The 56702-nt window shown below is 50.0% G+C and carries 59 protein-coding genes, 1 tRNA gene and 1 other RNA gene (2 of these 61 only partly in view); 27 read left to right on the top strand and 34 right to left on the bottom strand.

Annotation, left to right across the window (positions count from 1 at the left end):
• A protein-coding gene (gene rne, locus SK34_RS16045; RefSeq protein ID WP_048233444.1) for a ribonuclease E crosses the window boundary here: on the top strand, nucleotides 1–3035 show its 3' portion. It extends 229 nt beyond the left edge of the window; 3035 of the gene's 3264 nt are visible here — the last part of the coding sequence; the start codon falls outside the window, past its left edge; the stop codon is at nucleotides 3033–3035.
• A 39-nt stretch (nucleotides 3036–3074) separates the two neighbouring features.
• On the opposite strand, the gene SK34_RS16040 is transcribed toward rne, so the two are convergent.
• Nucleotides 3075–4100 (bottom strand): LysR family transcriptional regulator, encoded by a 1026-nt coding sequence (locus SK34_RS16040; RefSeq protein WP_044700682.1) that lies wholly within the window; start codon nucleotides 4098–4100, stop codon nucleotides 3075–3077.
• Between the two features lie 21 nt (nucleotides 4101–4121).
• Here SK34_RS16040 and SK34_RS16035 point away from each other — a divergent pair, with 21 nt between their 5' ends.
• On the top strand, nucleotides 4122–5321 hold the full coding sequence (locus tag SK34_RS16035; protein ID WP_048233443.1) for an MFS transporter: 1200 nt from the start codon (nucleotides 4122–4124) through the stop codon (nucleotides 5319–5321).
• A 77-nt stretch (nucleotides 5322–5398) separates the two neighbouring features.
• Here SK34_RS16035 and flgL read toward each other — a convergent pair whose 3' ends face one another.
• The 11 genes from flgL to flgB all read right to left on the bottom strand — a co-directional run bounded on the left by flgL (nucleotide 5399) and on the right by flgB (nucleotide 15250).
• Nucleotides 5399–6352, bottom strand: coding sequence for a flagellar hook-associated protein FlgL (gene flgL / locus SK34_RS16030; protein ID WP_003836751.1), 954 nt, complete (start codon nucleotides 6350–6352; stop codon nucleotides 5399–5401).
• Nucleotides 6353–6366: 14 nt separating this feature from the next.
• Nucleotides 6367–8025 (bottom strand): flagellar hook-associated protein FlgK, encoded by a 1659-nt coding sequence (flgK, locus tag SK34_RS16025; protein ID WP_003836752.1) that lies wholly within the window; start codon nucleotides 8023–8025, stop codon nucleotides 6367–6369.
• Between the two features lie 64 nt (nucleotides 8026–8089).
• The gene (gene flgJ / locus SK34_RS16020; RefSeq protein WP_048233441.1) at nucleotides 8090–9040 is read right to left on the bottom strand and encodes a flagellar assembly peptidoglycan hydrolase FlgJ; all 951 of its coding nucleotides are present in this window, start codon (nucleotides 9038–9040) and stop codon (nucleotides 8090–8092) included.
• The gene (locus SK34_RS16015) at nucleotides 9040–10116 is read right to left on the bottom strand and encodes a flagellar basal body P-ring protein FlgI (RefSeq protein ID WP_057063917.1); all 1077 of its coding nucleotides are present in this window, start codon (nucleotides 10114–10116) and stop codon (nucleotides 9040–9042) included. The genes flgJ and SK34_RS16015 overlap by 1 nt, the downstream gene beginning before the upstream one ends.
• 33 nt (nucleotides 10117–10149) lie before the next feature.
• Nucleotides 10150–10848, bottom strand: a complete 699-nt coding sequence (gene flgH, locus SK34_RS16010; RefSeq protein ID WP_003036206.1) for a flagellar basal body L-ring protein FlgH — start codon at nucleotides 10846–10848, stop codon at nucleotides 10150–10152.
• A 57-nt stretch (nucleotides 10849–10905) separates the two neighbouring features.
• Nucleotides 10906–11688: a flagellar basal-body rod protein FlgG gene (gene flgG / locus SK34_RS16005; RefSeq protein ID WP_003036202.1), complete on the bottom strand. Its 783-nt coding sequence runs from the start codon at nucleotides 11686–11688 to the stop codon at nucleotides 10906–10908.
• 13 nt (nucleotides 11689–11701) lie between these two features.
• Entirely contained in the window at nucleotides 11702–12457 is a 756-nt protein-coding gene (locus tag SK34_RS16000) for a flagellar basal body rod protein FlgF (RefSeq protein WP_003036200.1), read from the bottom strand.
• A gap of 20 nt (nucleotides 12458–12477) precedes the next feature.
• Nucleotides 12478–13689, bottom strand: coding sequence for a flagellar hook protein FlgE (gene flgE, locus SK34_RS15995; RefSeq protein ID WP_003836758.1), 1212 nt, complete (start codon nucleotides 13687–13689; stop codon nucleotides 12478–12480).
• 26 nt (nucleotides 13690–13715) lie between these two features.
• A complete protein-coding gene (gene flgD, locus SK34_RS15990; protein ID WP_003832158.1) occupies nucleotides 13716–14414 on the bottom strand; it encodes a flagellar hook assembly protein FlgD in 699 nt (232 codons plus the stop codon).
• Nucleotides 14415–14425: 11 nt separating this feature from the next.
• The gene (gene flgC, locus SK34_RS15985) at nucleotides 14426–14830 is read right to left on the bottom strand and encodes a flagellar basal body rod protein FlgC (RefSeq protein ID WP_003036191.1); all 405 of its coding nucleotides are present in this window, start codon (nucleotides 14828–14830) and stop codon (nucleotides 14426–14428) included.
• Between the two features lie 3 nt (nucleotides 14831–14833).
• Nucleotides 14834–15250: a flagellar basal body rod protein FlgB gene (gene flgB, locus SK34_RS15980; protein WP_003846806.1), complete on the bottom strand. Its 417-nt coding sequence runs from the start codon at nucleotides 15248–15250 to the stop codon at nucleotides 14834–14836.
• A 157-nt stretch (nucleotides 15251–15407) separates the two neighbouring features.
• Here flgB and flgA point away from each other — a divergent pair, with 157 nt between their 5' ends.
• The 3 genes from flgA (at nucleotide 15408) to flgN (ending at nucleotide 16880) form a co-directional block, all read left to right on the top strand.
• On the top strand, nucleotides 15408–16067 hold the full coding sequence (flgA, locus tag SK34_RS15975) for a flagellar basal body P-ring formation chaperone FlgA (protein WP_003036186.1): 660 nt from the start codon (nucleotides 15408–15410) through the stop codon (nucleotides 16065–16067).
• A gap of 93 nt (nucleotides 16068–16160) precedes the next feature.
• The gene (flgM, locus tag SK34_RS15970) at nucleotides 16161–16454 is read left to right on the top strand and encodes a flagellar biosynthesis anti-sigma factor FlgM (protein WP_003036183.1); all 294 of its coding nucleotides are present in this window, start codon (nucleotides 16161–16163) and stop codon (nucleotides 16452–16454) included.
• A 3-nt stretch (nucleotides 16455–16457) separates the two neighbouring features.
• Nucleotides 16458–16880 (top strand): flagella biosynthesis chaperone FlgN, encoded by a 423-nt coding sequence (gene flgN, locus SK34_RS15965; RefSeq protein WP_003036178.1) that lies wholly within the window; start codon nucleotides 16458–16460, stop codon nucleotides 16878–16880.
• 85 nt (nucleotides 16881–16965) lie between these two features.
• Here flgN and murJ read toward each other — a convergent pair whose 3' ends face one another.
• The 4 genes from murJ to rimJ form a co-directional block, all read right to left on the bottom strand.
• On the bottom strand, nucleotides 16966–18501 hold the full coding sequence (gene murJ / locus SK34_RS15960) for a murein biosynthesis integral membrane protein MurJ (protein ID WP_047412118.1): 1536 nt from the start codon (nucleotides 18499–18501) through the stop codon (nucleotides 16966–16968).
• A gap of 222 nt (nucleotides 18502–18723) precedes the next feature.
• The gene (locus SK34_RS15955) at nucleotides 18724–19647 is read right to left on the bottom strand and encodes a Gfo/Idh/MocA family protein (protein WP_048233439.1); all 924 of its coding nucleotides are present in this window, start codon (nucleotides 19645–19647) and stop codon (nucleotides 18724–18726) included.
• Between the two features lies 1 nt (nucleotide 19648).
• Nucleotides 19649–20296, bottom strand: a complete 648-nt coding sequence (locus SK34_RS15950) for a YceH family protein (protein WP_032936214.1) — start codon at nucleotides 20294–20296, stop codon at nucleotides 19649–19651.
• Nucleotides 20297–20330: 34 nt separating this feature from the next.
• On the bottom strand, nucleotides 20331–20915 hold the full coding sequence (gene rimJ, locus SK34_RS15945) for a ribosomal protein S5-alanine N-acetyltransferase (protein WP_003832145.1): 585 nt from the start codon (nucleotides 20913–20915) through the stop codon (nucleotides 20331–20333).
• Between the two features lie 259 nt (nucleotides 20916–21174).
• Between rimJ and mdtH the strand changes: the two genes are divergently transcribed.
• From mdtH to SK34_RS15905, 9 genes are all read left to right on the top strand, one after another.
• Complete coding sequence (gene mdtH / locus SK34_RS15940) at nucleotides 21175–22383, top strand: multidrug efflux MFS transporter MdtH (protein WP_032936216.1); 1209 nt, start codon at nucleotides 21175–21177, stop codon at nucleotides 22381–22383.
• Nucleotides 22384–22497: 114 nt separating this feature from the next.
• Complete coding sequence (locus SK34_RS15935; RefSeq protein ID WP_003836774.1) at nucleotides 22498–23058, top strand: lipoprotein; 561 nt, start codon at nucleotides 22498–22500, stop codon at nucleotides 23056–23058.
• A gap of 105 nt (nucleotides 23059–23163) precedes the next feature.
• Nucleotides 23164–24210: a dihydroorotase gene (gene pyrC, locus SK34_RS15930; RefSeq protein WP_048233437.1), complete on the top strand. Its 1047-nt coding sequence runs from the start codon at nucleotides 23164–23166 to the stop codon at nucleotides 24208–24210.
• A gap of 65 nt (nucleotides 24211–24275) precedes the next feature.
• The gene (dinI, locus tag SK34_RS15925) at nucleotides 24276–24521 is read left to right on the top strand and encodes a DNA damage-inducible protein I (protein WP_003036157.1); all 246 of its coding nucleotides are present in this window, start codon (nucleotides 24276–24278) and stop codon (nucleotides 24519–24521) included.
• Between the two features lie 340 nt (nucleotides 24522–24861).
• The gene (gene bssS / locus SK34_RS15920) at nucleotides 24862–25116 is read left to right on the top strand and encodes a biofilm formation regulator BssS (RefSeq protein WP_003036154.1); all 255 of its coding nucleotides are present in this window, start codon (nucleotides 24862–24864) and stop codon (nucleotides 25114–25116) included.
• A 114-nt stretch (nucleotides 25117–25230) separates the two neighbouring features.
• Nucleotides 25231–26346 carry an N-methyl-L-tryptophan oxidase gene (gene solA / locus SK34_RS15915; RefSeq protein WP_003836779.1) on the top strand — a complete coding sequence of 372 codons (1116 nt, stop codon included), beginning with the start codon at nucleotides 25231–25233 and terminating at the stop codon, nucleotides 26344–26346.
• A 55-nt stretch (nucleotides 26347–26401) separates the two neighbouring features.
• Nucleotides 26402–26515: a YceO family protein gene (locus tag SK34_RS24055; protein WP_003036148.1), complete on the top strand. Its 114-nt coding sequence runs from the start codon at nucleotides 26402–26404 to the stop codon at nucleotides 26513–26515.
• Nucleotides 26516–26776: 261 nt separating this feature from the next.
• Complete coding sequence (locus SK34_RS15910) at nucleotides 26777–27343, top strand: cytochrome b (RefSeq protein ID WP_048216629.1); 567 nt, start codon at nucleotides 26777–26779, stop codon at nucleotides 27341–27343.
• A gap of 1 nt (nucleotide 27344) precedes the next feature.
• The gene (locus SK34_RS15905) at nucleotides 27345–27920 is read left to right on the top strand and encodes a YceI family protein (protein WP_003832130.1); all 576 of its coding nucleotides are present in this window, start codon (nucleotides 27345–27347) and stop codon (nucleotides 27918–27920) included.
• A gap of 46 nt (nucleotides 27921–27966) precedes the next feature.
• Here SK34_RS15905 and trhO read toward each other — a convergent pair whose 3' ends face one another.
• Entirely contained in the window at nucleotides 27967–29019 is a 1053-nt protein-coding gene (gene trhO, locus SK34_RS15900) for an oxygen-dependent tRNA uridine(34) hydroxylase TrhO (RefSeq protein WP_044700698.1), read from the bottom strand.
• 220 nt (nucleotides 29020–29239) lie between these two features.
• Here trhO and SK34_RS15895 point away from each other — a divergent pair, with 220 nt between their 5' ends.
• On the top strand, nucleotides 29240–30160 hold the full coding sequence (locus SK34_RS15895) for a Kdo(2)-lipid IV(A) acyltransferase (RefSeq protein WP_003036136.1): 921 nt from the start codon (nucleotides 29240–29242) through the stop codon (nucleotides 30158–30160).
• Nucleotides 30161–30315: 155 nt separating this feature from the next.
• On the top strand, nucleotides 30316–31536 hold the full coding sequence (mdtG, locus tag SK34_RS15890) for a multidrug efflux MFS transporter MdtG (RefSeq protein ID WP_048233434.1): 1221 nt from the start codon (nucleotides 30316–30318) through the stop codon (nucleotides 31534–31536).
• A gap of 64 nt (nucleotides 31537–31600) precedes the next feature.
• Here mdtG and SK34_RS15885 read toward each other — a convergent pair whose 3' ends face one another.
• A complete protein-coding gene (locus SK34_RS15885; RefSeq protein WP_174329782.1) occupies nucleotides 31601–32932 on the bottom strand; it encodes a sensor domain-containing diguanylate cyclase in 1332 nt (443 codons plus the stop codon).
• A 678-nt stretch (nucleotides 32933–33610) separates the two neighbouring features.
• Between SK34_RS15885 and SK34_RS15880 the strand changes: the two genes are divergently transcribed.
• On the top strand, nucleotides 33611–33988 hold the full coding sequence (locus SK34_RS15880; protein ID WP_032936472.1) for a MysB family protein: 378 nt from the start codon (nucleotides 33611–33613) through the stop codon (nucleotides 33986–33988).
• Here the strand turns inward: SK34_RS15880 and SK34_RS15875 are convergent, their stop codons facing one another.
• From SK34_RS15875 to mdoG, 3 genes are all read right to left on the bottom strand, one after another.
• Complete coding sequence (locus SK34_RS15875) at nucleotides 33989–34216, bottom strand: YceK/YidQ family lipoprotein (protein WP_003832117.1); 228 nt, start codon at nucleotides 34214–34216, stop codon at nucleotides 33989–33991. It abuts the gene before it with no gap.
• A 76-nt stretch (nucleotides 34217–34292) separates the two neighbouring features.
• Entirely contained in the window at nucleotides 34293–36821 is a 2529-nt protein-coding gene (mdoH, locus tag SK34_RS15870; RefSeq protein ID WP_046670457.1) for a glucans biosynthesis glucosyltransferase MdoH, read from the bottom strand.
• The gene (mdoG, locus tag SK34_RS15865; protein WP_003836790.1) at nucleotides 36814–38349 is read right to left on the bottom strand and encodes a glucans biosynthesis protein MdoG; all 1536 of its coding nucleotides are present in this window, start codon (nucleotides 38347–38349) and stop codon (nucleotides 36814–36816) included. The genes mdoH and mdoG overlap by 8 nt, the downstream gene beginning before the upstream one ends.
• Nucleotides 38350–38620: 271 nt before the next feature.
• Here mdoG and mdoC point away from each other — a divergent pair, with 271 nt between their 5' ends.
• Complete coding sequence (gene mdoC, locus SK34_RS15860) at nucleotides 38621–39781, top strand: glucans biosynthesis protein MdoC (RefSeq protein WP_048233430.1); 1161 nt, start codon at nucleotides 38621–38623, stop codon at nucleotides 39779–39781.
• 19 nt (nucleotides 39782–39800) lie between these two features.
• On the opposite strand, the gene SK34_RS15855 is transcribed toward mdoC, so the two are convergent.
• From SK34_RS15855 to csgB, 6 genes are all read right to left on the bottom strand, one after another.
• Entirely contained in the window at nucleotides 39801–41288 is a 1488-nt protein-coding gene (locus SK34_RS15855) for a phospholipase D family protein (protein WP_088732299.1), read from the bottom strand.
• Nucleotides 41224–41766: an O-acetyl-ADP-ribose deacetylase gene (ymdB, locus tag SK34_RS15850; RefSeq protein WP_003036110.1), complete on the bottom strand. Its 543-nt coding sequence runs from the start codon at nucleotides 41764–41766 to the stop codon at nucleotides 41224–41226. Before ymdB ends, SK34_RS15855 begins: the two co-directional genes overlap by 65 nt.
• 100 nt (nucleotides 41767–41866) lie before the next feature.
• Nucleotides 41867–42187 (bottom strand): type 1 fimbrial protein, encoded by a 321-nt coding sequence (locus tag SK34_RS15845; RefSeq protein ID WP_032936233.1) that lies wholly within the window; start codon nucleotides 42185–42187, stop codon nucleotides 41867–41869.
• A 152-nt stretch (nucleotides 42188–42339) separates the two neighbouring features.
• Nucleotides 42340–42672: a curli assembly chaperone CsgC gene (csgC, locus tag SK34_RS15840; RefSeq protein ID WP_048233428.1), complete on the bottom strand. Its 333-nt coding sequence runs from the start codon at nucleotides 42670–42672 to the stop codon at nucleotides 42340–42342.
• A 61-nt stretch (nucleotides 42673–42733) separates the two neighbouring features.
• Nucleotides 42734–43183, bottom strand: coding sequence for a curli major subunit CsgA (gene csgA, locus SK34_RS15835; RefSeq protein WP_003036098.1), 450 nt, complete (start codon nucleotides 43181–43183; stop codon nucleotides 42734–42736).
• A 40-nt stretch (nucleotides 43184–43223) separates the two neighbouring features.
• A complete protein-coding gene (csgB, locus tag SK34_RS15830) occupies nucleotides 43224–43682 on the bottom strand; it encodes a curli minor subunit CsgB (RefSeq protein ID WP_003036094.1) in 459 nt (152 codons plus the stop codon).
• A gap of 762 nt (nucleotides 43683–44444) precedes the next feature.
• Between csgB and csgD the strand changes: the two genes are divergently transcribed.
• The 4 genes from csgD to csgG are packed head-to-tail and all read left to right on the top strand — an operon-like array spanning nucleotide 44445 to nucleotide 46790.
• A complete protein-coding gene (gene csgD, locus SK34_RS15825; protein ID WP_003036091.1) occupies nucleotides 44445–45095 on the top strand; it encodes a biofilm master transcriptional regulator CsgD in 651 nt (216 codons plus the stop codon).
• Between the two features lie 4 nt (nucleotides 45096–45099).
• Nucleotides 45100–45492, top strand: a complete 393-nt coding sequence (gene csgE / locus SK34_RS15820) for a curli production assembly/transport protein CsgE (RefSeq protein ID WP_003036087.1) — start codon at nucleotides 45100–45102, stop codon at nucleotides 45490–45492.
• Nucleotides 45493–45517: 25 nt separating this feature from the next.
• Nucleotides 45518–45931, top strand: coding sequence for a curli production assembly/transport protein CsgF (gene csgF, locus SK34_RS15815; RefSeq protein ID WP_003036084.1), 414 nt, complete (start codon nucleotides 45518–45520; stop codon nucleotides 45929–45931).
• 25 nt (nucleotides 45932–45956) lie between these two features.
• Nucleotides 45957–46790, top strand: a complete 834-nt coding sequence (gene csgG, locus SK34_RS15810; RefSeq protein WP_003036082.1) for a curli production assembly/transport protein CsgG — start codon at nucleotides 45957–45959, stop codon at nucleotides 46788–46790.
• A gap of 46 nt (nucleotides 46791–46836) precedes the next feature.
• Here the strand turns inward: csgG and SK34_RS15805 are convergent, their stop codons facing one another.
• The 4 genes from SK34_RS15805 to ghrA form a co-directional block, all read right to left on the bottom strand.
• A complete protein-coding gene (locus SK34_RS15805; RefSeq protein WP_008320293.1) occupies nucleotides 46837–47319 on the bottom strand; it encodes a DUF1097 domain-containing protein in 483 nt (160 codons plus the stop codon).
• A gap of 101 nt (nucleotides 47320–47420) precedes the next feature.
• Nucleotides 47421–47975 (bottom strand): TorD/DmsD family molecular chaperone, encoded by a 555-nt coding sequence (locus tag SK34_RS15800; protein ID WP_003036073.1) that lies wholly within the window; start codon nucleotides 47973–47975, stop codon nucleotides 47421–47423.
• A 23-nt stretch (nucleotides 47976–47998) separates the two neighbouring features.
• Nucleotides 47999–48736 carry a phosphatase gene (locus SK34_RS15795; RefSeq protein ID WP_003836800.1) on the bottom strand — a complete coding sequence of 246 codons (738 nt, stop codon included), beginning with the start codon at nucleotides 48734–48736 and terminating at the stop codon, nucleotides 47999–48001.
• Nucleotides 48737–48822: 86 nt separating this feature from the next.
• On the bottom strand, nucleotides 48823–49761 hold the full coding sequence (gene ghrA / locus SK34_RS15790; protein ID WP_048233426.1) for a glyoxylate/hydroxypyruvate reductase GhrA: 939 nt from the start codon (nucleotides 49759–49761) through the stop codon (nucleotides 48823–48825).
• Between the two features lie 236 nt (nucleotides 49762–49997).
• On the opposite strand from ghrA, the gene SK34_RS15785 reads away from it, so the two are divergent.
• From SK34_RS15785 to SK34_RS15770, 5 genes are all read left to right on the top strand, one after another.
• A tRNA-Ser gene (locus SK34_RS15785) sits at nucleotides 49998–50085 on the top strand.
• Between the two features lie 44 nt (nucleotides 50086–50129).
• Nucleotides 50130–50266, top strand: a non-coding RNA gene (locus tag SK34_RS24040) — RtT sRNA.
• Between the two features lie 112 nt (nucleotides 50267–50378).
• A complete protein-coding gene (locus SK34_RS24680) occupies nucleotides 50379–50696 on the top strand; it encodes a hypothetical protein (protein ID WP_128295736.1) in 318 nt (105 codons plus the stop codon).
• A 567-nt stretch (nucleotides 50697–51263) separates the two neighbouring features.
• The gene (gene rarD / locus SK34_RS15775; protein WP_003036060.1) at nucleotides 51264–52178 is read left to right on the top strand and encodes an EamA family transporter RarD; all 915 of its coding nucleotides are present in this window, start codon (nucleotides 51264–51266) and stop codon (nucleotides 52176–52178) included.
• A gap of 936 nt (nucleotides 52179–53114) precedes the next feature.
• A complete protein-coding gene (locus SK34_RS15770) occupies nucleotides 53115–54038 on the top strand; it encodes a VirK/YbjX family protein (protein WP_003036056.1) in 924 nt (307 codons plus the stop codon).
• 383 nt (nucleotides 54039–54421) lie between these two features.
• On the opposite strand, the gene phoH is transcribed toward SK34_RS15770, so the two are convergent.
• From phoH to efeB, 3 genes are all read right to left on the bottom strand, one after another.
• Nucleotides 54422–55210, bottom strand: a complete 789-nt coding sequence (gene phoH / locus SK34_RS15765) for a phosphate starvation-inducible protein PhoH (RefSeq protein WP_003036052.1) — start codon at nucleotides 55208–55210, stop codon at nucleotides 54422–54424.
• Nucleotides 55189–55485, bottom strand: coding sequence for a hypothetical protein (locus tag SK34_RS24850; protein ID WP_008320287.1), 297 nt, complete (start codon nucleotides 55483–55485; stop codon nucleotides 55189–55191). Before SK34_RS24850 ends, phoH begins: the two co-directional genes overlap by 22 nt.
• A 247-nt stretch (nucleotides 55486–55732) precedes the next feature.
• Nucleotides 55733–56702, bottom strand: the 3' portion of a protein-coding gene (gene efeB, locus SK34_RS15760) for an iron uptake transporter deferrochelatase/peroxidase subunit (RefSeq protein ID WP_003836807.1). It continues 314 nt past the right edge of the window; the window shows 970 of its 1284 coding nt (coding positions 315–1284); its start codon lies beyond the right edge, outside the window; its stop codon occupies nucleotides 55733–55735.

Genomic DNA, 56702 nt, shown 5'->3' with positions numbered 1-56702 from the left:
ACTTTCCCGCTAACTACAACTCCCATGGTCGTCCCAACATTAAAGACGTGTTGCGTGAAGGTCAGGAAGTCATCGTTCAGATCGATAAAGAAGAACGCGGCAACAAAGGCGCTGCGCTGACTACCTTTATCAGCCTGGCGGGTAGTTATCTGGTTCTGATGCCGAACAACCCGCGCGCGGGCGGCATCTCCCGTCGCATTGAAGGCGACGACCGTACCGAATTAAAAGAAGCGCTGGCAAGCCTGGAACTGCCTGATGGCATGGGGCTTATCGTGCGTACCGCAGGTGTAGGCAAATCCGCCGAAGCGCTGCAGTGGGATCTAAGCTTCCGCCTGAAGCACTGGGAAGCGATTCAAAAAGCCGCTGACAGCCGCCCTGCTCCGTTCCTGATCCATCAGGAAAGCAACGTTATCGTGCGTGCCTTCCGCGACTATCTGCGCCAGGACATCGGCGAAATCCTCATCGACAACCCAAAAGTCATGGAGATGGCGCGTCAGCACATCGCCGCGCTGGGTCGTCCGGATTTCAGCAGCAAAATCAAACTGTACACCGGCGAAATCCCGCTGTTCAGCCACTATCAGATCGAGTCTCAGATTGAGTCCGCGTTCCAACGCGAAGTGCGTCTGCCGTCCGGCGGCTCAATCGTTATCGACAGCACTGAAGCACTGACCGCTATCGATATCAACTCCGCACGCGCAACCCGCGGCGGCGACATCGAAGAAACAGCGTTCAACACCAACCTTGAAGCAGCCGATGAAATTGCACGTCAGCTGCGTCTGCGCGACCTCGGCGGTCTGATTGTAATCGACTTCATTGATATGACACCGGTTCGTCACCAGCGCGCGGTTGAAAACCGTCTGCGCGAGGCCGTACGCCAGGACAGAGCGCGTATTCAGATCAGCCATATTTCTCGCTTCGGTCTGCTGGAAATGTCCCGTCAGCGTCTGAGCCCGTCACTGGGTGAATCCAGCCATCACGTGTGCCCGCGCTGCTCCGGCACCGGTACCGTACGTGATAACGAATCACTGTCGCTGTCTATTCTGCGTCTGATCGAAGAAGAAGCACTGAAAGAAAATACGCAGGAAGTACACGCTATTGTTCCTGTGCCGATCGCTTCCTACCTGCTCAACGAAAAGCGTACCGCGGTAAATGCAATCGAGACGCGTCAGAATGGCGTGCGCTGTGTGATCGTGCCAAATGATCAGATGGAAACCCCGCACTATTCTGTGCTGCGCGTACGTAAAGGGGAAGAAACCCCGACCCTGAGCTATCTACTGCCGAAACTGCATGAAGAGGCAATGGCATTGCCGACGGAAGAAGAGTACGTCGAGCGTAAACAGCCTGAGCAACCGGCGCTGGCCACCTTCGCCATGCCAGACGTTCCGCCAGCTCCTGCTCTGCAGGAACCTGCCGCGAAAGCCGCCGCGCCTAAAGCTGCGGCAGCGACCGCAGCCGTTGCCGAACAGCCCGGTTTGATTAGCCGTTTCTTTGGCGCACTGAAGTCCATCTTCGGTGGTAGCGAAGAAGTGAAGCCGGTTGAACAACCTGCGCCGAAAGCTGAAGAGAAAACCGAACGCCAGCAGGATCGTCGTAAACCTCGTCAGAACAATCGTCGCGACCGTAACGATCGTCGTGATAACCGGGATAATCGCGGTGACCGTGACAACCGTAACGAACGTTCAGAAAACGGCGAAAACCGTGAAGATAACCGCCGTAACCGTCGTCAGTCACAGCAGCAAAATGCGGAAGCTCGCGATAACCGCCAGCAAACTACTGACGTTGCAGACAAAGCGAAATCTGGCGATGAGCAGCAGGCTCCGCGTCGCGAACGCAACCGCCGTCGTAACGATGACAAGCGTCAGGCTCAGCAGGAAGTTAAAGAGCTGAACCAGGCTGAACAACCTGTGCAGGATGCCGAGCAGGAAGAGCGCGTACGTCAGCCTCAGACTCGCCGTAAACAGCGTCAATTGACTCAGAAAGTGCGTTTCACTGACAGCCCGGCGGTTGAAACCGAAGTGGCAACTGCCGCAGTAGTTGCTGAAACCTCTGCCGCTCAGCCAACAGAACAGCCTGCACCAGCACAACGCACCGAACTGGCGAAAGTTGATCTGCCAGCCGTCGTTGCGACTGAGCAGGAAGACAACAGCGACGCGCGTGACTCCAATGGTATGCCGCGTCGTTCCCGTCGCTCCCCTCGCCATCTGCGCGTCAGTGGACAGCGTCGTCGTCGTTACCGTGACGAGCGTTATCCGGTTCAGTCACCAATGCCGTTAACGGTCGCCTGTGCATCTCCTGAATTAGCGTCCGGTAAAGTTTGGATCCGCTACCCTGTCGCACGTCCTCAGGATCAGCAGGTTGAAGAACAGCGCGAACAAGAAATGGTCCAGCAACAAGCCGCACCTGTCGCCGTAGAGCCTCAGGTTGCTGCAGCTGCCGTGGAACACATTGTGGATGCCCCTGCGCCAGTTGAAGCCGTGCAGCCAGAGATTGTCGTGGCTGAGCCTCAGGCCGCCGTTGTTGAAACCACACAGGTTGAAACCACGCATCCGGAAGTCATTGCGACCCCGGTCGAGGAACAACCGCAAATTATCGCTGCATCTGATGCGCCCGTTGCAGAAGAAATCGCCGCTGAAGCCGAACCTGTGGCTGACGTTGTGACTGCGCCGGTTGTTGAAGAGCCTGCAGAGGTTGTTATTTCCCAACCAGAAGTGGTTGAAGAGATTGCCGAAGTTGTGGAAACAGCGCCAGTTGATGAAGAGATTGCTGCGCCGCAGGAAGTTGTTGCAGCGCCAATTGTAGAAGCGACTGTCGTTAAGCCTGAAGTTGTCGCAGCCAGTGTTGATGCTGAACACCTTCACAGCCATGCGACCGCACCGATGACCCGCGCTCCGGCACCGGAATATGTGCCAGAAGCGCCGCGTCATAGCGACTGGCAGCGTCCGGCATTCGCCTTTGAAGGCAAAGGTGCCGCAGGTGGACACAGTGCAACGCATCAAGCGACTGCGCCAGCAACACGTCCTCAGCCTGTCGAGTAAGCAATAATAATATCAAAGCCGGCCTTCGGGTCGGCTTTTTTATATCTGATCTACGCCTTTCATCCCCGTCAGCTGCGGCATAACATCCTTCATTAAGTCCAGAAACTTGCGTAAGCGAATCGGATAGTAACGCGCCCACGGATAAACCAAATGTACAGGCAACGGCGCCGCATGCCACTCAGGTAGCAACGCAACCAGACGTCCGTTGGCAATATCCTCCGCCACCATCCAACTTGAAACAATAGTCACTCCCAACCCCGCCAGCGCGGCATTCCTTGCGACATAAATACTGTCGGTACTTAATCTGGGTGAAATATTCAACGTGACTGGCTCATTACGCAATTGGTGCAACAACGAAACGCTATGTTGATAAAACGTATTCACGGCAATCCAGGGCAGCGCTGATAACTGCTCAGGATGAGAAAGCTCGCCGTATTGTTCCAGCAGCCCAGGGCTCGCCACCATACTACGGGGAACTTCAGCCAGTAAAACGGCAACCGTGGCCGGATCCACCTCCGCACCAACCCTGATAGCGCAGTCAATATTATCGCTCAGAAAATCAACGGTTTTATCGTTGAGCATCCACTCTACTGCTACCTGGGGATAGCGCGAAAGAAACTGCAAAAGCGGCTCAAGCAGTTGTTGTTGCCCGAACGCATGCGGTGCACGGACTCGCAACGTCCCCACCGGTTCATCTTCTGTGACATTAAGTCCATCTTCCAGCGCCAGCCAGGCATCAATAATCTTCTTGGCATGCTGGTAGCCTCTTTCGCCGTCGTCGGTCAATTTCATCGCATGCGTGGTACGCATGATCAGTTTCACACCCAGCAGAGTTTCCAGGGATTGCAACCGTCGGCTTACGGTCGCTTGCGTTGTCCCCATCTGTTTTGCCGCTGCCGAAAGCGATCCTGCTTCGACAATACGTACAAACGTACGCATCAGCTCCACCCTGTCTATACGCTCATTTTTTATCATTTTCAGTTTCATCATACGTCTGACGTATAACTGTTTTACCACTGCGCTCGCTACCACGCCACTCGCTGAAGGATAAAAATAGCCGCACATCCTGTGATTGAGGAATCATCTGTGAACACATTTACCGCACTTTCCCGTTGGGTCACTTTCGTTCTGGCAGTAGGTGCCGGATTCAGTGTCGCTGCTATCTACTATGCTCAACCCCTTCTGCCTTTAATGGGTCAGGATCTGAACTTAAGTATTACCGGCATGGGGTTGGTCCCGACGCTGACCCAGGCGGGATACGCGCTGGGTATTTTGTTTTTATTGCCATTGGGCGATCGTTATGACCGCAGGACATTAATCCTGCTGAAAAGTATCTCTCTTGCTGTGCTGCTTCTGGCATGCAGCTTTACCGGGCAGTTGCATTCACTGTTAATAGTGAGTCTGTTGATGGGCATGGCGGCAACCATGGCACAAGATATTGTGCCTGCGGCGGCAATACTGGCGCCCGAAGGCAAACAGGGAAAAACGGTGGGCACCGTAATGACGGGCCTTCTGCTGGGAATTTTACTCTCACGTACCGTCAGTGGGCTGGTCGGTGAGGCGTTTGGCTGGCGTGAGATGTACCAACTTGCTGCCGTCAGTATTGCCGTAATTACCGCGATTATGTGGAAAGCACTGCCTCGTTTTACGGTCCATTCCACGTTGAGCTATCCATCATTAATGCTCTCGATGGTGCAACTTTGGCAACGATATTCCACCTTGCGCCGCGCAGCACTAGCACAAGGCTTTCTGTCCATTGCTTTTAGCGCCTTCTGGTCTACGCTGGCGGTGATGTTATCTGAGCATTACCACCTGGGTAGCGCTATAGCGGGTGCTTTTGGTATCGCGGGAGCAGCCGGAGCGCTTGCTGCACCGATGGCGGGCCATCTTGCCGATAAAGTGGGTGCAGCAAAAGTGACGCAATTGGGTGCTTTGCTGGTAACGGTATCTTTCGCACTGATGTTTTTGTTACCCGCCCTGCCCGTTCAGGGGCAGTGGCTGCTTATCGCCCTTTCGGCGGTAGGTTTTGATCTCGGATTGCAATCCAGCCTGGTTGCCCACCAAAACCTGGTCTATAGCCTGGAGCCTCAGGCACGAGGACGATTGAACGCTCTGCTGTTTACGATGGTGTTTATCGGTATGGCGCTGGGTTCCGTTCTCGGGAGTCAGGTCTATGCGCTTGCCAACTGGGAAGGAGTGGTGACGCTGGCAACATTCAGCAGTGCGATCGCGTTGGTCATAAGACTGACGGGGAACCCGTCGCTTAGTAAGCCGTCGGTTGCCTAAAAAAATGCCCGCTCCGGGGTGTTAAAGGAGCGGGCAGACAAACATACCCAGTTTCATGATATGTTCAAAATGGATCGTTACCGGTTAAGCTGGAACAGCGACATTCCCTGCATATCAGTAAACGTTTTATACGATGCCTGTAGTGCGGCTTGTTGCATCACGTAAGACGAAATCGCGGCGTTCCAGTCGACATCCACCAGATTACTCATCTGCTGAGTTTGCCCCAATGCACGATCGGCGCCCAGTGAATCCAGCGAGCTCAATTCGCTAAGCTGCGTGCCTAATTCTGCACGCACGGACAGCACATTATTCAGCGAGTTTTTAAGACCTCGGCTGGTTTTATCGATGGCTGCAGTGGCAGTAGCTTTTGCCGCATCATTGCCCTCAACCGGTGTCTTAAGCGCATCAATAGCAGTATCCAACATTTTGAACACATTCTTTTCCTGGGTACCGCCGCCTGGCTCCGGCACAGCGTTGCTGGTCAGACTGGCGAAGACTTTATCACCGGTATGACCAATCACCATGGTCCGGGAGGCATCAACCTGCTGGGTGACGTTTGTCGTACCGCCGCTGTAAGCGCCATCAGCCTGGGCAAACGGTGCAGATTCTGTTTTATATCCGCCAAAAATGTAGCGCCCATTACCGTCGGTGCTGTTAGCCAGGTTCATCAGTTGATCGCGGATCCCCTGCAGGTCGGTGGCCAACGATGCACGGTCATCATCACTTAACGTACCGTTTCCCGCACTAACGATTTTTTCCTGCGCGGTCTGGATCGCCGTCGTCACCTGATTCAGCACGTTCTCTTCCAGCGATACTTTTTGCGTCGCGAATGAACGCGCCAGCGTGTATTGGCTGTTCTGCGCCTGAGCCTGCGAAAGTACTACGGCCTGCGAGGCGGCAATCGGATCGTCAGATGGATTGATCACGCGTTTACCCGTCGACATCTGCTCGCCGAACTTCATCCATTCCGCCTGAGAGTTAGTGATGCCGCGCATATTCTGCTGGTACATCATCTGGGTGCTAATACGCATAGTCTCCCTCTCCCTTAGCGAATATTGATCAGTGCATCAAACAGCGCATTCGCAGTTTGCAGAACTTGCGCGTTAGCCAGGTAATATTGTTGATAACGCTGCAAATTTCCGTACTCTTCATCGAGGTTAACCCCGGAAATAGACTGCTGCTGCTTATAAAGCTGCGTTACCACGTTGTTCTGAGTAGTGGCGCTGGTTTTCAGCGTCGCCGTTTTGTTCCCGACATCGCTCACCAGCGTAGCGTAGGCATCATTAAACGTTTTATCACCGACGGTAGACTTGGTTTGCAGATCCAGCAGCTTTTGACCGTTACGGTTATCGCTTTTGCCTTTATCAACATTCGGATCAAGGTCGTTTTTGGATACTTCTGCCATGGCGATTTTCGACTCATCGGTCACCGCCACTTTCATATTGATAATGGCGTCACCCACGGGTTTCACCGTAAAGCTGTCATTTGCCAGCGCACCATTTTTGACAGTGATTTCCAGCCCATCAAACGACATTTTTCCGCCAGTGACGGTCGGCTTAAAGCTGGTATTGTCAGCCAGACGGGTTACCTGCCAGTCAGTACCATCAAACGTAATTTTATAGTCTGTGGCTTGCACCGACGAACTATCCGTTATTTTAACATCAAGCGCACCGGTCCCTTTATTCGTCGTATTGCTAAGGACTGCCGGGCCACCAATATCGAAAAAGTTTTTGCCCGGGTCGCCGTTGGCATCAAAACCTTCTTTGTGCTGCGTGTTAAACGCATCAGCAAAAGCGAGGGCCAACTGACCAAGGGTATTACGCGTTTGGTCGAGTTCCTGCGAACGGAACGTCAACAGCCCGCCCAGCGAACCGGTCGTGATCAGCTTTTCCGGGATGGCAACTTCTCCGGCCACGCCGTCAACATAAGCGACAGTCGTGCGAGAGGGATCGTCGCTGGAAGGGACTGCCGCCAGTTGGCGGGCGTTGCTGCCCTGCACCAGCGAATAACCATTCGCCATGGTCACGTTGTAAGTCCCGCCGTCCTGCACGCTGACTTCCACGCCGACAATTTGGTTCAGTTCACTCACCAACTGGTCGCGCTGGTCGAGTAAATCGTTCGGCGATGCCCCCGCGCCGACGCCCGTCATACGGGAAATCTGGTCGTTAAGGTTGGCAATCTGTTTCGAGTAATTGTTGATCTGGTCAACGCTGGCCTTAATCGCCGTGTTTACCTGCTTGTCCTGATCGCGCAGATACTGATCGGTCGTTTTAAACTGATTTACCAACCCATCAGCTTTACCGATCAGCGCCTGACGTGCCGCCGGATCTTCAGCGTTGCTGACCAGCGTCTGCAGGCTGGTAAAAAAACCCTGCATTGAGGTCGAAATAGAGCTGGTTTTGCTGGAGAGCAAATTATCGATTTTTGACATTTGCTCATAGCGCGTCGTCAGACCGCTGCTCTGGTTCTGCGCTGCTCTCAACTGGTTAGTGATAAAGGAGTCATATTCACGTTGTACACCAGAAACATAGACGCCATTACCTACCCAGCCCCCCGCACCCAGCGTGCTGTTCGCTTGCGCCATAATTGTTGTTTGTCGGGTATATCCGGCAACGTTATAGCTGGAGATGTTATTACTGGCAGTATTCAACGCGGCCTGCGCTGCGCTGAGTCCACTCATCGCGTTATTAATCAAGCTGGACATGGAGGTTCCTTGTAATCCTTCAATACTCGTTATTATCGGCAGCAGGTCGGTAGACTTGAGCTATTTAAAAGAGATTATCGAGATTCGTGCTGTAGGTTTTACTCACCTTTTCGCTCATCAATTTCAACTGCTGGATCATGCTGGTTAATTTACGTGCATAGTTAGGGTCTGTGGCGTAGCCCGCATTTTGCAATGCCTGCGCCCCCTGTTCGGCGGTCGCGGCAGCGGTCACCGCCGCATAGCGCGGGTTACGAGATATCAGACCGACATAATCCGACAACGCCTCAAGGTAAGAGCTATAGACGCGGAATCTGGCTTTCACCTTTTTCGCCTCACCGTTCTCATATTCAGTGGTGGTGATTTCAGTGGTTGGACCTTTCCAGCTTCCCGAAGCCTTCACACCAAAAATGTTGAAACTCGGTTCGCCATTCTCGCGACGAATTTGTCGCTGCCCCCATCCGGACTCCAGCGCCGCCTGCGCCAAAATCAGATGATGCGGGACCCCGCTCTGCTGACTGGCCAGCTTAGCCGGCAGTGACAGCTGGGCGAGGAAGTCTTTGCTGTCACCTGACAGCGGCTCATCATTGCTGTCTGTCGCCCGGGGGATGGCTTTGCGGACCAGTTGCGTCAGTGCCTGATTTTGATAGCTGGTCACCGTTTCCAGTGAAAACTTCATCGGCACCTGCGGCGCGTCATCCGCAGGTTGCGCTTGCCCTTCAGTCATCTGCTTGACCATCATTTCAGCCAGCCCCAGACCTTTGCCTGCGGTCATCTGCTGCGCAATTTGTTGGTCATACATGCTGGTATACAAGCGCGTTGAATCGCTGCTAAACACGCCATCTTTCGGCAGCGCTTCACGCATGCTTTTCAACATCATTTGCACGAACATCCCTTCAACCTGACGGGCGACCGGGCGGATATTCGCCGCCGGGTCCTGACCCGCTTTCGCTTTCAGTTCGTTCAGAGATTGCGCATCCCAGGCGGCACTGGTCAGCAGTTTGCTGTCACCAATCATTAGATGATTTCCAGTTTGGCGCGTAAGCAACCCGCGCTCTGCATCGATTGCAGAATGGACATCAGATCCATCGGCGTTGCCCCCAGTGCATTCAGCGCACGCACAACATTGTTCAGGTTGGCGCTGGAACGTACGCTTTGCAGCGAACCACCGCTTTGGCGCAGGTCAATCTGGGTTTGTGGCGTCACTACGGTTTGTCCACCGCCAAACGGTGTGTCCGGCTGGCTGACGTTTGCCTGGCGGTTCACCGTGATCGACAAGTTGCCTTGTGCCACGGCACAGCTATCCAGCGTTACTTCGCGGTTCATGACGACAGATCCGGTGCGCGAGTTGATAATCACTTTAGCGTCCTGCGGCGTGACGTTCACCTCCATATTCTGGATATCAGCAAGGAAACGCACCTGCGAGCTGTTGCCGCTTGGCACGCGCACCTGAATAGTGCGGGCATCCAACGCCGTTGCGCTGCCAAAGCCACGCGAGCGGTTAATGGTGTCGGTAATCTGCTGCGCCATCGTGAAATCTTCATTATTCAGTTGCAGATTAATGGTGTTACCGCCGCCGAACTGGCTGGGTAATTCACGTTCGATGGTCGCGCCGTTGGTAATGCGTCCGCCATTGAGCTGGTTTACCTGCACGCTGCTGCCACCCGCAGCTGCGCCCGCACCGCCAACCAGAATATTCCCCTGCGCCAACGCATATACCTGGCTATCGACCCCTTTCAGCGGGGTCATCAGCAACGTTCCGCCGCGCAGGCTTTTAGCGTTACCCATGGAAGAGACCACAACGTCAATAGTTTGCCCCTGACGACCAAAGGCCGGGAACTGCGCGGTGACCATTACCGCTGCCACGTTTTTCAACTGCATATTGGTGCCGGTGGGCACGGTGATCCCCAACTGCGACAGCATGTTGTTGAGCGTTTGCGTGGTAAACGGCGTCTGGGTGGTCTGGTCGCCTGTACCATCCAGACCGACCACTAGCCCATAACCAATCAGCGAGTTTTCCCGCACGCCTTGCACGCTGGTCAGGTCACGAATACGGTCGGCATGCGCGAAGGCGGTTACCAGCACCAGTGCCATTCCAACAAAAAATTTAAACACGGGGTACCTCGCTTACATCGGCGACAAATTAAGGAAGAAACGCTGCAACCAGCCCATATTTTGCGCTTCATTGATGTAGCCGTTGCCGACGTACTCAATACGCGCATCCGCAACCTGGGTTGACGGTACGGAGTTGCTGCCACTGATGGTGCGCGGGTTAACGACCCCGGAGAAGCGAATGAATTCAGTGCCCTGATTTATGGCGATCTGTTTTTCACCCACGACATGTAAGTTGCCATTCACCAGTACCTGATCGACCGTTACGGTCAGCGTACCGCTGAAGGTATTTCTGGCGTTCGCGCCGCCTTTACCGTTAAAGGAGTTACCGCCTGAGGCTTCTACGTCGGCACGTTCGTTACCGAACAGACCTTGCAGATAGCGCGGTACGGTATCAAAGCCAAAGTTTGTCTTGCCGTCGCGGCTGGCGTTCGCCGAAGAGCTTTTGCTCGCGCTGACGTTTTCCTGCAATACGATGGTCAGCGTATCGCCAATATTGCGTGGACGACGGTCTTCAAAGAGTGGCTGATAACCATAGTTAATCGGTTGTGCCGACTGGAAGATTGAGCCATTCGCCACCGGCGTTGGACCTGGAACGGGCTGGGCAGTCGTCGCGCCCTGCACGAGGGGCGTGGCCGGGATCCAGGCACATCCTGTTAGTGAAACCACCAGCAGGGCTAAAATAGGGTATGGGTGAAGCGCGTGTTTTCGCATTGCGGTCATCTTCAAAATCAGTGTGCCGGTGAGGTTTTCACCCCACCGGACTCCACTTTAGAGTTGCGTCAGTTTTTGCAGCATCTGATCGGTGGTCGATACCGCTTTACTGTTGATTTCGTAAGCGCGCTGAACCTGGATCATGTTTACCAGCTCTTCCGCCACGTTGACGTTAGAGGTTTCAACATAGCCCTGATACAGCAGACCCGCGCCGTTCAACCCCGGCGTGCTCTCGTTCGGCGCACCGGATGACTGCGTTTCGGTGTACAGATTCTCACCAATACTTTCCAGACCGGTATCGTTCATAAATGTTGTCAGGTTAAGCTGCCCGACCTGAACAGGCGCCGCCTGTCCCTGCTGGGTCACGCTGACAATACCGTCGCGTCCAATGGTGATACTGAGCGAGTTAGCCGGAATGGTGATGGCAGGCTGAACCTGAAAACCACCCGCCGTCACCAACTGGCCGTTCTGATCCACCTGGAAAGAACCGTCGCGGGTATAAGCGGACGTACCATCGGGCAACATGACCTGGAAAAAGCCCTGGCCTTTAATCGCCACATCTTTACTGTTGTTGGTCTGCGACAGGTTACCCTGGCTGTGTAAACGCTCGGTTGCAACCGGACGTACACCGGTACCAATCTGCAAACCAGACGGCAGCGTGGTTTGTTCAGAAGACTGTGCGCCAGGCTGACGAATCGTCTGGTACAACAGATCTTCAAACACGGCGCGTTGGCGCTTAAATCCGTTGGTGCTGACGTTTGCCAGGTTGTTGGCAATCACATCCATGTTGGTTTGCTGCGCATCCAGGCCGGTTTTGGCGATCCATAATGAACTGATCATAAAATGTCCTGTATTAACTCATCGACAGCAGTTGGTTGGCGCGGCCCGCGTTATCATCCACGCTACTGATAATTTTCATCTGCATTTCAAAGCGGCGGGCGTTGGCGATCATGTCGCTCATCGCAGCAACCGGTTTAACGTTACTGCCTTCCAGCACGCCCGACATCACACGGATACTGGGGTCGGCCTGTAACGTCGCACCACGGGTAGCCTGTGCGGCCTGGGTCAGACGGAACATACCGTCATCGCCACGTTGCACTTCGATCCCTGTAGCCTTCACCAGCTTCAGCCGCCCCACTGGCGCTACGGTATTCGCCGGATCGCCAGGGTTAAGTGCAGAAATTGTCCCGTCCGCCGCAATGGTGACTTCTGAACCTTCCGGTACGGCTATCGGTCCGGCTTCGCCAATTACCGGGTGTCCCTGAATTGTCAGTTCACCCGTTGGGCTTACCTGAATAGCGCCGTTACGGGTATATCCTTCGCTACCATCCGCGGTCTGCACAGCCAACCAGCCATCCTGTTGCAGCGCCACATCCAGCGGGCGGGAGGTATAGTCCATCTGACCCGGCGTCATGTCGGCCCCCGGTGTGGAGGCCACGACCAGCGTACGCGTCGGTAAAGACAATCCTTCTACAGGAACCGCGCGCAGTGCATTGAGCTGCGCACGAAACCCTGGCGTGGAGGCGTTTGCCAGGTTGCTCGCCGTCACCGCCTGTTGATTCAGCGTCTGACTGGCCGCGCCCATGGCGGTATAAATTGCGTGATCCATTAAGCCATCCCGTCAGGCGCTTAGCGCAGGTTGACCAGCGTGTTGAGGATTTGATCCTGGGTTTTGATGGTCTGCGCGTTCGACTGATAGTTACGCTGGGCGACAATCATATTCACCAGTTCTTTACTCAAATCCACGTTTGACGCTTCAAGCGCCCCGTTGGTCAGCTTGCCGAAGTTACCCGTACCCGCGGTACCCAGCAGCGCCACACCGGAGGCCTGAGTGGCCGCCCAGACGTTGTTGCCCTGAGACGCCAGACCTTCGTTGTTGGCAAAGTTTGCCAGCACGATCTGTCCTAGAACCTGTTGCTGTTCGTTGGAGTAGTTGCCGACTACGGTACCGTCATTGTTAATCTGGTAGCTCACCAGATCGCCTGGTTTGTAGCCGTCCTGTTTAGTGGCAACAATGTTGTTGGCACCTGTGTTCTGCTGCATGGAGTTCTGGAAACTCATTGCGAAGGTGACAGCCGGTGCGCCATTGAGCGCAGCTGTGGTGATATTGAATGTACCGCCGCCGATTAGCGCTCCATTAGTATCAAATTCCAGCGTGGACGTCGGTGCGGTTGGTACAGCAGCCTTAGGATCACTGCTATCAACGGTATAGACAGCCCATTTGTTATCAGGCTGTTTTACAAAATAGGCGTTAACTTCGTGGGCATTTCCCAGACTGTCATAAACGGTGACGGGGCCTTTTTTGTTATAGCTGTCAGCATCTTTCGGATCAAACTTTGTCGTTGTCGGGATTTTATCCGATGAGTTGAGGTTGATCTGCATTGAGGCCTTGCTGGTTGCCTGTGCCGCCATCAATGTGTTGGGGATCGTAATCGGCCCCGGGTTTGCACCCTGCTGAACTGTCGGTGGTGTACCGGTAGCCGGATAGCCCGTCAGTTGCAGCCCCTGCATATTAACGATATTGCGGTTTTCATCGAGTTTGAACTGACCGTTACGGCTGAAGAAAACAGAACCGTTACTGTCTACCATGCGGAAAAAACCGTTCTGGCTGATAGCAACATCCAGCCCGCGGCCGGTGTTGGTGGTGGTGCCGTCGGTAAAGTCCTGGGTAATACCCGCAACTTTAACGCCCAAACCGACTTTAGAACCGGCGAACATATCGGCAAAAGATGCCGTACCGGATTTAAAACCGTAGGTGGCGGAGTTGGCGATGTTGTTACCAATGACATCGAGGTTGGTCGCTGCAGCGTTCAGACCGCTAACCGCTTGAGAAAAGGCCATGACTTACTCCTGATAAGTGTGAAGGCTTAAATTATCTGCCGTACTTCGTCGAGGGTGGTGGTTCCATAGGTGCCAAGATCCAGCGTATTACCGCCGTTACTGCGAATAACGCCCTGCACCAGCGCAAACTGAAGCGGCTGTGCCACCAGTTGCGTTCCGCCATTGCTGGCAGCAATTGACACGTTGTAAGAACCGCTTGGTGCATCCGTGCCATCGGTCATGGTGCCGTCCCAGGTAAAGGTATGAACGCCCGCTTTCAATCCACCAATGTCAATGGTGCGTACCACTTTGCCGTCTTTATCGGTAATGGTTGCGGTAACCTTATCTGCCGGTTGCTGCAGCTCAACGCCAAAAGGTGTTGTCGTGGTTTTGGCACCCTCTTCCGTCCCTTTACCGGTCAGGATGGTAGTACCCGGGATCATGACCCCGTGGCCAATCAGCGTACTGGCCTGCAGCGACTGACTGTTGTCGATCTGCCCGGAGATCGACCCTAACGTGGTGTTCAGTTTCTCAATCCCGCTCACGGTACTGATTTGCGCCAACTGGGTAGTCAGTTCGTTGTTTTGCAGCGGGTTGGTAGGATCCTGGTTTTTCAGTTGTGCAACCAGCAGCGTAAGAAAGCTGCTTTGCAGGTCAGCGGCATTGCTGCCCGTCAGGGAGCTATTCCCCGTGGCGGCATTAACCCCCGTCGTGCTCGGGTCATTCATTTTTACAGCAATAGACATGTGCGCCTCCTTTACTGGCCTAGCGTCAACGTTTTGAGCATCAGGCTTTTCACGGTGTTGAGCACTTCGACGTTTGCCTGATAGCTACGCGAGGCTGACATGGTGTTGACCATCTCACCAACGACGTCCACATTCGGCATTTTTACGTAGCCATTCGCATCGGCCAGCGGATTACCGGGTTCATAAACCAGCTTATCCGGCGCCTGACTTTCAATGACGTCAGCAACTTTTACGCCACCGGTAGCCGCACCTGGCGCAGCATCTACCTGAAAAACAACCTGTTTCGCGCGATACGGCTGACCGTCGGGCCCGCTGACGCTATCCGCATTCGCCATGTTACTGGCCGCGACGTTCAGGCGTTTAGACTGAGCCGTCAGCGCAGAACCTGCGATATCAAAAATATTTAACAGCGCCACGAATTAGTTCCCTCCTTGCAGCACGTTCATCATGCCTTTGATTTGCCCACCCAGCGCGGTCAGCCCCATTTGATACTTGAGGCTGTTGTCTGCAAATTGCGTGCGCTCCCGGTCCATATCCACCGTGTTGCCATCAAGAGATGGCTGGTCAGGAATACGGTAGAGCAGCTCCGTAGACGGCGAAGAAACGGTCTGGGCCGGAATGTGTTGTGCAGAGGTCAGCGTCAACGAAACGCCGCCGGTTTCTTCCCGTCCTCGCACCATGACTTTTTTTAATTCACTGGCGAAATCAAGGTCGCGCGCCTGGTACCCCGGCGTGTCGGCATTGGCAATGTTGGCCGCCAATATTTCCTGGCGTTGGGCGCGCAAATTCAGCGCTTCCTGTTGAAAACGTAAGGCGGCGTCGAGCTTATCGAGCATATCTCCTCCGCAAATGACAAAATTCAGCCGACAGCTTAAATCCCATTACGCGCGCGTTATCGCCGGAATAAACGCAAAATGCGTCGCTATTTGTTGCGTTGATGACTGCGTCACACAGGTAAAATCCTGCCACTACCTGAAAAAGCGCGAGGTTTTGATGCAAACGTTTAAACGTGGAATAGTCGTGGCAGCACTGCTGTTCAGCCCTATGACGCTGGCGCAAGACCTGAATTCGCAGCTAACGGCATGGTTTTCCCAGCGCCTGGCCGGATTTAGCGATGAGGTGGTGGTCACTATCCGAACGTCGCCAAACTTATTGCCGAGCTGTGAGCAACCGGCATTAAGCGTGTCAGGTAGCGCGAAACTGTGGGGTAATGTGAATGTGCTGGCTCGCTGTGCCAACGAAAAACGTTATCTGCAGGTAAACGTCCAGGCGACGGGAAACTACGTAGTAGCCGCCGCGCCTGTAGCGCGAGGTAGCACCCTGACCCCAGCCAGCGTAACGCTGAAACGTGGTCGACTGGACCAACTACCGCCGCGCGCGGTGCTGGATATGAGTCAGGTGCAGGATGCTGTGAGCCTGCGCGATCTGGTCCCGGGCCAACCGATACAGCTTTCGATGTTGCGCCAGGCATGGCGGATCAAGGCCGGTCAGCGCGTGCTGGTTATTGCCAACGGAGATGGCTTTCGGGTTAATGCCGAAGGTAAAGCGCTGAACAACGCCGCTGTCGCACAGAATGCGCGAGTGCGGATGATTTCAGGCCAGGTGGTGAGCGGCGTCGTCGATTCTGATGGGAATATTCTTATTAACCTATAATAGGTTAAAGATTTTTTAGCGTGTGCCGATAGATAAACAACCAATGATTACAGCGGGCCGCTATAGCGTAACCCCTCGATGAGGAAAAATAAAATGAGCATTGATCGTACCTCACCATTGAAGCCAGTAAGCACCGTTCAGCCGCGTGAAACCAGCGATGCGCCGGTACAAAAAGCGCAGAAGGAAAAAACCACCGCGACCACCAGCACTAGCGTCATGCTGAGCGACGCCCAGGCCAAACTGATGCAGCCCGGCACCAATGACATCAATATGGAACGCGTGGAAGCACTGAAAACCGCAATCCGTAACGGTGAATTGAAAATGGATACCGGAAAAATTGCCGACTCGCTGATTCGCGAGGCGCAGAGCTACCTACAGAGTAAATAAAGTATGACTCGTTTGTCAGAAATACTTGACCAGATGACGACCGTCCTCAATGACCTGAAAACGGTAATGGATGCTGAACAGCAGCAGCTTTCCGCAGGCCATATCAACGGCAGCCAGCTACAGCGTATTACAGAAGAAAAAAGCTCTTTGCTGGCGACCCTTGATTATCTTGAGCAACAGCGCCGCCTGGAGCATGACGCCACGCGCAGCGCCAATGATGAGATTGCTGAACGCTGGCAGACTATCACCAAGAAAACACAGCACTTACGCGACCTCAACCAGCACAATGGTTGGCTGCTGGAAGGGCAGATCGAGCGTAATCAACAAGCAATACAAGTGCTGAAACCGCACCAGGAACCGGCGTTGTATGGCGCAAACGGTCAAACTTCAGCTGCGCACCGCGGCGGGAAAAAATTCTCTATCTGATGCAAGCCTGATAACGTTTTGCTTATCAGGCCTACACTTTTTGTAGGCCGGATACGGCGTTATGCCGCCATCCGGCATTGATTCTTTATGCCGTCCGGCGCACAAACTCTTTTACTTTAAAGCCCAGCACAGCGAGTGCTGCGAAGTAAGCAGCAATACCTGCCACCACGACCGCCATCAGACGCAGCAGGCGCCACAACATCGTTCCCTGCGACCAATCTGGCATGATGTAAAGCATCCCTACCAGTGCCGCCGACATCACCAGCACAGAAATCACCAGTCGCGTCAGGAACCAGGCCCAACCCGGCTGTGGAGTAAAGATTTTCTGCTTACGCAACTGCCAGTACAGCAGTGAAGCGTTCAGACACGCCGCCAGACCAATCGACAGCGACAGCCCGGCATGCTTTAACGGCCCGATAAACGCCAGGTTCATCACCTGGGTCATAATCAGCGTCACAATGGCAATCTTCACTGGCGTTTTTATATCCTGGCGCGAGTAAAAGCCCGGAGCCAACACTTTCACCACGATCAAACCAATCAAACCTACCGAATACGCCACCAGCGCACGCTGGGTCATCGCGGCATCAAAGGCAGTAAATTTACCGTACTGGAACAGAGACACCGTCAGTGGTTTGGCCAGAATACCCAACGCTACGGCACTCGGTAATGCCAACAGGAAACACAAGCGCAGGCCCCAGTCCATCAGGCGACAATACTCATCATGATTACCGCTGGAAAAGCTTTTGGACAGCGATGGCAGCAGGATAGTCCCCAGCGCTACGCCAAGCACACCGGACGGAAACTCCATCAGACGGTCGGCATAGTACATCCACGAAACTGAGCCAGAGGCCAAAAACGAGGCGAATATCGTATTGATAATCAGTGAAATCTGGCTGACTGATACCCCAAGGATCGCCGGGCCCATCTGCTTGACGACACGCATCGCCCCCGCATCGCGGAAGTTCACACGCGGCAGTACCAGCATGCCAATTTTCTTCAGATGCGGAAGCTGATAAATCAGCTGTAGCACGCCACCCACGGTAACGGCCCACGCCAGCGCCAGCACTGGCGGATGAAAATAAGGGGCCGCAAACAACGCGAAACCGATCATGCTGATATTCAGAAAAGTCGGGGCAAACGCAGGAATAGAAAAGCGGTTCCAGGTGTTAAGGATCGCACCAACCAGTGAGGCCAGTGAAATCAGTAGAATATAGGGAAAAGTGATCCGCAGCAGTTGAGTAGTCAGCGCAAATTTATCCGCTGTGTCGGCAAACCCCGGCGCGGTAACTAAAATCACCCATGGCGCAGCCAACATCCCGGCTACCGTCACCACAGCCAGCGCCAGCGTCAACAGTCCGGAAACGTAGGCAACAAACACGCGGGTAGCATCTTCCCCCTGCTTGCTTTTATACTCAGCAAGAATCGGCACAAACGCCTGCGAAAATGCGCCTTCGGCAAAAATTCGGCGCAGCAGGTTAGGAAGTTTGAATGCCACAAAAAAGGCATCTGTCGCCATCCCTGCACCAAAGATTCTGGCGACAATCGCATCACGCGCAAAACCCAGCACACGTGAAAACATCGTCATCGAGCTGACGGCTGCCAGCGACTTTAATAAATTCATCTATGTTGTATTCCAGACTCTGAGGCAAAACCCCGACAAACCTGCCCGTAGGTCGGATAAGGCATTTTCGCCGCCATCCGACACTTTTGCTGTGCCTGATGGCGACACCGTAGCGCCTTATCAGGCCGACAAATCAGCCTATGGTTGAAAAGAGGTGTTATTTTGAGTGGGCATATAGTACCTGGATTACAATGAATTACTACCGCCAGATGTTACAGGGGGTTATTCAGCCATCGCCTCCCGCCACAGCTTTTCAACAACACGCTGGGCCAGTAGCGCCTCCTCGCCTGCCGTCTGGGGAACCGTCTGATTTTGCACGCACTCAATGAAATGACGCGCACATCCGGCAAAACCACGCTGTTCTAAGGTCGTTTGCCAGCCCGCTATCGGCTTATGAACAACACCTTGCCCACGCTCTTCCCGCCATTCCCGCATATCAGTTACGTCAATCAGGCCACCGTCCGTCACCGCCTGCACGCTCTCACGCTGGCTACCGGCACGGCGATGCATACTGGTCGTTATCTGCATTTGACCGGTAGAAAAATGGTGCTCGGCGTAAAGCATCGCACCAGATTCATTGGTCAGCAGCGTGCCGTTATTTAACTGCGCCTGCCCTCCCGCCAGCCACAATGCGGTATCGACTACGTGCAGATAGTCGTCCAGCAAAGTGAAACGCAGATCCTGCGGCCCAACGCTATCCGTACGGTGCTTATCCATACGTACAGACGCTGCGGTGCTCAACTGGGTTTTGAGATCCTGGTACAGCGGTGCAAACCGGCGGTTAAACCCGACCATCAGCGTGAGTTTTTTCCGCGCGGCCAGCTCCACCAGTTGCTCAGCCTCACGCAGGTTTTCCGCCAGCGGTTTATCCACACACACGTGAACTCCGGCATTCAACAATTCACTGACGACCGCGTAGTGCGTCGTGGTGCTGGAATGGACGAAAACCGCGTCGCAGGTTTGCGCCAGATTCACCAGTGAATCCACGTAGGGTATCCGCCAGGTATCACAGATACGCTGTGCTTTATCGCGCGAAGGTGAAAAGGCGCCTTGCAGCGTCCAGTCTGCGGAGGTGCCCAGCACGGGTAGCCAGGCCTTTTGCGCAATACCGCCAAGGCCGACAACGCCGATACGTAATTTATTCACGTTAGTCTCCCAGGTGCGCCAGCAATGAATCAAGTCGCTGCTTAAGTTCTGCGACCTCCGTTTCCAGCATTTCCACGCGTGCCTGCAGATCACCGGAGGCTGCAGGGAGTTGATCTGCCGCGGCAATGGCTCCATCAACCTCACCGCAAAACAGGTGCATATAGCGACTTTCACGTTTGCCCGGCTCGCGCGCCAGGCGGATCACATAAGGCCCATCTTCCCGGGTTGCCAGATTTTCCAGTGTCGATTCCACTTCGGCCATATCGCTGAATTCGTACATACGGGATGCGCGACTACGCAATTCACCAGGCGTCTGAGCGCCCCTCAGCAGCAGTGTAGTGATTACGGCCACCTCTGCGGCACTAAGCTTCAGATTGCCAAATTCAGAGTTGCAGAAACGCTGCTCATATTTCGTAACGCGATTGCCAAAGCCGCTCACCGTGCGCAGAAAATGTCGCTTAACCAGGTTATCTAATTGCTCCTGCACGTCCGATTCCGACAGGTTCATCACCGGTTCACGATTCGTTTTTTGATTGCAGGCTGTTACGACTCCATTAACGGAGAGTGGGTACTGTTCCGGCGTTGTCACTTGTTTTTCTAATAAACAGCCAATCACTCGTGCTTCGGTGGCGGTTAATTCGTATTTCATCGTCTTCTCCATTAATCATGGCTGCATCTGAAACTTAGCGGCCGGGGGTCCATTCTGATGTGGTCAACGCCGTCAGCACGTGATCGCGCCACTGCCCGTCAATCAGCAGGTAGTCTTTGGCATACCCTTCTTTTTCAAAACCCAGTCGCGCCAACAGGTCACCGCTGCGCTTATTATGTGGCATGTAGTTAGCCATAATGCGGTGAATATGCTGCGTGCGCTGCATATAACGGATGGCCGAAGTTAAGGCTTCATACATTAGCCCCTGCCCCTGCCATTTCTGCGCAATGGAGTAGCCGAGATAACAGGCATGGAAGGATCCCCGCACTACGTTTGAGAAGTTCGCAACGCCGATAATCTCTTTTTCGTCCGGATCGAGCAGCGCAAAATAATAAGCGGTGCCCTGTTTATGAAACTCAGAGATCATGCTGAGACGCGCCTGCCAGCCGGACGGATAGCAGTGGCTTTCATCACGAATAGGTTCCCAGGGTTTTAAGAAATGACGATTTTCTGCGTAATAATCTGCCAGACGCCAGGCATCACGCTCATGCACTAAACGCACGACCAGGCGGTCCGTGGTTAAGCGCACTTTTGGCACGTTACTGCGATAGCCAAACATTCTATACCTACTCCTTCCCGTAACGTCTTCAATACGCTATTCGCATTACTATACCTGTGCGAATACACCCTGTGAAAAGAGCAAAATGCCATTTTTTGAATTATTCACACATTTTGATGAAAACTCTCTATCAAGACGGACTTTTGATAAAAAAATATTGTCCCGCGAAGGGTGGGAAAAGCGATGACGACACCGCAGAATAGGAGGTGCTTATCTTTTAAACTCTATCCAGAGTGACGAGTTTTTCCCTGGAGGGGAAATGTCGCAAGTCTCGCAGGCAAGGAACCTGGGTAAATACTTCCTTCTCATCGATAATATGCTGGTCGTGCTGGGTTTCTTCGTCGTTTTCCCGCTGATCTCAATTCGTTTCGTCGACCAAATGGGCTGGGCCGCCGTGATGGTCGGTATCGCGCTTGGATTACGTCAATTTATCCAGCAGGGGTTGGGTATTTTCGGTGGTGCTATTGCTGACCGTTTCGGCGCCAAACCGATGATCGTCACCGGCATGCTGATGCGCGCAGCCGGGTTCGCCACCATGGGCATTGCGCATGAACCGTGGCTGCTGTGGTTTTCCTGCTTTCTTTCCGGGCTGGGTGGCACGCTGTTCGACCCTCCCCGTTCGGCGCTGGTAGTCAAGCTGATCCGCCCGGAAAAGCGCGGGCGTTTTTTCTCTATTCTGATGATGCAGGATAGCGCCGGGGCCGTGGTCGGCGCGTTACTCGGCAGTTGGTTATTGCAATACGATTTCCGTCTGGTATGTGCCACCGGCGCAATTTTGTTCGTTCTGTGCGCGGCGTTTAACGCCTGGCTGCTCCCGGCATGGAAGTTGTCGACGGTGAAAATTCCGGTGCGTGAAGGGATGAGCCATGTGATGCATGACAAGCGCTTTGTCACCTATGTGCTGACGCTGGCGGGCTATTACATGCTGGCGGTACAGGTGATGCTGATGCTGCCCATCATGGTGAATGACATCGCTGGCTCACCGGCCGCCGTGAAATGGATGTATGCCATTGAGGCATGTCTCTCTTTAACGCTGCTGTACCCGATTGCCCGCTGGAGTGAAAAACGCTTTCGCCTTGAACATCGTCTGATGGCGGGCCTGCTGGTGATGTCTCTGAGCATGATGCCCATTGGGCTGGTCGGTAATTTGCAGCAGTTGTTTACCCTTATCTGCACGTTCTATATTGGCTCGATCATCGCCGAACCGGCGCGTGAAACCCTGAGCGCCTCGCTGTCGAATGCGCGGGCCAGAGGAAGCTATATGGGCTTCAGCCGACTGGGACTCGCCATCGGTGGCGCAATTGGCTATGTCGGCGGCGGCTGGCTGTTTGACATGGGCAAAGCCCTGGCACAGCCTGAGCTGCCCTGGATGATGCTCGGTATTATTGGCTTCATCACCTTCCTGGCGCTGGGCTGGCAATTCAGTCTCAAACGCCCAACGCGAGGTATGCTGGAACCAGACGCCTGATAGCCGAACCTGCGTCCGGGCGCTTTTCAGTTTTTTCTGCTGGCGTCCGGGGCGCTGGTACTCGATGATGCTTTGTGTCACGATTACGCCACATGCATCATGTTGAGGAACCCCATGAAAAAGTTTTTTTTTGCCGCTGCACTGATTGTCAGCGGCCTGTTGGTTGGTTGTAATCAACTCACGCAATACACGGTTAGCGAGCAAGAAATTAATCAAGCCCTGGCAAAGCATAATAACTTTTCAAAAGACATCGGTTTGCCCGGCGTTGCTGAAGCACATATCGTACTGAATAATCTCGCCAGCCAGATTGGTCGTGAAGAGCCAAACAAAGTAACCTTGACCGGCGATGCCAACCTGGACATGAACTCCCTGTTTGGCAGTCAGAAAGCGACCATGAAGCTGAAGCTGAAAGCCTTACCGGTTTTCAATAAAGAAAAAGGCGCGATTTATCTGCAAGAGATGGAAGTCGTCGACGCCACCGTCACGCCAGAGAAAATGCAGTCAGTACTGCAAACCCTGATGCCTTATTTAAATCAGTCGCTGCGTAACTATTTCAACCAGCAGCCAGCGTACATTCTGAAGGAAGACAGCAGCCAGGGTGAAGCGCTGGCGAAAAAACTGGCGAAAGGTATTGAGGTCAAACCGGGTGAAATCATCATCCCGTTCACCGACTAATAAAACTGAGGGTGCTGATGCGCCCTTTTTTTTCGTGCAAACGAAAACGTTTCCGCTTATCCTTTGTTTCCGGCAAAAAAGACCATCCTCAGCCGGAGCATATTGATGACTGCACCATCCCAGGTTTTAAAGATCCGCCGCCCAGACGACTGGCATCTTCACTTTCGCGATGGCGACATGTTAAAAACTGTCGTGTCCTATACCAGTGAGGTTTATGGCCGCGCCATTGTCATGCCGAACCTGGCACCGCCCGTCACCACGGTTGACGCGGCTATCACTTATCGCCAGCGCATTCTTGACGCGGTACCTGCCGGACACGACTTCACGCCATTAATGACCTGCTACTTAACGGATACGCTGGATCCCAACGAGCTGGAACGTGGATTTAACGAAGGCGTATTCACCGCGGCAAAACTCTATCCAGCCAATGCCACCACCAACTCGACGCATGGTGTAACCTCTATTGACGCCATCATGCCGGTGCTGGAGCGGATGGAAAAATTGGGTATGCCACTGCTGGTGCACGGCGAAGTCACGCATGCAGATATCGATATTTTCGATCGCGAAGCACGCTTTATTGAAACGGTGATGGAACCGCTGCGTCAGCATTTGACCTCGCTGAAAGTGGTGTTCGAGCATATCACCACCAAAGATGCTGCCGAATACGTGCGCGATGGTAACGAACTTTTGGCTGCGACCATTACGCCACAGCACCTGATGTTTAACCGCAACCACATGCTGGTTGGCGGGATTCGCCCTCACCTGTATTGCCTGCCAATCCTCAAACGTAACGTCCACCAACAGGCGCTGCGTGAACTGGTTGCCAGCGGGTTTAAGCGCGCATTCCTCGGTACCGACTCAGCGCCGCACGCTCGTCATCGCAAAGAGTCAAGCTGTGGCTGTGCGGGCTGTTTTAATGCACCGACCGCGCTGGGCAGCTATGCCACCGTGTTTGAAGAGATGAATGCGCTCGACCATTTCGAAGCCTTCTGCTCACTCAACGGCCCACAGTTCTATGGCTTGCCGGTAAATGAGACCTTTATTGAGCTGGAACGCGTGGAGCACCTGGTTCCTGAGAGCATTGCACTGGAAGACGATACGCTGGTGCCTTTCCTGGGTGGCGAAACGGTACGCTGGTCAGTAAAAAGCTAAAAAAAGTGTAGCCAACTGATGCGAATAACTGTATAAATAAACAGTATATTCCACAGGGGGCTACTATGCGTATTGAAGTCACTATTGCCAAAACTTCACCTTTACCTGCCGGTGCAATTGACGCACTGGCAGGTGAACTCTCCCGCCGTATTCAGCACCATTTTCCAGATAACGAAGGTAACGTTACCGTCCGTTATGCCGGCGCAAACAATTTGTCGGTTATTGGCGCGACTAAAGAGGACAAAGAACGCATCAGCGAGATCCTACAGGAAACCTGGGAAAGCGCGGATGACTGGTTCATCAACGAATAAATAATGATATGCAGTGATGTTTGTTTGCCGGGTCGCCCCGGCTTTTTTATACACACAATCCTGTAATCAATCGCGCATTTCTTCTGACGAGTATTTAATTTAATATTAACCCACCGATTATCTTTTAACCAATACAACAAAATAATTGTGCAACATACTAAAAAAAAATGAATAACATGTTGGTTTCTTAGTCAGATAACGCTGAAAACAAAAAATTTATGCCCTTCCCTCTTTAAATTTTCAATGAATACCCTTATTTATTGATATACTGAAGTTGCTTCAGAAAAAAACGCATTGAACCTCGAAAACCGTTGTCTAGTAACACGAATTAGGGGGCATGATGGAAAAGAATAATGAAGTCATTCAGACTCATCCGCTTGTAGGGTGGGACATCAGCACTGTTGATAGCTACGATGCGCTGATGCTGCGTTTGCACTACCAGACCCCGAATCGCCCTGACCCGGATGGGACTGAAGTTGGTCAAACGCTCTGGTTAACCACTGATGTTGCCAGGCAATTTATTTCGATATTAGAAGCAGGAATCGCCAAAATTGAATCTGGCGATTACCAGGTAAATGAGTATCAGCGACATTAAACCTGATACATCCAACCATCAAAAGGCACCTTAACGGTGCCTTTCTTATTTCCAGGTTGAATATTCCGGGTCAGTTATTTAACCTGCTACTATCGCGATTGCAGAGAGAAGCGGATGAAATACGACTTAATCATTATTGGCAGCGGTTCAGTAGGCGCCGCAGCTGGATACTATGCCACTCGTGCCGGTCTGAAGGTTCTGATGATCGATGCACATATGCCTCCTCATCAGCAGGGCAGCCACCACGGCGACACTCGATTAATTCGTCATGCTTATGGCGAAGGTGAAAAATACGTTCCGCTGGTACTACGTGCGCAAACATTGTGGGATGAACTGTCCACCCATAATGAAGAACCGATTTTTGTTCGCTCCGGTGTTATCAACCTCGGTCCGGCAGAGTCCACCTTCTTAGCGACTGCAGCGCAAAGCGCCAAACAGTGGCAACTTAACGTTGAACAACTGGATGCGGCAGCCATCATGGCGCGCTGGCCGGAGATTCGTGTACCTGACAACTATATCGGTCTGTTTGAAGCAGAGTCCGGTTTTTTACGCAGTGAGTTAGCAATTAAAACCTGGATCCGTCTGGCGGAAGAAGCCGGCTGTGCGCAACTGTTTAAATGCCCGGTCAGCGCAATTCATCACGGTGATGATGGCATCACGGTAGAAACGGCTGACGGTGACTACCACGCGAAAAAAGCAGTGATCAGCGCCGGCACCTGGGTGCAGGCTTTAGTCCCTGAACTACCGATACAACCGGTGCGCAAAGTGTTCGCCTGGTATCAGGCCGATGGGCGCTACAGCGTTAAGAATAACTTCCCAGCCTTCACCGGCGAGCTGCCAAATGGCGATCAATACTACGGTTTCCCGGCAGAAAACGACGAGCTGAAAATTGGTAAGCACAACGGCGGACAAGTCATTCACTCTGCTGATGAGCGTAAGCCATTTGCCGCTGTAGCCAGCGATGGTTCTGAAGCCTTCCCATTCCTGCGCACAATTCTGCCGGGCGTTGGCTGCTGCCTGCACGGCGCGTCCTGCACATACGATAATTCACCGGATGAAGACTTTATTATCGATACTCTGCCAGCGCACGACAACACGCTAATCATTACCGGGCTAAGCGGACATGGCTTTAAGTTTGCCTCTGTTCTGGGAGAGATTGCGGCAAACTTCGCTCAGGACAAACCGTCTGACTTTGACCTGACCCCCTTCAGGCTAAGCCGTTTTAAGTGATAATAAATGAATGGCCTCGATGGTGAGGCCATTTTTAATGACAGGAATAACGTCAATGCGTCGTATCTTTCACTATCTGGTTAATAATATTCGCGAGCATCTTATGCTCTACATTATTTTATGGTCGCTGCTGGCCATTATGGATGTAATATATATTATGTTTTTCTGATTCCTGCGCGCTGACAATAATTGACAAAAATTGAAATTAGCTTAATTTCATTGCAATAAACTGAACAATAACAAAAATCATAACCACCCATAAACCAAGCACTCCCACCTATTCTCACACTAATCCCTTGATGATTAATTCAATAATCAGTCAACTTTACTGAACAAAAAATAAATATCATCACCATTGTTATTTATTAGTTGCATTAATGTCTTTTACACGCCATTTTCATTCACTTCTGAAATATAAATCGGTGTGCTTATGCAATTCAAAAATAGTCCACAGCGCTATGGCGTAGTGTCAGCCACATTACATTGGCTGGTTGCAATTGCTGTATATGGCATGTTCGCCTTGGGCTTATGGATGGTCACGCTTAGCTACTATGACGGCTGGTATCACCAGGCCCCTGAACTGCATAAAAGCATCGGCATCCTACTCATGATGGGACTGGTTATCCGCGTTATCTGGCGGTTGTTCTCCCCTCCGCCTGCTGCGTTGGCAAGCTACTCCCGTTTAACCCGCATCGCAGCGGCAATGGGTCACCTCGTACTTTATTTGCTGCTCTTTTCAATTGTCATCAGCGGATATCTAATTTCCACCGCAGATGGCAAAGCGATAAGCGTCTTTGGTTGGTTCGACATTCCAGCCACCGTTGCCAACGCAGGTGCTCAGGCCGACCTCGCCGGTAGCTTGCACCTGTGGCTTGCGTGGACCGTGGTGATTTTATCCCTACTGCACGGACTGATGGCCCTGAAACATCACTTTATTGATAACGACGATACCCTCAATCGCATGTTGGGAAAATCGTCATCTGACTATGGAGCTTAAAATGAAAAAAAACCTGCTGGGACTTACACTCGCCTCTCTGTTATTCACCACCGGGTCGGCCGTGGCGGCAGATTACAAAATTGACAAGGAAGGACAGCATGCCTTTGTTAATTTCCGTATTCAGCATCTGGGTTACAGCTGGCTGTACGGCACATTTAAAGATTTCGACGGTACGTTTACCTTTGATGAGAAAAATCCCGCAGCCGATAAGGTTAACGTAACCATCAACACCAACAGTGTTGACACTAATCACGCCGAACGTGACAAACATCTGCGCAGCGCAGATTTCCTTAACGTAGCAAAATTCCCGCAGGCGACCTTCAGCTCCACCAGCGTGAAGAAAGAAGGTAATGACCTGGATATCACCGGTAATTTGACCCTGAACGGCGTTACTAAACCGGTTACGCTGGACGCGAAGCTCATCGGTCAGGGTGGCGATCCTTGGGGCGGTACGCGCGCTGGTTTTGAAGCGCAAGGTAAGATTAAGCTGAAGGATTTCAACATCACCACCGATCTCGGTCCGGCGTCGCAGGAAGTCGATTTGATCATCTCAGTGGAAGGTGTGCAACAGAAGTAACGCATGAATGGCCGGATGGGGCTCAAGCCACCATCCGGCATAGCGACTATTGCGCAGGGTCTGGAATACCCAGTTTGGTATTCAGGTGACCACGTGATTTATTAAAGATTTTATTGCCATTTTCACGCCCAGCGCGACGACGCCGTTGTTCCTCTTCCGGCAACTCACTCTCTTCGCTACACAGCTCGCTACAGCAGCCATTATATTTCTGCGCACAAGCCGGGCACTGAATAAACAACAGATGGCAGCCATCATTTTTGCAATTAGTATGGCTATCGCACGCCGTGCCGCACTGATGGCAATGTGCGATAACATCTTCAGAGATTCTTTCGCCCATGCGCTCATCAAAGACAAAGTTTTTACCGATAAAACGCACCGGAAGTCCCTGCTCACGCGCCTTGCGGGCATACTCAATAATACCGCCCTCAATGTGCCAGACTTTGCTAAATCCATTGTGTTTCATCCAGGCGCTAGCTTTCTCACAGCGGATCCCACCCGTGCAGTACATCACGATTTTTTTATCTTTATGCGCCTGCATCATTTCAACAGCTTTCGGCAACTGATCGCGGAATGTGTCTGCCGGGATCTCCAGCGCATTCTCGAAGTGACCCACCTCATATTCATAATGGTTGCGCATATCAATGAATACCGCTTCAGGATCGTCAAGCATGGCATTCACCTCTGCTGCCTTGAGATAATCCCCCACGTTGCTGGCGTCAAAGTCTGGATCGTCAATACCATCCGCCACGATACGTTCACGGACTTTCATACGCAGTACCCAGAACGATTTACCGTCATCATCCAGCGCAATATTCAGACGTAAATCGTTCAATGCAGGATCAAACGCATAGAGTTGCTGGCGAAATGCCTCGACGTTGCTTTGCGGTACGCTGATTTGCGCATTAATTCCTTCATGGGCAAGATATACTCGCCCGAAGACGTTCAATGCGGTGAACATCTGGTACAGTGCATCACGCGTGTGCTGAGGATTGGCAATGGTGAAATATTTATAGAATGAGATCGTCGTACGCGGCTCGGTCTCGGCCAGCATTTTGGCTTTGAGGGCGTCGTTCGAAATGCGGTTGTGTAACACTGGCATGGTGTACGTATCCTGCAAATAGGGAATAAATGAAAATCGGCGGCATAATAAAGCAAACATCGCCAATTTACATCCACACATTTTACGCTACATTTCATACTTCACTATAAAATTGCAACAACAATTGCAGAATTAATCACCGTTCTCCCGTCACAAATTTTTGATACGCGCGAAAAAATGCGACAATACAGGGAATTGGTCGTTTGAAGACAGGATAGACATGACGAATTTACCCAAGTTTTCGGCTGCGTTACTGCATCCACGTTATTGGTTAACCTGGCTGGGTATTGGCATCCTTTGGTTAATCGTGCAGTTACCCTACCCCATCCTCTTTAAGTTGGGCTGTGCATTAGGTCGACTGGCGCTACGTTTGATGAAACGTCGGGCAAAAATTGTTTCCCGAAATCTGGAACTGTGCTTCCCGCAGATGAGTGAGCAGGAACGCCAGCAGATGGTCGTCAAGAACTTCGAATCAGTGGGCATGGGCGTAATGGAAACCGGGATGGCCTGGTTTTGGTCCGATAAGCGTATTTCACGCTGGACTGAAGTGATCGGGATGGAACATATCCGTGACGTTCAGGCGCAAAAACGCGGGATCCTATTAGTGGGTCTGCACTTTCTGACTCTGGAACTGGGTGCGCGTCAGTTTGGTTTGCAGGAGCCGGGTATTGGTGTGTATCGCCCTAACGACAACCCGCTTCTCGACTGGCTACAAACCTGGGGCCGTATGCGCTCGAATAAATCAATGCTCGATCGTAAAGACCTGAAAGGGATGATTAAAGCGTTGAAAAAGGGCGAAGTGGTCTGGTACGCGCCGGATCACGATTACGGCCCTCGTGCCAGTGTGTTTGTACCACTTTTTGCCGTTGAACAAGCCGCAACAACCTCTGGGACCTGGATGCTTTCGCGCATGTCCAATGCCTGCCTGGTACCGTTTGTTCCTCGCCGCAAACCTGACGGTAAAGGGTATCAATTGATTATGCTGCCTCCGGAGTGTTCACCGCCTTTGGACGACGCAGAGACCACTGCCGCGTGGATGAACAAAATTGTTGAGCAATGCATCATGATGGCGCCAGAGCAGTATATGTGGCTGCATCGTCGCTTCAAGACGCGCCCTGAAGGTTCTCCTTCCCTGTACTAAAACACTGTTGCAGTCCTGTGGGCTGCAACACCTTCCCTGCCTGCTTTAGGTTTAACTGCTATCCGCATTGCAGCAACTATCAACCAGGCGCATAATTAGCCTGCTTACTTATATTCAATCGATAGCGCAAACAGCGCGCCACACTGCGGAACGCTATGTCACCCTCAGATGCTCCCATAAACTGGAAACGCAACCTCACCGTTGCCTGGTTAGGTTGTTTTTTAACCGGCGCAGCGTTTAGCCTGGTCATGCCTTTTTTGCCCCTTTACGTCGAGAGTCTCGGCGTCACGGGACATAGCGCATTGAATATGTGGTCAGGCCTGGTCTTCAGCATCACCTTTCTTTTTTCCGCCATCGCCTCTCCTTTCTGGGGTGGCCTTGCCGATCGCAAGGGGCGAAAAATCATGCTGCTACGCTCTGCGTTGGGTATGGCTGTTGTGATGCTGCTGATGGGACTGGCGCAAAATATCTGGCAGTTCTTGATCCTGCGCGCCTTGTTGGGGCTGCTTGGTGGATTCATCCCCAATGCGAATGCACTGATCGCCACCCAGGTTCCACGCAATAAAAGCGGCTGGGCACTGGGAACGCTTTCCACCGGTGGTGTTAGTGGCGCACTGCTCGGGCCGCTGGCGGGCGGCCTCCTCGCGGATCAGTACGGACTGCGCCCCGTATTTTTCATCACCGCCAGCGTGCTGCTGGTCTGCTTCATCTTGACGCTATTTTTTATCCGCGAGCGATTCCAGCCAGTGAGCAAGAAGGAAATGCTGCACATTCGTGAAGTCGTGGCCTCTTTAAAGAACCCCAAACTGGTGCTGAGCCTGTTTGTCACCACTTTGATCATTCAGGTAGCCACCGGTTCTATCGCGCCAATACTGACACTGTACGTTCGAGAGTTGGCTGGCAACGTCGGCAATATTGCGTTTATCAGTGGGATGATAGCCTCAGTCCCCGGCGTTGCGGCATTAATCAGCGCCCCTAAACTTGGCAAATTAGGCGATCGGATTGGCCCGGAGAAGATCCTGATCGTCGCGCTGATCGTTTCCGTGTTACTGCTAATTCCAATGTCATTTGTCCAGACGCCCTGGCAGCTTGGTATTCTGCGCTTTTTATTGGGGGCGGCCGACGGCGCTCTGCTCCCGGCGGTACAAACGCTGCTGGTCTATAACTCGACTAATCAAATCGCTGGACGTATTTTCAGTTATAACCAGTCATTTCGCGACATTGGTAACGTAACAGGGCCTCTAATGGGGGCAGCGATATCCGCCAACTACGGTTTTCGTGCTGTATTCTGTGTGACCGCAGGAGTCGTACTGTTCAACGCCCTGTACTCGTGGAATAGCCTGCGCCGTCGTCGGAGTACAGAAGTCGCGGGATGATTTATATATTTATATTCGCAGGTTCAGAATAATAAACTTATCTCACATGACATATATTTCAGTCTTAATGATAATAGTAACACACCTTATTTCTGCCAGAATTTTTGGCTTCATACAAAGCGGCATCAGCATATGAAACAACTTTATCCGCTGATTCATCATCAATTTTACTGCAATATACACCGATACTTATCGTCATTTTTTCTTTTAACTCATATGAATTTGGTATTGTCGTACCATTCTCGACATTTCGCCTAATTCGCTCTGCAACAACAATTGCCTCATCTTGATCGTTACACTTAAGAAGGATCGCAAATTCTTCGCCACCTATTCTGGCAAAAATATCCGTATCTCTGATTGATTTATTGATAATATCGACAATGCTGATTATTACTCTGTCACCTTCCTGATGACCGTAAGTATCGTTAATCCGTTTGAATTTATCAATATCCAGAACCATTACACACACTGCACCTTTTGCTAATGATGATTTTAATGACTTATAGAATAGCTTACGATTATATATTTTAGTCATTGCGTCTTTAATAGCTGAGTCCCTTTCTTTTTTTAAGATGATGAAGGTGTTGTACATCAGTATTGAGATTATACACAGGGCACTTATCACCTCAATCCCCCGGCTAACATACCAAATATACATGCTATATTCATCCAGGCTCAGAAGTAGTACATTGGTCAATATTGCTGAGCAACACAGTAGCCCTATACTTTTCCACAAGATGTTGTGCGTTTTGGTTTTAATGATTAAATACAACAGGACCAGTCCCCAGGATACAATAAGCGAATAAATGTACCCAATATGCCAGTGCACCGTGACATTATCAGGCTTCAGGCTTGTTATCTCGAGTGTAAAATTAGGGTTGTAACTGGCCAGAGTGTGCGCCATCACCGCGATCACTAGCATAATTAAAAATGACAGAACGATATAGCAAGGTTCTCTTTCTTTGGTTTCAATAACTGTCGATGATATTTTATAAGATTTCAATGAAACAAATAGCAGAGCGATGAAACTAATCTGCCGAAAGTAATAGAATATAGCTATATCGTTAGTTCTTTTTTCGATTGATGCATGATCATTAATCAAGTCCTGAACGATGTAGATAGTCTCGACGAAAAATATGTTATTGCCAAGAAACGCCATGCCTAATATCATGAGGCAGGTGAGATCTTTTCTACAAAGATACTGAAATAACATAAACAGGAAAATTATTCCATATAAAAAGAACAACCCTACAATTATAATCAGATATACAGTTTGTGGGACACTTTGCATCGTTAATTTAAATTGTGTAAGACACAAACCACCAAGAACATAGCTAGCCAAACAGATTATATAGAAAGCCATTAACCTTCCATTATTTGAATTATAGTTATCCATAACAACCTTAAGGTAATTCTTAATTTTGCATTTTATATAATAAAGCATAAGATTTTGCAAACTATTATACCCGCACAATTTCAATAACATTAATTCATTTCTTATTTAATGGTTTCTTATAGATTTATAACCTTTGTCATTAATAATATTTTATTATGTATACTATTTTAGTATCACTCACACCATTCACAACCTCTATATACAAAAGACACTTTGTCACTTCCAGAGACACCACTAAGTTTAGCCACTTTCATTGATTACCTCTGCAACACTTCCGTATTGGGCATTAATTTTCTCCTTTACTTTGATTGAGTTATGCAATATTAATTCATAAGCGCTCGCATTCCCCCTCTAAAACACATAAAAAATGGTGTTTAAAACTGAAGATTTTCTAATATAACGCCAGATTTTATTTATTTGATTTTCATTACTGCATTGCAAACCACATACATTACTCTTTTTTCTTGAATTTTTTTCCTGATATTACGTCGGCTTCAGTATCTGCCAATGTAAATTTTTTCATAAACTACCGAAGTTACTTTCACCTGCTCTCGTTGGCATTGCAGGCAGTAATCATCTCGCAGCTAACGGGTTTGACGCTCTGCGGATCGCCGTCTATAGATTGAATCATCCCCCTTTATTGTTCGCCTTAGGAGAAGAAATATGGCAAAGAATGACATGAATTTTTATGCCACGTTGGAAGAGGCTATTGATGCGGCTCGTGAAGTGTTTCTGGCTGATAACCCTGACCTTGAGTCAGACGATGCCAGCGTTCAACAGCTAAGCATCCAAAAATACGTGCTACAGGATGGCGACATTATGTGGCAGGCGGAATTCTTTGCTGACGAGGATGATGTAGATGGTGAATGTCTACCAATGCTGAGCGGAGAAGCGGCTCAGAGCGTTTTTGATGGCGACTATGATGAAATTGAAATTCGCCAGGAGTGGCAGGAAGAAAATACGCTTCACGAATGGGATGAAGGTGAATTCCAGCTGGAACCTCCCCTTGATACCGAAGAGGGGCAGACCGCAGCCGATGAATGGGATGAGCGATAATTACTCGTAAGGTCCATGATGTATGTCGAGCGGCAGCAGCAACGTATCAAACACCAGCGAAAATGGCAGATCGAGGATCGTGACGTAGCGCCATGCCGAGTCCCGAACATCCCATTGCACGCCAGGATAGTATTGATTTCCGTGTCCTTGCCCTGGGATGGTACGACTAATAATGCTGCCGCATCCGCTCAGGAAGAAGATCATTATTCCTACAGCCAATATTCGCACCTGCTACCTCACGACTCATTCTATTCAATATAAAAAAATACCGGCACCAGGCCGGTATTTTCACGTTACAGAACGCTTATTTTTTCCTGAGCGCCAACGGGTTCAGAGTCAATCCCTGATAGTAGTTCACCCACGAAGAATACTTATCAGGTGAATTCCAGACGCGATAATGTAAACGTGCCATGGTCACCGGATCGCTCAACAATACAAGGCGGCGATCGCGATTCAGTTTCTCCGGCGTTTCGTTCAGCGCCTGTTCCACATGACGATCGCGTGCAATCTCCAGCACGTTGCTGGCGCGGTGGCGTGCAGTCGCCATGGCCGTGGCCAGTGCGTTAAACGACGGGTTAAACACCGCATGCATAAAGCCATCGTCCAGCGTACGTTTACGGTTCATCACCAGATAAGTATCGGTATCCACCAGCACCTGCGGCGGGGAATACTCTTCCGGGATCAGGAACAGCTTCCAGCGCTTGGTACGTAACCCCACCGTGGAGCGACTGGAAATCACGGAAACAAACGGCGACAGGATCAGCGAGAAGACAATCGGTGCCAGCCAGAACAGGAAACGCAGATCCAGCCAGGCCATACCCACAGCCCACACCAGCCCCAACAGTAACTGAGAACCGTGACGCATAAACGCTTCACCCCATGGGGTGGAATCGTCATCGCGCTGCGGCGAATTCCACACCACTTCCCAACCGAGGAAAGCGCTCACGACGAAGACGGTATGGAACAGCATGCGCACCGGTGCCAGCAGCACGGAGAACAGAACCTCCAGCAGCAGCGACAGCGTAACGCGGATGAACCCACCGTACTCTTTCGTCCCTTTACACCAGATGAGCAAAATACTCAGCAACTTCGGCAGGAACAACAGCACCATCGTTGAAGCAAACAGCGCGATCGCCAGTTCAGGTCGCCATTGCGGCCATACCGGGAATAGCTGACGCGGTTGCAGGAAGTACTGCGGTTCCGTCAACGCATGTACCACCTGCAATGCGGTAGAAAGCGCGAGGAACATAAACCACAGCGGCGCGGACAGATAGGACATCACACCAGTCAGAAACACCGCACGGTGAACCGGGTGCATCCCCTTAACCAGGAACAGACGGAAGTTCATCAGGTTGCCGTGGCACCAGCGACGGTCACGCTTGAGTTCATCCAGCAGGTTCGGCGGTAGCTCTTCATAAGAGCCCGGCAGATCGTAGGCAATCCACACGCCCCAGCCAGCGCGACGCATCAAGGCCGCTTCCACGAAGTCATGGGAGAGAATCGATCCCGCAAACGAACCTTCGCCCGGTAACGGCGCGAGCGCACAGTGCTCGATAAACGGCTTCACGCGGATAATTGCGTTGTGGCCCCAGTAGTGTGATTCGCCTAACTGCCAGAAGTGAAGCCCGGCAGTAAACAGCGGCCCATAAACACGGGTCGCAAACTGTTGACAGCGCGCATACAGCGTATCCATACCGGAAGCCTTCGGCGAAGACTGGATAATCCCGGCATTCGGATTCGCTTCCATCAGGCGCACCAGGCCGCTCAGACAGTCACCGCTCATCACTGAGTCCGCATCCAGCACAACCATGTAGCTGTACTGATTTCCCCAGCGACGGCAGAAGTCATCAATGTTCCCGCTTTTACGCTTCACGCGACGACGACGACGACGGTAGAAAATCTGTCCTTCGCCCTGCACTTCGGCAATCAGCTCCATCCACGCTTTTTGTTCTGCCACGCAGATATCTGGATTGTAGCTGTCGCTCAGAATGTAAACATCGAAATGCTCAGCGTTGCCCGTTGCTTTGACCGACTCCCACGTGGCGCGAAGTCCCGCGAATACGCGATCAACGTCCTCGTTACAGATAGGCATAATCAACGCCGTACGGTGTTCAGGATTCAACGGTTCATCCCCGACCGTTGAGGCCGAGATACTGTACTTATCCCGTCCAATCAGCAATTGCAGGAAGCCCATCAGCGCGGTCCAGAACCCCGCTGATACCCAACAGAAAAGTACGGCAAACAAAATAAGAATGCCGGTCTGGAGCATGTAGGGCAGCAGTTGCATAAAGGAGACCCACAAATCCTGCCCCATCATGTCTGCAGGATTAATGAATGCCCACCCCTGATAAGGAAGGATCGTCTTCATATACCAGGTTGCAACGACCGTTTGCGCCAGCGTTAAGATCAACAGCGTATAGCGGCGGATGGTGCCTACGGTACGCCATTTTTGCTCGCTCTCTTGTTCTTCTTTCGTCAAACGCGAAAGATAACGCGGTGTCACATCACGCCCACGCAGACGATCCCAAAAACGCCCAACCGGGTTGGTACGCCAGGGATCGGGGAACATAGAGGTACGCGTTGCTTTTGGCATCGCCTGTAACTGATCGCGCTCCTCATCGTCCTTAACCAACTGCTCTTTAGCCAGAGAATCCGGCCATGCTTGCTCAAGACGAGCTTTTACAGAACCCTGCGGTGAATCATCTTCGCGCGAGTACGTACGATGCTCAGCATCCAGCGCCTGATGAACGGCGCGGATGTCAGTTTTCGGCAGTGCCGCTTTTTCGATATCCGAAAGCGGCATTGCGTCAATATACTCAGTTGTCTTATTCATTGGCAGGTAACTGGTAGCTCCAGGTTTCACTCAGCGTCTGATCTGCATTGACCAGGGCAGCACGCATTTCAGTGGTTTTCTTCACGTCTTTCACTTTCACACGCAATACCAAACGCCAACCTTTAGTGACCGGGTTGTAGCGCACGGTGTTTTCAACGATTTCACCGTTGTCACCAATACTGGTTTGTGCAGTAACCGGCGTATCCTGCGGCAGCTTTTTCATATCGGTGCCGGAAAAGTCCACCACAAACGCGATGGTACCGTCAGGCTGACGAATGAGATTGGACTGTTTAACATCACCGGTAGAACGACGTGTCTGCTGTACCCAGGCGTTATCAGGCGCATGAAGCTTGTCTTCATCACGCGTGAACGTCAGGGTATATTTAAAGTTCATTTCTTTACCGGCTTCAGGCAGCTGATCCGGGGTCCAGTACGCAACGATGTTATCGTTCGTTTCATCGTTAGTTGGAATTTCAACTAACTCAATCTTACCTTTGCCCCAATCGCCTTTTGGTGTGATCCAGGCGCTCGGGCGCAGATCGTAACGATCGTCGATGTCTTCAAAACGCGAGAACTGACGGCCACGCTGCAAAAGACCGAAACCTTGCGGATTTTCCATAGCAAAGCTGCTCACCGCGAGATGTTTCGGGTTATTCAGCGGACGCCAAATCCATTCGCCGTTGCCAGCGTGGATGGACAAACCGTTAGAGTCATGCAGTTCTGGACGATAGTTAGTCGTCGGAGAAGGCTGGTTCGGTCCATACAGGAACATACTGGTTAACGGTGCCACGCCAAGTTTGCCTACTTTGTCGCGCAGATAAACTTTGGACTGAACATCGACTACCGTGTCACGACCAGGAATGATGACAAAGCGATACGCTCCGGTTGCACGCGGAGAATCCAGTAAGGCATAAATGGTTAAACGTTTATCAGTTGGTTTCGGACGCTCGATCCAAAACTCACGAAAGCGGGGAAATTCTTCACCAGAAGGCAGAGCGGTATCAATCGCGAGACCGCGCGCAGAAAGGCCGTAGACCTGGCCTGCACCCAGAACACGGAAATAGCTGGCACCGAGCATGCTGACGATTTCGTCGTTTTTATCTTTGCTGTTGATCGGATACAGCACTTTGAACCCGGCGAAACCGAGATCTTTTACCGTGTCTTTATCATGCTGAACATCGCCGAAATTAAAGTAATCCGGGCTGTATTTGATTCTTTTCACCGCAGTAGCGGTCACTTCGTTGATTTTGACCGGCGTGTCGAAGTACATACCCTGGTGGTAGAACTCGAGCTTAAATGGGGTCTTGAGATTGCTCCAGTAGGCTTTATCGCGATTAAACTGGATCTGCTGATAATCCGCATATTTCATGTCGCGGAAAACGGAGGGCAAGTTACTTTTTGGCGCCTCATAGCCTTTATCGGCTAAGGATTGAGCTTGTTTTGCAACATCATCAATGCTGAATGCCCAGCTTGATGATGTGTACAGCGTTAACATGACTGCTGCACCCAACCAACGCATTTTCATCATTTGTAGTTTATGTTTCATAATTAGTAAGCACTTCCCCCTTTGTGTGCTTATATTGATCCGATCCATTTTAATGGATAATCGGGTATTCCGACAACTGAATCCCTGTATTGTTCGCGCGCTGGCTCATGGTTTAAGCAGGTTCGTCTGCCTGTTTTCACTTTGCGTGCTTATCCTGGAGACAGGTTGTTAGACTTCGTGTAGGGTTGCCCTCGAATGTAACCATTATTCGTCTTAGGGATAAGACGAAAAGTCTGAGAATACATAACTGTCTATGAGCTCTGTATCACCACCACGCGAATATTTTCTTGACTCCATCCGTGCCTGGCTAATGTTGTTAGGGATCCCGTTTCATATTTCATTGATCTACTCCACCCATACCTGGCACGTGAACAGCGCAGAACCATCGTGGTGGTTGACCTTGTTCAATGACTTTATCCATGCTTTTCGCATGCAAGTCTTCTTTGTCATTTCGGGTTATTTTTCCTACATGCTATTTCTACGCTATCCGTTAAAGCGCTGGTGGAAAGTGCGTGTAGAACGCGTGGGGATCCCTATGCTGACCGCGATTCCGCTGCTTACGCTGCCGCAATTTATCATGCTGCAATACGTGAAAGGCAAAGCAGACAGCTGGCATACCCTCAGCGGCTACGATAAATACAACGCGCTGGCCTGGGAGCTGATTTCCCATCTGTGGTTTTTACTGGTTCTCGTGGTGTTAACAACCCTGAGCATGTGGGTGTTTACCCAGATGAAACACAGATTGACGCAAAGCGACGTCGGCAGCGCGCCTGCGGTGTCAATGACGAAGTTAACGCTGATTTTTGCAGTGCTGGGTTTCGGTTATGCCGCCGTCAGAAGGACGATTTTCATCCTCTACCCTTCGATTCTCAGCGATGGCATGTTTAATTTTATCGTTATGCAAACGTTGTTTTATGTGCCTTTCTTTATGCTCGGTGCGCTGGCGTTTATCAATCCTAATCTGAAAGCGCTGTTTACCACGCCATCACGCGGCTGCACACTAGGCGCCGCATGCGCATTTGTCGCATACCTGTTCAATCAACGTTACGGCAACGGCGATGCCTGGATGTATGAAACTGAATATGTCATTACCATGGTCATGGGCCTGTGGATGGTGAACGTCGTCTTTTCACTTGGTCACCGTTTGCTGAATTTCCAGTCAGCCCGCGTGACCTATTTTGTCAACGCATCTCTGTTTATCTATCTGGTGCATCATCCGTTAACGCTGTTTTTTGGCGCTTACATCACACCGCATATCAAGTCGAATCTGCTGGGTTTTCTCTGCGGTCTGCTGTTTGTGGTCGGGATTGCGGTAATACTGTACGAAATCCATTTACGGATCCCGGTGCTGAAGTTTCTCTTTTCGGGTAAACCAGCCGTCAGGCAGGATAAAAACAAGGCCGTGGCCGGTTAGTTTTCTTGCATTGAATGGTTCAGAGCAACCATTCAATGGGCAACACGGAGGCCAACTTTACCAGCACCCGCTTCCAGAATCCTGTGGCGGGTTCTTTTTTCAGTACCTGTTCACTGCCAGAATGTCTGTCGACCCAATTGATTCTTCCCCACCGATCAAGACGTAGTTGCCAGGCCATTTCACGCTGGCTTTGCATAAAACGTTTATGAATCAACTCGGCCAGTACTTCACTCTCAATCACAAACCCCATTTCCGTATTGAGCAGCGTTGAACGGGGATCAAAATTAAGCGAGCCGATAAACACTTTACGACCGTCAATACTGAAGGTTTTCGCATGCAGGCTGGAGCCTGAATTACCGGTTAATCCCCGGTCATGAACTGCTGAAACGCGATCGCGGGTTGGTTTGAGCTCGTATAACTCCACACCGTAGCGCAAGAGCTTTTTTCGCCAGCGTGCATAGCCTGCGTGAACGACTGCGACATCATTCGCCGCCAGAGAATTAGTTAAAATCGCGATCTTAACGCCTTTTCTCACCAGTCTCAGGAGCTGCGCCACACCGGCGCGAGTTGGTACAAAGTAGGCGGAAATAATATCAATACGCTCGGTGGGAGATCCCATCACGTCAAACAAACGCTGCGGTAATAGTGAGTGGCGCGGCGCTTTCCCCTCTCCTTTTGCGGGATCATCACTCAGCAAGCGCGTTCTCGCCCAAATCAGCGGTAGCGACCTCTGATCGAGGTGGGTCATAAACTGGCTGGTTTCCAGCTTATGTAGATAGCGACGCGTGATGTCATCGTTATACCAGGATTCTGGAAGTTCGATTTTTTGCGTTGAAGCTGGCTCAGCCACCTCAAGTACGTTTTGCAATGTTGAAACCGAGCGGCAGTGCCAGTAACGCTCAAAGTCGTCAGCAACATCCTGGACCACCGGCCCGATAGCCATAACATCCAGATCGGAAAACAGCGGTTGTTCGCCTGTGCCAAAATAGGCATCGCCGATATTTCGCCCGCCCACGAGAGTTACGACGCCGTCAGCGGTATAACTTTTATTGTGCATACGTCGATTCAACCGGGCAAAATCGGTTAAATAGCCTAGTGCACGCAGGATACGAAAGGAAAAGGGATTAAACAGACGGATTTCTATATTAGGGTGATTGTCCAGCAAACGCAGCGTGTCATCCAGACCTGGCGTGTTGTTATCATCCAGCAACAAACGCACCCGGACGCCCCGCTTCGCCGCGGCCAGCAAAACGGAAAATAGTAATAGCCCGGACATGTCGCTTTCCCAGATGTAATACTGAACATCCAGGGTACGTTCCGCCATTTCCGTCAACCGATAGCGAGCAGCAAATGCATCCAGGCTGTCATCCAACGTCAGAATGCCGCATTCTCCCGGGTGGTTTTCACAAAGTGGCGTGATGGCACGCTCAAGTCGCGTCATATCAGTCCGTGCGTTCATCGCCTTGCTGGGTAAGTAATCTCTTGTATAGCCGAGCGTTTTCTTCATCAAAGCACACGAAGTATATTTGATCGGGAAGCGTACGTCGGGTGATAAATTTCAACACCGTTTTCACCGCGATCTCTGCCGCTGCAGCGCGGGGGTAACCATAAGCACCGGTGCTTATTGCTGGAAAAGCAATGGATTGATAACCATTGGCTAAGGCCAGTTGCAAGCTATTAAAGTAAGCCTCTTCGAGGCGTTCAGCTTCATGATGATCGCCACCCTGCCATACGGGCCCCACGGTGTGGATCACCGCCCTGGCGGGCAAGTTTCCCGCCAGGGTGATAACCGCATGACCGGTTGGGCATTCGCCCTGTTGCTGGATAACCTGTTTGCAGGCCGCCAGCAACGCAGGCCCTGCAGCGCGATGAATCGCTCCATCGACGCCACCTCCGCCCAATAGCGATGGATTCGCCGCGTTGACAATCACATCAACAGCGATCGTCGTAATATCGCCATGTAACACATGAACACGTGATTGCATAAGTTCCCCCTGACCAAACACTATTTGTTAAGTGTACAGCAGGGTTTTCCCGGAAATCTCACTTTTTAACCAAACGTGTGCATATGTACGCCGGAATGATTCATTTATATTCAATGTTAAGAATTGCCATGTTTTTCTGTTCATTGAGATAGTGCATTTTGACTGTGGCAATTTGCTGCACATTTTGAGGGGCAGTCGCGACCTGTTGCTGACTGTAGAGACTATTACGGGTGGTGCCGTCGCGCATACATGACAATTCAATTTGCTGCTGCCGAGCGTTAACATCGCAAGGTGATTCAACTATTGCACCGCGAAAATGAATAACCCCGCCGGTTGAGATTTGTTGCGCCATTGCGGGGAGGGTAAAAAGAGAAATGCTGCACAAGCTGATACTTAAAAAACGCTTTAATAATGTACACATAAGGGTTCCTCAATGATTAGCCATCCTTGAGGGATCGAAATGATCCTTCGCCGCTGTGATTAACGATCAAATTAAAACGTTCAAACGTCTCTATATTCATAGAACAGCAGTGCATTCCCAGCCACACCCTTAATGCAAATACAGCAAAAAAATCATTGGTGACTGTTTGAGTCTGGCCATTGCTGAGACAGATGCAGAGACTGCCCATCAGAAACGGTAACGATAATTTTGACCGAATCCTCAGGTGAAATATTAAAGCTCAGTTTAGTTAATTCAATCGGCCGATTAGCGGGGACCGAAAGGCTTGTTTTCTGCTGCGATTGGCTTTGTCCCCCGGACCCTTTACGTATGGCGAGGACTTGTACCTCACATACGCACGGTTGAGTTAACGTCACCTGAGGAATAATGGTGTACATATCACCTTGCTGAGTTGTATTGATTGTTATTTGATTTGCCAGCGCGGCAATGAGTAATAGCGTATGCATCATATTCTCCCGAAAAAAAAACAGGGCTCACGCCCTGTTTATTATCAGTCAGAAAACTGAATTAGTGTTGGTTAGCTGTAGCGTTGTTACCAAAGCCAACCTGCTGAATCAGCACATTGGAGTCAGAGGCTGTCTGATTAACCAACGCACCGTTGCGGCCACCGAACTGGGTCACGCTAATATCAGCATTTTTTGCATTCCACTGATCGATAGTGGCACTGTTCTGGAAGCCGGTCTGTTTCAGGCTAATGGTACTGTCATCAGCACCCTGGCCAACAACAGCTCCGTTGCCACGCCCGTGTTGTGTGATGGTGACATCTGATTTACGCGCATCACTTTGCAGAGCATTTGCAGAGTTGTTTGACCCATATTGGTAGATACTCAGTGAAGAGTCTGGGCCATAATTACTGCCACCACCATGATGATTGCCGCCCCATTGCGGAACAACACCAGCCAGAGCACTGCCAGAAACTACGATTGCTGCGAATGCTGCCACTTTTAAAAGTTTCATGGTAAACCCCCATCGGATTGATTTAAACGTCGTTAATGGATTAGCGTTGAGTCACGCGAATTGCCATTTGCGACTGTCTCTGCACCACAACTGCTGTTTTTTGTGTACCGTACTGGGTAATATTGGCTTTATTACCAGAGCCTTTCTGGATAATTACCGCCGTATTACCGTATGAACCTTGTTTAATACTCGCATCATTGGAACTACCCGTTTGATCAATATATGCAAAGTTATATGATCCCGTCTGGTCTGTTTTCGCTCGATTACCAGAACCTTCTTGCGAAATGACTGACAATAACTTCGAGCCCCCCTGGCGGGTATTTGCACTGTTCGCAGTGCCAACCTGACCAATAATGGCTGCCTGATTAAATGAAGACTTACTTAATTCATTTACCGCAAAGTTATATTCTGAATTAGCTAAATCATAACTTGTAGTCGCGGCTGCAATCCCAGGCACACCCAGCATTGTAAACATCATAAATAACAACTTGTTTTTCATGTTGTCACCCTGGACCTGGTCGTACATGAAGTTAAATTAATTACCACTCAAATTGTTGTTAACATGACTTACATTTGTTAACGCCACGTTACGATGAAGAGTATGTCTGCGGAAACATTTTAAATAACTCACCCGCCAGTTGTATTTTTATATTCAGATTCACCCCAAAGTACTAATTAACAGCGAACAATACCGTTACAGCTCTGGATTTCATTTCTTTTTTAACCCGGTGAATGAATTTCTATGCAGTAACAAAAAAAACGCGTTTTCCGCGTTTTCTGGGCCTCGTAGCGAGGTACTTCGATAGTTAGCAGTACAAGTCGTGACAAGCGTCATTTTTTTCTATCTAAAATTGTCCAACTTAAAGTAAGACGAAAAGATCGGAATTCATTAGAAATCAAAAACCATCTAAGCATAAATTTAACTCTTAATAATCAATACCATATTATAATTTGTATGATTTTTTAAATCTATGCAGTATCGCCAAAATGTACAACTTTACTATCAAATCTAAACTTCTAAAAAACCCAAAAATCACATTTTAATATATAAATTTACATTCTGTAACATGTTTAACACTTGCTTTAAGATTTGTAATAGCTAGATTGAAATCAGTTGAAGTCCATTTGTTTTAATATTTTCACCCCGTTGGGTCGATATTTTATTTCTACACAGCAGTGCAACATCTGTCAGTACTTCTGGTGCCTCTATTTTTAGTAGAGACAGCTGTCAGGTGTGCGACTAAAAAAGTGGAGTTTCATCATGTTTAATGAAGTCCATAGTATTCATGGTCATACATTATTGTTGATCACTAAACCATCCCTGCAGGCAACTGCGTTATTACAGCATTTAAAACAATCGCTGGCGTTAACCGGAAAACTACATAATATTCAACGTTCTCTGGATGATATTTCCTCCAGCTGCATTGTTCTACTGGACATGATGGAGGCAGACAAAAAACTGATCCATTACTGGCAAGATAATTTGAGCAGAAAAAACAACAATATAAAGACGTTATTGTTGAATACCCCAGATGATTATCCTTATCGGGATATTGAAAACTGGCCGCATATCAATGGCGTATTCTACGCAACAGAAGATGAGCAGCGTGTCGTCAGCGGATTGCAAGGTGTGTTGCGTGGCGAATGCTACTTTTCACAAAAGCTCGCCAGCTACCTGATCACGCATTCCGGGAACTACCGCTATAACAGCACGGAGTCGGCATTACTTACGCACCGTGAAAAAGAGATCCTTAATAAACTGCGTATTGGCGCCTCAAATATTGAAATCGCGCGTTCACTATTTATTAGTGAAAATACGGTTAAAACACATCTTTATAATCTTTTCAAAAAGATAGCTGTCAAAAATCGTACGCAGGCGGTCTCGTGGGCCAATGATAACCTCAGGCGATAAAGCCATGAAAAGCTATTTGTCCTGGATTGTGGCAGCAAATTTGTTCCTTGCTGCCGGGAATCTACACGCTGCTGTAGAGGTGGAGGTTCCCGGACTGTTGACTGACCACACTGTCTCTTCCATTGGCCATGATTTTTATCGTGCCTTTAGTGACAAGTGGGAAAGTAAGTACACAGGAAACTTAACCATTAATGAAAGGCCCAGTGCACGTTGGGGAAGTTGGATCACCATAACTGTCAATCAGGACGTTATCTTCCAGACTTTTTTATTCCCGACGAAAAGAGACTTCGACAAAATTGTGGTCTTCGCATTGGCAGAAACTGAGGAAGCATTAAATCGTCGGCAAATAGATCAAACGCTATTAAGTACGAGCGATTTAGCGCGCGATGAATTCTAAAACATGATTTAGTCCGGAGGCTTTCATGCGTGTCAAACATGCAGTGGTTTTGCTCATGCTGATTTCACCATTAAGTTGGGCCGGAAATATGACGTTCCAGTTCCGCAACCCTAACTTTGGTGGCAACCCAAACAACGGCTCTTTTTTACTGAACAGCGCTCAGGCGCAAAACTCGTATAAGGATCCGAGTGCTGGCGATTACGGGATTGAAACCCCATCAGCACTGGATAACTTTACCCAGGCAATACAGTCGCAAATACTCGGTGGCTTGCTCACCAATATCAATACCGGTAAACCGGGGAGGATGGTAACCAGCGATTTTATCGTTGATATCGCCAACCGGGATGGGCAACTGCAACTGAATGTCACGGACAGGAAAACGGGGAGAACGTCGACTATTGAAGTGTCGGGTTTACAAAATCAGTCGACCGATTTCTAAATTATAGCCACGAAAGGAAAAAATCATGCAGCGCTTACTTATCATGGTGGCAGTAATTTTACTCAGCGGATGTTTAACAGCTCCGCCTCAAGAAGCCGCTAAGCCGACATTAATGCCCCGGGCCCAAAGCTATAAAGATTTGACGCATCTGCCTATGCCTACAGGTAAGATCTTTGTGTCGGTATACAACATTCAGGATGAGACTGGCCAATTTAAACCTTACCCGGCAAGTAACTTCTCTACCGCCGTCCCGCAAAGCGCCACGGCTATGCTTGTCACCGCATTGAAAGATTCTCGTTGGTTCGTCCCTCTGGAACGTCAGGGGCTACAGAACTTGCTGAACGAACGTAAAATCATTCGTGCGGCTCAGGAAAACGGTACGGTTGCGATTAATAACCGGATCCCGCTACAGTCCCTGACCGCGGCAAACGTCATGGTGGAAGGGTCAATTATCGGTTATGAAAGCAACGTTAAATCGGGTGGTGTCGGTGCGCGTTATTTCGGTATTGGCGCCGATACGCAATACCAGCTCGACCAGATAGCGGTAAACCTGCGCGTAGTTAACGTCAGCACCGGTGAGATCCTGTCGTCAGTGAACACCAGTAAAACCATTTTGTCTTATGAAGTACAGGCTGGAGTGTTCCGCTTTATTGACTACCAGCGTCTGTTGGAAGGTGAAATTGGCTACACCTCTAACGAACCGGTTATGCTTTGTCTGATGTCAGCGATTGAAACAGGCGTTATCTTCTTAATTAATGACGGCATCGATCGCGGATTGTGGGATTTGCAGGATAAGAAACAAGTTGATAATGACATTCTGGTTAAATACCGCCATATGTCGGTACCGCCAGAATCCTGATGGATCTTTACTGCATAAAAAGCGTGAGGAAAACCCTCACGCTTTTTTATTTACTGGTCAGCGTCGGCGATATTCGATTTTCACGGCGAGACGCCAGCCACAGACCACTGTTTTTCATCGCATAGCCGAATACCAGGCCCAGTACCAGTGAAGGTACAACCAGTCGCCAGTCGCCCTGCCCTGCAAATGTTGCACATGCGCCAATAAACGTGCCCGGTACAAATGAAAGCAACCATTGCTTTGCCTGGATACACATCAGAAACGCGACAATTCCCGTCATGACATAACCAATAATGTCCATATGCGGGGCAAGCGCGCTACCGTTAATAATCACCAACGCCCACACCACACCGCTTAGCAGCGTACACGCCGAGATCCACAGTCCTTTTAGCCCACCTTGCGGGCAGGCGAAATAGGCCGTGCACCCCAGAAAGCCAGCCCAACTGAGTAAGCCAAGAGAAACGGCCACCCATCCCCAGATCCCAGAGAGAATGCCCGTTGTGATTGCAATTGAGAGAAGTATGTTCATGCCGCGTATCTTAGCAGAAAAACGGCATAGGAATGAGATCGTGCACACAATTTATGCAAGTATATAATTTGCGTTGCAGTTTAAAGTGATTTAAATCACATTTATTCGTCAGTATCTTCCTGCAATTCGTCCCACATTGCACTAATAGCATCACGTGTTAGCGGCGCCATGGTACGCCAGAACGGCGTGTTTGCGTGCGCCTCAACTTTGCCAAGGAACGTACCACACCAGGGCAGCAGGTAGTCTACAAACAAGGTATCAAGCGCCTCACTTTCATCTTCCGCAGACTGGTCTTCAAGCCATGAAGCCGCCAGCAACAGCGTACCAATGTGATCTGCCGGCGTATCTGCCAGCGGCATGCCGCGGGCAGAAAGAAATGCACGAACATCCGATTCTTTCGCCCCTTCTACCCAGGCGCTACGATAAGGCGGCACAGCACACTCTTCACCGACAAACAGCGCGTTGTAATCTGCAGCCAGTTGGGGCATATCGCAGCTCTTCTGCAGACGAGTGAGCAGTTCGTCCTGTTCCAGCGGCCAGTTGGCGGACAATTTACCTTCACTAATTAAGGTAAACAGGGGAACCAGTAAAGGGTCCTGCGGTTGGCGATAAAACAGCGAGCCCAGTACACGACACAGGATAGAAAACTCGTTCATTGATATATTCCAGTTAGTAACAATTACAGTTCAGCAAATTCCGCGATCGGCTCCATGCCTCGCGATTCCAGAAACGCCAACAGGCGTTTAGGTGTGACGTTTAAAATTCTGTCTTCAGGGAAATTAACATCATCCAGGATTTTACGGCATTCGCCAAATTCTCCCAGCGTGAAAGCAGTATGTGAATCCGACCCTAACGCCACCCAGCCGCCAGCATCGCGCACAGCCGCAGCAACCGCACGACAATTATCCTCACTGCCCTTACGCGAATGCAAAAACGAAGAGTTATTGATTTCCAGTGCAACCTGGTACTTTGCCGCCGCCTGGGCAATTGCAGTAATATCAACCGGATACTTGGGATTTCCCGGATGGCTAATGATGTGCACATTACCGCTGGCCATCGTGGCTATCATTGCCTGGGTATTGGTTTCTTTATCGTGAGGTGCAAAAACTGGCTCATGGAAGCCCGCAATAATGAGGTCCAGAGAGGTAAACATCGGACCTGAACAGTCAATTTCGCCTTCAATATTCTTAATATTCGCCTCAATGCCGCGCAGGATCCCTACGCCATCTACAACACGTGGCCAAATACGCATATTGATAAAGTGCCAGTGGTGAGGCGCGTCCGCCATGTCCGGTCCATGATCGGTAATAGCAAACAGCTTGATGCCTTTGCGACGGGCTTCAGCAATGTAATCACTTAAGGTGCTGTAGGCGTGGGTGCTGGCGACGGTATGCATATGCAGGTCAACGGGATACATAACTCTCTCCTGTAGTCATTTTTCGTCAAGGATAGCAGGTATCGCCGCTATTTATTAGCTGAAACCCGGCATCCGCCGGGTTAGCATTAGTATCCCCGAACGCGATCGACCTGACCCGTTACGGATTTCCCGCTCTCAAGATCCAAAATCGTGCGGGAAATATAGTCCACTGCCTCTGCTGGTCGCGTTACCGCGGCAATATGCGGCGTCATTGCCACACGCGGATGTTTCCACAGAGGACTGGTTTCCGGCAGCGGTTCACGGCTATAGACATCCAGCATGGCACCTTTCACCTTGCCGCTGTCCAGCGATGCCAGAAGATCGTCTTCATTGAGATGAACACCACGCGCCAGGTTCAGCACGTAGGCGCCATCCAGCAATTGGCTAAGTAAATCAGCGTTAATAATACCTACGGTTTCTGCCGTATTAGGCAGGAGGTTGATAAGCACACGAGTTTGGCTCAAAAACGCGCCCAGTTCCTCAGTACCGGCGAAGCTTTCCACGCCAGACCAGGATTTACGCGAACGGCTCCAGCAGCGCAGTGGGAATCCCCATGCTTGCAGGCTTTCGGCAACTTTTGCGCCCAATACACCTGCCCCCATGATCCCGACGGTAAACTCCTCACGAGTATATTCTGGCAACGGTTGCCATTTCGCCTGATTTTTCAATGCCTGATAATCATCAAAGCGACGAAACCAGTGCAGCACCTGACTAACCGCATATTCCTGCATTTGCAGGCCCATACCCGTATCTTCCAGACGGAAAAGCGGGATCGACGCATCCAACATTTCCGGATGAGCATTGAGTTTACTGAGAATAGAATCGACGCCCGCGCCCAGCGCAAATACGGCTTTTAATTTTCGTCCTGCGAGCATTTCAATCGGCGGATGCCAGACCAGCGCATAGTCAGCATGTGCATTATCACCCGCTTTCCACTCACGTACGTTTGCACCAGGTATTGCCTTTGCCAACGCATTAATCCACCAGGTCGTATCGAATGTTGGGTGATAGAAAATTATATCCACATTGTCTCCTGAACATTGTTGTGCGGAACTTTCTCGCACTTATTATCATCATTTTCCGAGGGAACATCAGAGTAGCAAATTTTAGGATGCTGGCAAAAAAAACAATTCCCGCTTATTTATGCTCCATGTTGCTTGAAGTTTGTGTAAATGCACATTTTTTTCAAAAAGTTGATTGACGACGGGGCTGTGTTTCCCCTACATTAGCGCCCGTTCCGGTAGCACAGGAACAACAATATGGTGAGGTGTCCGAGTGGCTGAAGGAGCACGCCTGGAAAGTGTGTATACGGCAACGTATCCGGGGTTCGAATCCCCGCCTCACCGCCATATTTAAAAAAGAGCTCGTACGCAAGTACGGGCTTTTTTTTCGCATATTGCACAGCCTGGCGGGGATGAGAAGCCCGGACCGGGGTTCGACTACTGGCGCAGCCAGTTGGACAGACTGTGAGCACAGCGAACAGGCTGCCCGCAGGGCGAGCGAAGCGAGTCAATCCCCGCCTCACCACCATATTTTAAGAAGAGCTCGTACGCAAGTACGGGCTTTTTTTTCGTATGTTGCACAGCATGGCGGGGATATCGCCCCGCTCAAGGTTTCTGCTCTACTTATCGCTGGTAGCGGCATGCATGAGACTTATCATGCCGGATTTCTTCATCAAATCACGCCAGATCCTCCGGTCCAGATTGCAGGTAATGACCTTCATAGCGGTTTACTCTTTCTCAAGCAACCAGCAGCGGAAGCCATCACCCATTGCCTAGTCCTGCGCAGTTTGCCCGCCAATACTCCCGGTTGTGCTGAGATATCAGCAAGCTGGTGGAGCATCGCTTTAATTTATTCCAGCGCGGCATTGCACCCGGTAATGATGCGCTTAAGCAAGGAATGCTGGCCAGGTGTTGTGAGTCCGGCAGCATCACGAATGGTGTGTAATACAGGGGTGTAAGCATCGATCGATTTCGTCGATCGATTACGTAAAAATTGATCTGCAAAATGAATTATCCCGCATGATTGTCCCTGTGCCACAATCTCTAAAACGAATTTAACTGATTGTTTATAAATCTAATTCCTGTCTTATTTAGGAGCGAACACCTTTTGTCCTGGAAGCTCGGCAGGGAAATAGCATAAAGGATGATGTGATGAAGAGATGCGCACGGTGTAATAAGAAAAGGAGCGTCTTTGAATAGTGGCTCTCACTCGATAAAGAATTCTGCGACGAGTGCTTATTTGATATTGACGAGGAAATCAGGGAAAGGCAAATACTCCCCGTCAGACGTCTGAAAGATAATCCAGCCCGCAATACAAATCGGAAGTCTTCCCCTTGATTTTTATCATCATTTTATAGATACGATTATGATAAATTTCACCTTGTTTTTTATATCACCCTGACTGTAAATGAGATTGAGTACTGTAACAGCACACGTTTCTCTTAAGAGCAGGTACATGCCAGAGTGAAGGGTTGACAATGCTCTTCAGAAGAACATGTCGGTATGGCAAGCAAGGATACACATAAATGGTAAAGTTTCTGCGAAATGGACCCGCAGTTGTTGTTCTGGCATTTATATTATGGGGCCTGATCCCATTGTTTTATCAATATCTATCTGGCGGAGCCCTCGCTGAAATTTTGATGTACAGAGTTTTTTGGTCTATACCTCTATTACTGCCAATAAGATTATTATTTCGTAAGAGAACGTTTTTTCGCGATTTACTGAAAGATAAAACCTCCTTCATATCCTGCATGATAGCAGGCTTGCTAATGGTAATTTCGTGGTCAGCTTTTATTTATGCATTAACAAATCATAAGGTACTCGACGCCAGTCTGGGATATTTTATCAACCCACTTATTGTCATTTGCCTTGGCTGTATTTTTCTTAAAGAAAAACCATCATTATTTCAACTTATAGCAGTAATATCCGGCGTATGTGGTCTTGGCTATCAGATTATTTCCGCAAACAGTTTTCCTTCACTAGCGTTAATCATGGGGTTTTCATTTGCGTTGTACGGACTGGCGCGAAAATTTATCCATTACGATGCAATAACCTCAATCACGCTTGAAACATTCTGGGCTCTACCTGTTGCTCTTTTCATCTTTATCTATACTGGCTCGAGTATAACTACATCATCTGACATCTCTCTGTTCCTTTATATATTAACCGCTCCCGTTACAGTAATTCCGTTAGTGTTATTTGCAGTAGCGCTAAATCGTACATCTCTTATTGTGACAGGTCTTGCTCAGTATATAGAACCATCTTTGCAATTTCTCATTGCCATACTTATATTTGGAGAAGTTATTAATTACTCCGAGCTATTTTGTTTTTCAGCGGTATGGTTTGGATTGTTGCTATGTATATTTGAGAGTCTTTACTATCATTACCGACGTAATCCTCCACGGTCTGAAAGTAATCATCCTGCAGGCACTTTACGGTGATGTACATGCAGAATATAAAACTCAGTACGCTTATTCGTTTCCCTGGAACACGCGCTCAGGTATGAATGAGTAAACAACTCGAGTTTGTTTATTCAAGATTACCACGTCATTTAGGTACATAGGACAGTTGACTGCATGTTCATGGTTAAAGCCGGACAAAAAAATTTTTCCGATACCTTTATACAGATTGGCACTGTTCATCACCGGTGAATCCCCCGGAACACTGCCGCACTGCAACCAGGCATCGAGCTAGTGCATTTCTCTGAGAACGTGAGTGACCAGAGAATGTTGCGGCCGATCGGTAAAGTCTCTGTATCCGGAAATATTCTTAACGGCAGTACCCTATTCGTGCGTCAGCCAGCGAATCAGGTTCCCCTTGGTATTGTTTTGCGGGCCTGTTTCATAACCATACAATGCAAACTCCTTTTCAGTACAAAAGGTTACCAAAAATATACTGGGCATTATATCTGGAAAGAAAGTCAGGAATGTGTATATCCCAATTTAAGTTATTCAATTTGACAATAATCCACGAAAACCGGCGTATTGCGCGGGAATACAGCCAATTGTGATAGCTGTCATCGTTCAAAATTTGTCCTGACGTTCAAAGTCGTGCGTTTTCCAAACACCCATGGCTCGCTGAATCACATGATTTACTTCGTTATGTGGTTGACAAGTCAACCTACCAGTTTACTCAATGAACATCGGTATGTTTGTAAAGTATACTTTGTTTAACAAATATATATGTTCTTCTCTGTAGAATGAAAAAAATTTGTTTTCATCAGGATATGCGAACGAGAGAGCGCCTAATGATTATCAACAAAACTGGCATGTCAGACATGAATTTATTTTCAAAATGTTTCGCATTAACAAAACAGCGTCAGAGATTCCAGTATTTACACCTTGCACGTAAATAAATTTAAACACCCTGAATTAATAATGATACTTATGAAAAATACATCATATCTAAGTTTCTTTAACCAAATTCTATTGGCACGTGGCCCTTTGCATAGCAAATGGAAGAACAAAAAATTTCGACTCATGTATCTTTTACGATCTATGATAAGCCCTGTCTCCAGTATTCGGTATTATCAAGAATTACATTCCCTTAAATCAATTGATAAGATTCTGGAGATGCAACCTACGTTACCAGCCAAAATTCATCGTCCCTATTTACATAAAGGAGGGCTGGCATGGAATCGAAGGAAAAACATTATTGGTCACTACCGTTTTGTCCAGAGTTTACCAGTGAAACACCAGGCGTTATTATTACCCGACAGAGATGTGCTATTGGTCCATTTTACCGGAAAAAATGGTGAGGATTTTGATATTCACTGTTCTTCAGGCGGTTTTGATCGTGAAGGAGAACTGATGTTATCTCTGAGTTTTAACAACACCCCGGTGGCCCGATTGTCCTTCTCGGTTATCCCGTCAAAAAAAGGACATTGTGCATTTATTGGCGGTCTGCAGGGGGCACCAAAAAATATTGGCCCAGACATTATTCGTGACGCTACTAAAGCCTGCTATGGACTATTCCCTAAGCGGATCGTTTTTGAGGTTCTTTGTTCATTGATGCGTTGCTGTGATATCACTAATATTTTAGCAGTTAGTGAACAGAGCCATGTTTTCAGGCAATGGCGATACCGGTACAAGAAACGTAAATACTTTGTTGCCCTGTACAGTGATTTTTGGGAATCAGTTGCTGGTCGTCCATACGGTAATTGGTATAAGTTGCCAATTTATGTAGAGCGTAAGTCATTTAATGAGCTTGCCAGTAAAAAACGCGCGGAATACCGGAGACGGTATGACCTGTTGGATCATATTAATGAGGAAATCATGATTCTTCTGCAAAATCAGATGTAACATAATGTCGTAACTCAGCTCAGAAACTGGCTGATGAATGCGACATCTCGATAAAAGCGTAGCTATCGTTCCGCGTTGGCGAACCATTACACGAACGTCCGCTGAGTGCTGTGAGCTCAACGGGTCGCTGATCCGCGAGACGCATTCATCACTGGATAAACGCATGAGTCTAAAATAAGGTGTTCTCTATTCCACAGTTCATAAATCAAACTTTTGACATATCTCAAGTCAGGCAAGGTTCCCCCTCGACTTCAGATATCCTGGTTTGTACTCGTTTTCGATGTTCTATTTCATCAGAGCATACTATTTCAATTTCTAAAATTTACTTAATAACACACAAATAACAAAGCCCGGTTTCCCGGGCCTTGAAGACGGAGTACTTATCAGTTGTAAGCGTTGAGCGTCCGCTGACAGAGCGCAGAGCGGACGCAATCGTCTTTATTGAAACGAACAATCCCAACCATATCATCTTCTTCGAAACGGGCCAGCGCATCGCTAAGCCCTGAGCGAACGTGAGCTGGAAGATCGCACTGGGTCACATCCCCATTCACAATCACCGTCACATTCTCCCCGAGGCGGGTCAAAAACATCTTCATTTGCGCAGCAGTGACGTTCTGAGCCTCGTCAAGAATGACCACTGCATTTTCAAATGTACGTCCACGCATATAGGCGAACGGCGCGATTTCCACCTTACCAATCTCAGGTCGCAGGCAATATTGCATGAAGGAGGCTCCCAGCCGTTTCACCAGCACGTCATACACGGGGCGAAAATAAGGAGCGAACTTCTCGGAAACATCTCCAGGTAAGAAGCCGAGGTCTTCATCAGCTTGCAGAACTGGACGGGTTACAATGATCCGGTCCACGTCTTTGTGGATCAGAGCCTCTGCAGCTTTTGCCGCGCTGATCCAGGTTTTACCACACCCGGCTTCACCGGTGGCGAAGATCAGCTGTTTACTCTCGATAGCATTCAGGTAGTGCGCCTGAGCTTCATTCCGCGCCGTGATTGGCGTGGCGTCGCGACTGTCACGCGCCATACCGATCGCTTCTACGCCGCCCATCTGCACAAGCGAGGTGACCGATTCATCTTCACGTTGCTTATGACTACGCGAATCCCGCCTCAGCACACGTTTTGCTTCACGACGAGCTTTGATCACTGCTTTTTGTCTTCCCATGGATAGCACCTTGAGTTGTAGGTATACATCACACGTGCCGTTGGCGGCACGATTATGCGCACGAACATCTGAGGGTTGGCTTCCTTGTAAGCCATTGCTTGCTTTCGGATAAGACGCCACACACGGCTACGCGCACCGTACAGGGCGTCAGTAACAAGGATAAGAAGTGAATGAGAGAGAGATTTAGCGGTGACGAGGTGGCTACCGGAAGAGAAACGTCCGCGTAAGGTACTGCTGTTACTGTGAAAAACGTGTCCAGTACAGGACTTTTCCATTCGCGATCTCCATAGTGAATGACTATCACCGCCGGGAACTACCGCTATTACTTATAATTACATCATAACCTTTCGCTAATGCAACAATATTTTTACTTATTGTTAACTTAAATTCTATCTTATCACCAGAGACAGTCTCTTGCAGAGAGATGACAGAATTATTTCAGTCGCATACCGATCATAAAAAATAGTTTGTTCCTTCATCAAGATGTCAGGAAAAACCCCGCTGTACTGCGGGGCATCATCATCAGGCTTCGAGCAGAGACTGTCCCAGATAATTGTCTGCAGTTTTAACGCCCGGCAAAGCAAAGAAATATCCCCCGCCAATCGGTTTGACATACTCTTCGAGCGCTTCACCATTCAGACGTTTCTGCACCGCCAAAAATCCTTTTTCCAGATCGTGTTGATAGCAAACAAACAACAGCCCCATATCCAGTTGACCGGAATTAGTCACACCGAGCGAATAACTGTAGCCACGACGCATCATCAGGCTCGAGTCGGTCTCTTTCGTGCGCGGGTTTGCCAGGCGGATATGACTGTCGAGCGCAATCACCTCACCTTCAGGATCACTGGCATAGTCAGGCACATCATGCTCATGCTGCATACCCAGCGGCGCGCCGGTGTGTTTATCACGACCAAAAATCGTTTGCTGCTCTTTCAGCGGCGTACGATCCCAGAACTCAACGCGGAACTGAATGAGCCTGACGGCCTGATAACTGCCACCTTGCGCCCAGGCAGGTTCGCCCTGCCCATCCGTCACCCACACCACGTCTTGCATCAACTTCGCATCCGTAGCGTCCGGATTCGCGGTGCCGTCTTTAAAGCCAAGCAGGTTGACCGGGGTCTCTTTGCCTTTGCTGCGCGCGGCGTGGTCAGAAATAAACCCTTCACGTTTCCAGCGCACGCTGAGGAGATCGGGCGTATGTTTAATAATATCGCGCAACGCGTGGATGACCGTGTCCTGGGTGTTGGCACAAATCTGCAGCAGCAAATCGCCATGGCACAGCGCCGCATCCAGCGAATCATTCGGGAAGCGGGTCATTTTTTGCAGCTTTTTCGGCATCTGCGATTTCAGGCCATAACGTTCATCGAACAGCGATGAACCAACCGACAACGTCATCGTCAGGTTGTCTGGCGCAATGTATGCACCGAGGATACCTGAATCCATAGGAGGGAGACGCGGATTGGGCGTATCCGGTGCCGGTCCACCGGTGGTC

Origin of the sequence: Citrobacter sp. MGH104 (genome assembly GCF_001034485.1) — a bacterium.
GTDB classification, from domain to species: domain Bacteria; phylum Pseudomonadota; class Gammaproteobacteria; order Enterobacterales; family Enterobacteriaceae; genus Citrobacter; species Citrobacter freundii.
This window is presented reverse-complemented; position numbering and strand designations above follow the sequence as displayed.

What these genes read in the sequence shown, in the direction of transcription:
- SK34_RS16040 (WP_044700682.1), bottom strand. Translation starts at nt 4,100, where the DNA reads ATGTGCGGCTATTTTTATCCTTCAGCGAGTGGCGTGGTAGCGAGCGCA.
- flgL (WP_003836751.1), bottom strand. Translation starts at nt 6,352, where the DNA reads ATGCGTATTAGCACCCAGATGATGTACCAGCAGAATATGCGCGGCATC.
- flgK (WP_003836752.1), bottom strand. Translation starts at nt 8,025, where the DNA reads ATGTCCAGCTTGATTAATAACGCGATGAGTGGACTCAGCGCAGCGCAG.
- flgJ (WP_048233441.1), bottom strand. Translation starts at nt 9,040, where the DNA reads ATGATTGGTGACAGCAAACTGCTGACCAGTGCCGCCTGGGATGCGCAA.
- SK34_RS16015 (WP_057063917.1), bottom strand. Translation starts at nt 10,116, where the DNA reads ATGGCACTGGTGCTGGTAACCGCCTTCGCGCATGCCGACCGTATTCGT.
- flgH (WP_003036206.1), bottom strand. Translation starts at nt 10,848, where the DNA reads ATGCGAAAACACGCGCTTCACCCATACCCTATTTTAGCCCTGCTGGTG.
- flgG (WP_003036202.1), bottom strand. Translation starts at nt 11,688, where the DNA reads ATGATCAGTTCATTATGGATCGCCAAAACCGGCCTGGATGCGCAGCAA.
- SK34_RS16000 (WP_003036200.1), bottom strand. Translation starts at nt 12,457, where the DNA reads ATGGATCACGCAATTTATACCGCCATGGGCGCGGCCAGTCAGACGCTG.
- flgE (WP_003836758.1), bottom strand. Translation starts at nt 13,689, where the DNA reads ATGGCCTTTTCTCAAGCGGTTAGCGGTCTGAACGCTGCAGCGACCAAC.
- flgD (WP_003832158.1), bottom strand. Translation starts at nt 14,414, where the DNA reads ATGTCTATTGCTGTAAAAATGAATGACCCGAGCACGACGGGGGTTAAT.
- flgB (WP_003846806.1), bottom strand. Translation starts at nt 15,250, where the DNA reads ATGCTCGATAAGCTCGACGCCGCCTTACGTTTTCAACAGGAAGCGCTG.
- flgA (WP_003036186.1), top strand. Translation starts at nt 15,408, where the DNA reads ATGCAAACGTTTAAACGTGGAATAGTCGTGGCAGCACTGCTGTTCAGC.
- flgM (WP_003036183.1), top strand. Translation starts at nt 16,161, where the DNA reads ATGAGCATTGATCGTACCTCACCATTGAAGCCAGTAAGCACCGTTCAG.
- flgN (WP_003036178.1), top strand. Translation starts at nt 16,458, where the DNA reads ATGACTCGTTTGTCAGAAATACTTGACCAGATGACGACCGTCCTCAAT.
- murJ (WP_047412118.1), bottom strand. Translation starts at nt 18,501, where the DNA reads ATGAATTTATTAAAGTCGCTGGCAGCCGTCAGCTCGATGACGATGTTT.
- SK34_RS15950 (WP_032936214.1), bottom strand. Translation starts at nt 20,296, where the DNA reads ATGAAATACGAATTAACCGCCACCGAAGCACGAGTGATTGGCTGTTTA.
- rimJ (WP_003832145.1), bottom strand. Translation starts at nt 20,915, where the DNA reads ATGTTTGGCTATCGCAGTAACGTGCCAAAAGTGCGCTTAACCACGGAC.
- mdtH (WP_032936216.1), top strand. Translation starts at nt 21,175, where the DNA reads ATGTCGCAAGTCTCGCAGGCAAGGAACCTGGGTAAATACTTCCTTCTC.
- SK34_RS15935 (WP_003836774.1), top strand. Translation starts at nt 22,498, where the DNA reads ATGAAAAAGTTTTTTTTTGCCGCTGCACTGATTGTCAGCGGCCTGTTG.
- pyrC (WP_048233437.1), top strand. Translation starts at nt 23,164, where the DNA reads ATGACTGCACCATCCCAGGTTTTAAAGATCCGCCGCCCAGACGACTGG.
- dinI (WP_003036157.1), top strand. Translation starts at nt 24,276, where the DNA reads ATGCGTATTGAAGTCACTATTGCCAAAACTTCACCTTTACCTGCCGGT.
- bssS (WP_003036154.1), top strand. Translation starts at nt 24,862, where the DNA reads ATGGAAAAGAATAATGAAGTCATTCAGACTCATCCGCTTGTAGGGTGG.
- solA (WP_003836779.1), top strand. Translation starts at nt 25,231, where the DNA reads ATGAAATACGACTTAATCATTATTGGCAGCGGTTCAGTAGGCGCCGCA.
- SK34_RS24055 (WP_003036148.1), top strand. Translation starts at nt 26,402, where the DNA reads ATGCGTCGTATCTTTCACTATCTGGTTAATAATATTCGCGAGCATCTT.
- SK34_RS15910 (WP_048216629.1), top strand. Translation starts at nt 26,777, where the DNA reads ATGCAATTCAAAAATAGTCCACAGCGCTATGGCGTAGTGTCAGCCACA.
- SK34_RS15905 (WP_003832130.1), top strand. Translation starts at nt 27,345, where the DNA reads ATGAAAAAAAACCTGCTGGGACTTACACTCGCCTCTCTGTTATTCACC.
- trhO (WP_044700698.1), bottom strand. Translation starts at nt 29,019, where the DNA reads ATGCCAGTGTTACACAACCGCATTTCGAACGACGCCCTCAAAGCCAAA.
- SK34_RS15895 (WP_003036136.1), top strand. Translation starts at nt 29,240, where the DNA reads ATGACGAATTTACCCAAGTTTTCGGCTGCGTTACTGCATCCACGTTAT.
- mdtG (WP_048233434.1), top strand. Translation starts at nt 30,316, where the DNA reads ATGTCACCCTCAGATGCTCCCATAAACTGGAAACGCAACCTCACCGTT.
- SK34_RS15885 (WP_174329782.1), bottom strand. Translation starts at nt 32,932, where the DNA reads ATGGATAACTATAATTCAAATAATGGAAGGTTAATGGCTTTCTATATA.
- SK34_RS15880 (WP_032936472.1), top strand. Translation starts at nt 33,611, where the DNA reads ATGAATTTTTATGCCACGTTGGAAGAGGCTATTGATGCGGCTCGTGAA.
- mdoH (WP_046670457.1), bottom strand. Translation starts at nt 36,821, where the DNA reads ATGAATAAGACAACTGAGTATATTGACGCAATGCCGCTTTCGGATATC.
- mdoG (WP_003836790.1), bottom strand. Translation starts at nt 38,349, where the DNA reads ATGATGAAAATGCGTTGGTTGGGTGCAGCAGTCATGTTAACGCTGTAC.
- mdoC (WP_048233430.1), top strand. Translation starts at nt 38,621, where the DNA reads ATGAGCTCTGTATCACCACCACGCGAATATTTTCTTGACTCCATCCGT.
- SK34_RS15855 (WP_088732299.1), bottom strand. Translation starts at nt 41,288, where the DNA reads ATGAAGAAAACGCTCGGCTATACAAGAGATTACTTACCCAGCAAGGCG.
- ymdB (WP_003036110.1), bottom strand. Translation starts at nt 41,766, where the DNA reads ATGCAATCACGTGTTCATGTGTTACATGGCGATATTACGACGATCGCT.
- SK34_RS15845 (WP_032936233.1), bottom strand. Translation starts at nt 42,187, where the DNA reads ATGTGTACATTATTAAAGCGTTTTTTAAGTATCAGCTTGTGCAGCATT.
- csgC (WP_048233428.1), bottom strand. Translation starts at nt 42,672, where the DNA reads ATGCATACGCTATTACTCATTGCCGCGCTGGCAAATCAAATAACAATC.
- csgA (WP_003036098.1), bottom strand. Translation starts at nt 43,183, where the DNA reads ATGAAACTTTTAAAAGTGGCAGCATTCGCAGCAATCGTAGTTTCTGGC.
- csgB (WP_003036094.1), bottom strand. Translation starts at nt 43,682, where the DNA reads ATGAAAAACAAGTTGTTATTTATGATGTTTACAATGCTGGGTGTGCCT.
- csgD (WP_003036091.1), top strand. Translation starts at nt 44,445, where the DNA reads ATGTTTAATGAAGTCCATAGTATTCATGGTCATACATTATTGTTGATC.
- csgE (WP_003036087.1), top strand. Translation starts at nt 45,100, where the DNA reads ATGAAAAGCTATTTGTCCTGGATTGTGGCAGCAAATTTGTTCCTTGCT.
- csgF (WP_003036084.1), top strand. Translation starts at nt 45,518, where the DNA reads ATGCGTGTCAAACATGCAGTGGTTTTGCTCATGCTGATTTCACCATTA.
- csgG (WP_003036082.1), top strand. Translation starts at nt 45,957, where the DNA reads ATGCAGCGCTTACTTATCATGGTGGCAGTAATTTTACTCAGCGGATGT.
- SK34_RS15805 (WP_008320293.1), bottom strand. Translation starts at nt 47,319, where the DNA reads ATGAACATACTTCTCTCAATTGCAATCACAACGGGCATTCTCTCTGGG.
- SK34_RS15800 (WP_003036073.1), bottom strand. Translation starts at nt 47,975, where the DNA reads ATGAACGAGTTTTCTATCCTGTGTCGTGTACTGGGCTCGCTGTTTTAT.
- SK34_RS15795 (WP_003836800.1), bottom strand. Translation starts at nt 48,736, where the DNA reads ATGTATCCCGTTGACCTGCATATGCATACCGTCGCCAGCACCCACGCC.
- SK34_RS24680 (WP_128295736.1), top strand. Translation starts at nt 50,379, where the DNA reads ATGCATGAGACTTATCATGCCGGATTTCTTCATCAAATCACGCCAGAT.
- rarD (WP_003036060.1), top strand. Translation starts at nt 51,264, where the DNA reads ATGGTAAAGTTTCTGCGAAATGGACCCGCAGTTGTTGTTCTGGCATTT.
- SK34_RS15770 (WP_003036056.1), top strand. Translation starts at nt 53,115, where the DNA reads ATGATACTTATGAAAAATACATCATATCTAAGTTTCTTTAACCAAATT.
- phoH (WP_003036052.1), bottom strand. Translation starts at nt 55,210, where the DNA reads ATGGGAAGACAAAAAGCAGTGATCAAAGCTCGTCGTGAAGCAAAACGT.
- SK34_RS24850 (WP_008320287.1), bottom strand. Translation starts at nt 55,485, where the DNA reads ATGGAAAAGTCCTGTACTGGACACGTTTTTCACAGTAACAGCAGTACC.